Annotated in this window: 45 protein-coding genes (1 of these 45 only partly in view); 14 read left to right on the top strand and 31 right to left on the bottom strand. The window is 62.4% G+C overall.

Translation table 11 applies throughout. The annotated features are described in order from the left end of the window. Positions 1 to 99 precede the first annotated feature (99 nt). The 4 genes from N005_RS22975 to gabP all read right to left on the bottom strand — a co-directional run bounded on the left by N005_RS22975 (position 100) and on the right by gabP (position 6,251). On the bottom strand, positions 100 to 1,449 hold the full coding sequence (locus N005_RS22975; protein WP_047704114.1) for a TolC family outer membrane protein: 1,350 nt from the start codon (positions 1,447 to 1,449) through the stop codon (positions 100 to 102). A 2-nt stretch (positions 1,450 to 1,451) separates the two neighbouring features. Next, positions 1,452 to 2,822 (bottom strand): HlyD family type I secretion periplasmic adaptor subunit, encoded by a 1,371-nt coding sequence (locus N005_RS22980; protein WP_047703282.1) that lies wholly within the window; start codon positions 2,820 to 2,822, stop codon positions 1,452 to 1,454. After that, complete coding sequence (locus tag N005_RS22985; RefSeq protein ID WP_047703283.1) at positions 2,815 to 4,536, bottom strand: type I secretion system permease/ATPase; 1,722 nt, start codon at positions 4,534 to 4,536, stop codon at positions 2,815 to 2,817. The genes N005_RS22980 and N005_RS22985 overlap by 8 nt, the downstream gene beginning before the upstream one ends. A 314-nt stretch (positions 4,537 to 4,850) precedes the next feature. After that, entirely contained in the window at positions 4,851 to 6,251 is a 1,401-nt protein-coding gene (gabP, locus tag N005_RS22990) for a GABA permease (protein ID WP_047703284.1), read from the bottom strand. A gap of 301 nt (positions 6,252 to 6,552) precedes the next feature. Between gabP and N005_RS22995 the strand changes: the two genes are divergently transcribed. Then, positions 6,553 to 7,164, top strand: coding sequence for a TetR/AcrR family transcriptional regulator (locus N005_RS22995; protein ID WP_047703285.1), 612 nt, complete (start codon positions 6,553 to 6,555; stop codon positions 7,162 to 7,164). A gap of 225 nt (positions 7,165 to 7,389) precedes the next feature. On the opposite strand, the gene N005_RS23000 is transcribed toward N005_RS22995, so the two are convergent. The 6 genes from N005_RS23000 to N005_RS23025 all read right to left on the bottom strand — a co-directional run bounded on the left by N005_RS23000 (position 7,390) and on the right by N005_RS23025 (position 18,685). Next, positions 7,390 to 8,493, bottom strand: a complete 1,104-nt coding sequence (locus N005_RS23000) for a polyamine ABC transporter substrate-binding protein (RefSeq protein ID WP_047703286.1) — start codon at positions 8,491 to 8,493, stop codon at positions 7,390 to 7,392. A 38-nt stretch (positions 8,494 to 8,531) separates the two neighbouring features. Beyond that, entirely contained in the window at positions 8,532 to 9,866 is a 1,335-nt protein-coding gene (locus N005_RS23005) for an alginate export family protein (protein ID WP_047703287.1), read from the bottom strand. 116 nt (positions 9,867 to 9,982) lie between these two features. After that, the gene (locus N005_RS23010) at positions 9,983 to 11,245 is read right to left on the bottom strand and encodes a serine hydrolase domain-containing protein (RefSeq protein WP_047703288.1); all 1,263 of its coding nucleotides are present in this window, start codon (positions 11,243 to 11,245) and stop codon (positions 9,983 to 9,985) included. Positions 11,246 to 11,781: 536 nt separating this feature from the next. Beyond that, a complete protein-coding gene (locus tag N005_RS23015) occupies positions 11,782 to 12,432 on the bottom strand; it encodes a response regulator transcription factor (protein WP_047703289.1) in 651 nt (216 codons plus the stop codon). A 45-nt stretch (positions 12,433 to 12,477) separates the two neighbouring features. Continuing rightward, positions 12,478 to 13,086: a lecithin retinol acyltransferase family protein gene (locus N005_RS23020; RefSeq protein WP_047703290.1), complete on the bottom strand. Its 609-nt coding sequence runs from the start codon at positions 13,084 to 13,086 to the stop codon at positions 12,478 to 12,480. Positions 13,087 to 13,213: 127 nt separating this feature from the next. Further along, entirely contained in the window at positions 13,214 to 18,685 is a 5,472-nt protein-coding gene (locus N005_RS23025; protein WP_047703291.1) for a trifunctional serine/threonine-protein kinase/ATP-binding protein/sensor histidine kinase, read from the bottom strand. Positions 18,686 to 18,959: 274 nt separating this feature from the next. Between N005_RS23025 and N005_RS23030 the strand changes: the two genes are divergently transcribed. From N005_RS23030 to N005_RS23045, 4 genes are all read left to right on the top strand, one after another. Further along, positions 18,960 to 19,349 (top strand): response regulator transcription factor, encoded by a 390-nt coding sequence (locus N005_RS23030; RefSeq protein ID WP_047703292.1) that lies wholly within the window; start codon positions 18,960 to 18,962, stop codon positions 19,347 to 19,349. 145 nt (positions 19,350 to 19,494) lie between these two features. Further along, positions 19,495 to 20,964, top strand: coding sequence for an efflux transporter outer membrane subunit (locus N005_RS23035; RefSeq protein ID WP_081993330.1), 1,470 nt, complete (start codon positions 19,495 to 19,497; stop codon positions 20,962 to 20,964). Next, a complete protein-coding gene (locus N005_RS23040) occupies positions 20,961 to 22,514 on the top strand; it encodes an MFS transporter (RefSeq protein ID WP_047703293.1) in 1,554 nt (517 codons plus the stop codon). The genes N005_RS23035 and N005_RS23040 overlap by 4 nt, the downstream gene beginning before the upstream one ends. A 6-nt stretch (positions 22,515 to 22,520) precedes the next feature. Beyond that, the gene (locus N005_RS23045) at positions 22,521 to 23,552 is read left to right on the top strand and encodes an HlyD family secretion protein (RefSeq protein ID WP_047703294.1); all 1,032 of its coding nucleotides are present in this window, start codon (positions 22,521 to 22,523) and stop codon (positions 23,550 to 23,552) included. 184 nt (positions 23,553 to 23,736) lie between these two features. Here N005_RS23045 and N005_RS23050 read toward each other — a convergent pair whose 3' ends face one another. Beyond that, on the bottom strand, positions 23,737 to 24,432 hold the full coding sequence (locus N005_RS23050) for a tRNA (adenine(22)-N(1))-methyltransferase (RefSeq protein ID WP_047703295.1): 696 nt from the start codon (positions 24,430 to 24,432) through the stop codon (positions 23,737 to 23,739). Between the two features lie 182 nt (positions 24,433 to 24,614). On the opposite strand from N005_RS23050, the gene N005_RS23055 reads away from it, so the two are divergent. From N005_RS23055 to N005_RS23065, 3 genes are all read left to right on the top strand, one after another. Beyond that, positions 24,615 to 24,908 (top strand): hypothetical protein, encoded by a 294-nt coding sequence (locus N005_RS23055; RefSeq protein ID WP_047703296.1) that lies wholly within the window; start codon positions 24,615 to 24,617, stop codon positions 24,906 to 24,908. 57 nt (positions 24,909 to 24,965) lie between these two features. Further along, entirely contained in the window at positions 24,966 to 26,105 is a 1,140-nt protein-coding gene (locus tag N005_RS23060) for an epoxide hydrolase family protein (RefSeq protein ID WP_047703297.1), read from the top strand. Positions 26,106 to 26,599: 494 nt separating this feature from the next. Beyond that, positions 26,600 to 27,295, top strand: coding sequence for an OmpW/AlkL family protein (locus tag N005_RS23065; RefSeq protein ID WP_047703298.1), 696 nt, complete (start codon positions 26,600 to 26,602; stop codon positions 27,293 to 27,295). 69 nt (positions 27,296 to 27,364) lie between these two features. Here N005_RS23065 and N005_RS23070 read toward each other — a convergent pair whose 3' ends face one another. The 10 genes from N005_RS23070 to N005_RS23115 form a co-directional block, all read right to left on the bottom strand. Next, a complete protein-coding gene (locus N005_RS23070) occupies positions 27,365 to 27,574 on the bottom strand; it encodes a formate dehydrogenase subunit delta (protein ID WP_047703299.1) in 210 nt (69 codons plus the stop codon). Further along, positions 27,571 to 30,447, bottom strand: coding sequence for a formate dehydrogenase subunit alpha (gene fdhF / locus N005_RS23075; protein WP_047703300.1), 2,877 nt, complete (start codon positions 30,445 to 30,447; stop codon positions 27,571 to 27,573). The genes N005_RS23070 and fdhF overlap by 4 nt, the downstream gene beginning before the upstream one ends. Next, positions 30,444 to 32,003 (bottom strand): formate dehydrogenase beta subunit, encoded by a 1,560-nt coding sequence (locus tag N005_RS23080; RefSeq protein WP_047703301.1) that lies wholly within the window; start codon positions 32,001 to 32,003, stop codon positions 30,444 to 30,446. Before N005_RS23080 ends, fdhF begins: the two co-directional genes overlap by 4 nt. Continuing rightward, positions 31,997 to 32,479 carry a formate dehydrogenase subunit gamma gene (locus tag N005_RS23085; protein ID WP_047703302.1) on the bottom strand — a complete coding sequence of 161 codons (483 nt, stop codon included), beginning with the start codon at positions 32,477 to 32,479 and terminating at the stop codon, positions 31,997 to 31,999. The genes N005_RS23080 and N005_RS23085 overlap by 7 nt, the downstream gene beginning before the upstream one ends. Before the next feature lie 469 nt (positions 32,480 to 32,948). Next, entirely contained in the window at positions 32,949 to 33,467 is a 519-nt protein-coding gene (locus N005_RS23090) for a hypothetical protein (protein ID WP_047703303.1), read from the bottom strand. Positions 33,468 to 33,696: 229 nt separating this feature from the next. Next, a complete protein-coding gene (locus tag N005_RS23095; protein ID WP_047703304.1) occupies positions 33,697 to 34,077 on the bottom strand; it encodes a response regulator in 381 nt (126 codons plus the stop codon). A gap of 2 nt (positions 34,078 to 34,079) precedes the next feature. Then, the gene (locus N005_RS23100) at positions 34,080 to 36,254 is read right to left on the bottom strand and encodes a PAS domain-containing sensor histidine kinase (protein WP_047703305.1); all 2,175 of its coding nucleotides are present in this window, start codon (positions 36,252 to 36,254) and stop codon (positions 34,080 to 34,082) included. Between the two features lie 166 nt (positions 36,255 to 36,420). Continuing rightward, entirely contained in the window at positions 36,421 to 37,278 is an 858-nt protein-coding gene (locus tag N005_RS23105; RefSeq protein WP_047703306.1) for an amidohydrolase family protein, read from the bottom strand. Next, positions 37,271 to 38,560, bottom strand: coding sequence for an MFS transporter (locus N005_RS23110; protein ID WP_047703307.1), 1,290 nt, complete (start codon positions 38,558 to 38,560; stop codon positions 37,271 to 37,273). The genes N005_RS23105 and N005_RS23110 overlap by 8 nt, the downstream gene beginning before the upstream one ends. Positions 38,561 to 38,694: 134 nt before the next feature. Next, complete coding sequence (locus N005_RS23115; protein ID WP_047703308.1) at positions 38,695 to 39,426, bottom strand: GntR family transcriptional regulator; 732 nt, start codon at positions 39,424 to 39,426, stop codon at positions 38,695 to 38,697. Between the two features lie 157 nt (positions 39,427 to 39,583). Between N005_RS23115 and N005_RS23120 the strand changes: the two genes are divergently transcribed. Further along, positions 39,584 to 40,018, top strand: coding sequence for a YeeE/YedE family protein (locus N005_RS23120; protein WP_047703309.1), 435 nt, complete (start codon positions 39,584 to 39,586; stop codon positions 40,016 to 40,018). Between the two features lie 2 nt (positions 40,019 to 40,020). Next, complete coding sequence (locus tag N005_RS23125; RefSeq protein ID WP_047703310.1) at positions 40,021 to 40,440, top strand: DUF6691 family protein; 420 nt, start codon at positions 40,021 to 40,023, stop codon at positions 40,438 to 40,440. On the opposite strand, the gene arsJ is transcribed toward N005_RS23125, so the two are convergent. Next, positions 40,441 to 41,658 (bottom strand): organoarsenical effux MFS transporter ArsJ, encoded by a 1,218-nt coding sequence (gene arsJ, locus N005_RS23130; protein ID WP_047703311.1) that lies wholly within the window; start codon positions 41,656 to 41,658, stop codon positions 40,441 to 40,443. It lies immediately after the preceding gene. After that, entirely contained in the window at positions 41,655 to 42,665 is a 1,011-nt protein-coding gene (locus tag N005_RS23135) for an ArsJ-associated glyceraldehyde-3-phosphate dehydrogenase (protein ID WP_047703312.1), read from the bottom strand. Before N005_RS23135 ends, arsJ begins: the two co-directional genes overlap by 4 nt. A gap of 456 nt (positions 42,666 to 43,121) precedes the next feature. Here N005_RS23135 and N005_RS23140 point away from each other — a divergent pair, with 456 nt between their 5' ends. Further along, positions 43,122 to 44,831 carry an amidase gene (locus N005_RS23140; protein ID WP_047703313.1) on the top strand — a complete coding sequence of 570 codons (1,710 nt, stop codon included), beginning with the start codon at positions 43,122 to 43,124 and terminating at the stop codon, positions 44,829 to 44,831. Between the two features lie 32 nt (positions 44,832 to 44,863). Here the strand turns inward: N005_RS23140 and N005_RS23145 are convergent, their stop codons facing one another. The 3 genes from N005_RS23145 to N005_RS23155 all read right to left on the bottom strand — a co-directional run bounded on the left by N005_RS23145 (position 44,864) and on the right by N005_RS23155 (position 49,084). Next, a complete protein-coding gene (locus N005_RS23145) occupies positions 44,864 to 45,346 on the bottom strand; it encodes a DUF488 domain-containing protein (protein WP_231983240.1) in 483 nt (160 codons plus the stop codon). Between the two features lie 76 nt (positions 45,347 to 45,422). Beyond that, the gene (gene treA / locus N005_RS23150; protein ID WP_047703315.1) at positions 45,423 to 47,045 is read right to left on the bottom strand and encodes an alpha,alpha-trehalase TreA; all 1,623 of its coding nucleotides are present in this window, start codon (positions 47,043 to 47,045) and stop codon (positions 45,423 to 45,425) included. 119 nt (positions 47,046 to 47,164) lie between these two features. Beyond that, positions 47,165 to 49,084: a sensor domain-containing diguanylate cyclase gene (locus N005_RS23155; RefSeq protein WP_047703316.1), complete on the bottom strand. Its 1,920-nt coding sequence runs from the start codon at positions 49,082 to 49,084 to the stop codon at positions 47,165 to 47,167. A 247-nt stretch (positions 49,085 to 49,331) separates the two neighbouring features. Here N005_RS23155 and N005_RS23160 point away from each other — a divergent pair, with 247 nt between their 5' ends. Genes N005_RS23160 through N005_RS23170 form a run of 3 tightly spaced genes read left to right on the top strand, consistent with a single transcriptional unit; the run spans position 49,332 to position 52,194 of the window. Continuing rightward, positions 49,332 to 50,102, top strand: a complete 771-nt coding sequence (locus tag N005_RS23160; RefSeq protein ID WP_047703317.1) for a substrate-binding periplasmic protein — start codon at positions 49,332 to 49,334, stop codon at positions 50,100 to 50,102. A gap of 1 nt (position 50,103) precedes the next feature. Further along, positions 50,104 to 51,444 carry a GGDEF domain-containing protein gene (locus N005_RS23165; RefSeq protein ID WP_047703318.1) on the top strand — a complete coding sequence of 447 codons (1,341 nt, stop codon included), beginning with the start codon at positions 50,104 to 50,106 and terminating at the stop codon, positions 51,442 to 51,444. A 51-nt stretch (positions 51,445 to 51,495) separates the two neighbouring features. Then, positions 51,496 to 52,194, top strand: a complete 699-nt coding sequence (locus N005_RS23170) for an ABC transporter substrate-binding protein (RefSeq protein WP_342420218.1) — start codon at positions 51,496 to 51,498, stop codon at positions 52,192 to 52,194. A 112-nt stretch (positions 52,195 to 52,306) separates the two neighbouring features. Here N005_RS23170 and N005_RS23175 read toward each other — a convergent pair whose 3' ends face one another. The 5 genes from N005_RS23175 to N005_RS23195 all read right to left on the bottom strand — a co-directional run. After that, positions 52,307 to 53,014: a GntR family transcriptional regulator gene (locus N005_RS23175; RefSeq protein ID WP_052126455.1), complete on the bottom strand. Its 708-nt coding sequence runs from the start codon at positions 53,012 to 53,014 to the stop codon at positions 52,307 to 52,309. 146 nt (positions 53,015 to 53,160) lie between these two features. Continuing rightward, a complete protein-coding gene (locus tag N005_RS23180; protein ID WP_052126488.1) occupies positions 53,161 to 53,865 on the bottom strand; it encodes a GntR family transcriptional regulator in 705 nt (234 codons plus the stop codon). Between the two features lie 25 nt (positions 53,866 to 53,890). After that, complete coding sequence (locus tag N005_RS23185) at positions 53,891 to 54,913, bottom strand: proline racemase family protein (RefSeq protein WP_047703320.1); 1,023 nt, start codon at positions 54,911 to 54,913, stop codon at positions 53,891 to 53,893. A gap of 10 nt (positions 54,914 to 54,923) precedes the next feature. Then, complete coding sequence (locus tag N005_RS23190) at positions 54,924 to 56,405, bottom strand: aldehyde dehydrogenase family protein (protein WP_047703321.1); 1,482 nt, start codon at positions 56,403 to 56,405, stop codon at positions 54,924 to 54,926. Further along, positions 56,402 to 57,671 carry the 3' portion of an NAD(P)/FAD-dependent oxidoreductase gene (locus tag N005_RS23195; protein ID WP_047703322.1) on the bottom strand. It continues 14 nt past the right edge of the window, so the window shows 1,270 of its 1,284 coding nt (coding positions 15–1,284); the start codon falls outside the window, past its right edge; the stop codon is at positions 56,402 to 56,404. Before N005_RS23195 ends, N005_RS23190 begins: the two co-directional genes overlap by 4 nt.

The following is a 57,671-nucleotide window of genomic DNA, read 5'->3' on the forward strand; positions in this document are numbered from 1 at the left end:
CTTCGCGAGCAGGCTCGCTCCCACAGGTTCCGCCTACACCACAGACCCCTGTGGGAGCGAGCCTGCTCGCGATAGCGGCGAACCTGCCCACCCAGAACCTCAGAACAACCGCTGCACCTGCTCCAGCACTGCGCGGTTCATCTGGCCGGTGTGGGTGTGCAGGCTGACGTAGCTTTGCAGCATATCGAGCTTGGTGTTGAGCAGGTCTCGACGGGCCTGGAACACCCGCTGCTGGGCATCGAGGATGTCCACCGTGGAGCGCACGCCACCCTGGAAGCCTTTCTCCGTCGAGGTCAGCGCGCGCTGGTTGGACTCCACCGCGCGCTGCATGGCCTTGCTCTTGGCAAACCCGGCCACCACGCCCAGGTAATCGGTCTCGATGTTCTCGGCAAGCTGCTGACGCTGCACGTCATAGTCCGACTGGGCACCGGCCAGTTGCGCTTCGGCCTTGGCCACCGAGGCACGCACCGAGCCGCCGCGATACAGCGGGATATCCAGTTGCACCCCCACGTAATACGTATCCTGGCGCGGATCGAGTTCCTGATACTGGCGGGTTTCCCGGCGGGTTAACTGAGTGGTCAGCGACAGGCTCGGGTAATGCCCGGCACGCTGGCTGTCGGCCTGGGCCTCGGCCACTTTCACCGCTGCCAGGCGGGCCGCCAGTTCGGGACTGGCGTCACGGGCGATAGCCGTCCAGTAGCGCAGGTCCTGTTCCGGCGGAATCGGGCTGCCGAGGGGGAGTTCCTCGCGCATCGGCTGGATATCGTCGATGGGCACGCTGGCCCGGCCGGACAAGGCCCGCAGCGCCGCCACCCGGCGAGCCTGGGCCTCGGCCTCCTGGGCCTCCACCAGATCGAGGCGTGCCTGGGCCTCATCGATGTCGGTGATCGCACCCTGGCCGCCCTGGTAAAGTTTTTTGCTCTGGATGACCAACCCGTTGATGGCCGCCTTTTGTTGGGCGATCAACTTGATTTCATTCTCCGCCCGGGCCACATCGAAATACCCTTTGGCTACCCGGTCGTACAAGGTCTGGCCGGCGACATCGAACAGCTGGCTGCCCAGTTGTCCGCGGGCCTTGCCTTCCTGATAAGCCGCCCAGCGGCCCTTGTCATAAAGCGGTTGTTGCGCCGCCAGGGTGACGCTGTTCGCCTGGTAGTCGTTGCTGTTGACGTAGCTTCTGTCGTCGCCGCCGTCGGTACGGCCGCCGTAACCGTAGCGCGATGTCAGGGATACCTGGGGATACAGGCCACCGCGACCGATGGCCTCTTCGTTGCGCGAAGCATCGAAGGCATGGGTGGCCGATTGCAGGGTCGGGTCGTTGAGGCGTGAGGCATCGTACGCGGCGGTCAGGCTCAGGCCGCCCTCGGTGGCCCACGCGGGGCTGATCGCCACCCAACCGGTATACAGGCTTAACAACACACGGGAACGATAAAGGCGCCGGTCAGTCACGCTCATTCCTCCTTGAAGGCAGCGAGCAAGCGTTCGCGCAAAGGTTTCATCAGGTAGTTCATCAGGGTCCGTTCGCCGGTCACCACCGTGACATCGGCCAGCATGCCGGGACGCACCCACAGGCCCGCGGCCTGCAACGAGACGACGGTCTCGGCGGGAATCTCGACCTTGGCGGAGAAGTACGGCTGGTGCGTCTGCTCGTTGATCAACTGATCCGCCGACACCGTACTGACCGTGCCCGTGACCGTCGGCGTATCCACCCGCTGCAACGCGGTGAAATGCACGTGCACCGGCAGCCCCGGCCGCAGCTTGTTGGCCATCAGCGGCTCGAACCGCGCCGTGATCGCCATCGGCGCATCCAGGGGGACCACTTGCATCAGGGTCTGGCTGGCCTGGACGACGCCACCGACCGTGTGGATGTTCAAGTCCATGACCTGCCCGGCCGCCGGCGCGCGGATCGCACCGTTGTCGACTTCGAACTGCAAGGCACGGATCTGATCGGCGTAACCCGCCGCCTCGGCGGACACTTCACTGAGCTGGGTCTCGGCATCGCGACGGAACTCCTGCTGCGCCTGCAAAGCCTTGAGCCGACTTTCGTTGATCGACTGGCGGGTCCTGCCGACATCGCCGATCCCGGAAGCAATCTGACCGGCCAATTGGGCGGCGTTGCGCTCGGCCTCGAAGAGTTTGTTGCGCGGGACATAGCCTTCCCGCGCCAGGTCCCGCAGGCCCTCCAGTTCCTGGCGCTGGAAACGCATCTGCGCGTCGTAGTTGCGCTTGACCCCTTCGTAGCCGAGCAGTTGTTGCTCCAGCGCCGCCACTTCATGCTCGATGATCTGCAAGCGGCTGCCCAGCTCGGCGCGGCGACTCAGGAACAACTGGCTCTGCAACGCCATGGCCGCCTTGACCCGGGGCTCGTCGGCACGGGCCAGCAGGTCCTCCGGCCATTGGATCTCGGCGCTGCCCAGACGCTCGGCAATCAGGCGTGCCTCGATGCTGCGGTCGTTGAGCAACTTGCCCAGGGTCACGTCCAACTGCGCTTGGGCCTGCACGGTATTGAGCTGTACCAGCAACTGCCCCTGGCTGACGCGATCGCCATCACTGACCAGGAGCTTTTCCACCACGCCCCCCACCAGCGATTGCACCGCCTTGCGCTCGCCCGCCACCACCACGGTGCCGCTGCCGACGACGCCCTGGTCCAGCGGCGCCAGGCAGGCCCAGAGCAATGCCCCGCCCAACGCCAGCACTAGGAAACCCACGCCATAACGCGCCGCACCGCCGGCATCGGTACTGGCGCCGGGCAACGCGCTGACGTTGCGCAGGCTTCGCCCCTGCTCGCTATATGCGTGTGGATTTGGAGTCAGATCATGCATCTTCGCCAGCCTCCCTCACCGCGGCCGATCGCGGCCCCGGCATCAGCGCCTTGAGTACTCGGTCGCGGGGACCGAATGCCTGTTGGATTCCGTCCTTGAGCACGAGGATGTGGTCGACCATCGCCAGCACACTGGGCCGGTGGGTGATCAGCACCACCGTACTGCCCGCCGCCTTGAGCACGGCGATGGCTTGCACGAGGGCCAGTTCGCCGGCTTCATCAAGATTGGAATTCGGCTCGTCGAGCACGATCAGCGCCGGGCGCCCATAGAGCGCACGGGCCAGGCCGAGACGTTGCTTCTGCCCGCCGGACAAGCCAAGCCCCCCGGGCCCCAGCGGCGTGTCATAGCCCTTGGGGAACCTCAGGATCATCTCGTGGATGCCGGCGTGACGACTGGCGGCGATGATCTTGTCGGCATCCTGCTCGCCGAAGCGGGCGATGTTGTCGGCCACGCTGCCGTCGAACAACTCGATGTCCTGGGGCAGATACCCAAGGTGAGGCCCCAGGGCATCGTGGGACCACTGACTGATCTCGGCGTTGTCCAGGCGCACCGAACCGCCCAGGGGCGGCCATACACCGACCAGCGCCCTGGCGAGGGTGGACTTGCCGCTGGCGCTGGGCCCCACCACGGCGAGCACCTCACCCTTTTCGAGCTGGAAATTGATTCCCCGCAGAATCGGCTGCGCGGCGCCGGGAGGGCCGACGTACAGTTGCTCCAGGCGCACCGCACCGGTGGGTGGCGGCAAGGGCATGCGCAGGCGATCACGGGAATGCTGGGCAAGGAGCAGGCTCAGGCGCTGATAACTCTGGCGCCCGGCATTGAACTGCTTCCACGAACCGATGGCGATTTCCACGGGCGCCAGGGCCCGCCCCAGCAGGAGCGACATGGCGATCATCATGCCTGCCGACAACTGGCCTTCCAGCACCAGCAATGCCCCCAGCCCCAGCGACAGGGATTGGCCGGAGATGCGCACGAAACGGGTCATCGAGGTGATACGGGCGCCGCGGTCACTGGCATGGGCCTGGGCGGCGATAATGCGTTGTTGCAACAGGCTCCAGCGCTGCCGCAACGGCCCGAGCATGCCCAATGCCTGGATGACTTCGGCATTGTGCAGCGTGCTGTTGACGTAGGCTGCCGATTGCACGCCCAGTCGGTTGGCTTCGCCCAGGCGCGTGCGGGTCGCCAGTTCGCCCCACAGCGCCAGACCGATCAGGACGAGGGCGAGCACCAGGGTCAGCACCCCGAACCAATGATGAAAAATGAACGCCACCAACAGGAAGATCGGCAGCCACGGCGCATCGAGCAAGGCGATCAGCCCCTGCCCGGTAATCAACTGCCGCAGCGTCGCCAGGTCGCTGAGCACCTGCGCCGGGTTGGCGTTGTGCTCGCGCAGGCTGCGGGCAAAGGCGGCATCGAAAATCCGCTCGCCCAGAGCCTCGTCCAGCCCGGCGCTCATGCGAATCATCACCTCGCCGCGTACCCACTCGATCAAGGCGCTGAACATGAACAGGCCCAGGGCGATCAAGGTCAGCATGAACAAGGTGGTTTCGTTGCGACTGGTCAGGACCCGGTCGTACACCTGCATCATGTAGAGCGACGGCACCAGCACCAATAGATTGATGACGCCGCTGAACAGCGCCAGGGACCAGAACACCCGGCGATAGCTCAATAACGCAGCATCGATGTCGTGACGAGGATCGAGAAGCAGCCCCATAGATGGCAACCCGCAAAAAAATAGTCGGTCCAGGACGCAATCCATCGCGAGTTTTTTTGCCCGAAGGCGTTTCGAGAAGCCCATCGATACAGCTGACGTGACGCCGCTAGGGCGCGCCAATTACTGACAACGCTCGAACGGGTTAGTGCCAGATCGGCAGAAAGGGTTTACAGGCAGGATGACAGGCGGAGAGCGTGATTTCAGGAGGGTGTTTCAGGGGTGAAACAGATTGGGAATGGAACGCTTCTTGTGGCGAGGGGATTTATCGGGGATTTATCCCCAAATCCCCTCGCCACAAATAGCTTTCCCTGGGGCTACCCCAGGGACGCCGCCCTCTCCACCTGCGGCTGCTGCCGCGACGTGACCAGCCCGATAAAGGAAATGATCAGTGCCAGGCCGAGGGTCGAGCTGACTTCGCTACGGTGCTCCGGCGTCACCATCATCACCCCCAGTGCCGCGCAGATGAAGACGATGACCAACCAGGTCAGCCAGGGAAACAGCCACATGCGGAAGGTCAACTCGACGTTCTGGCGGCGCAGCAGACGGCGCATGCGCAGTTGGGAGATGGCAATCGCCAGGTACACCAGCAACGCGATGGCTCCGGAGCTGGCGAGCAGGAATTGGAACAGGCCGGCGGGCATGAAGTAGCTGAACAGCGTGATACCCGCCCCCAGCACAGTACTGGCAATCACCGCGGAACGCGGGACGCCGTCTCCCGACGTGACCTTCAGCGCCTTTGGCGCATCACCGCGCCGCGCCAGCGAATAGAGCATGCGCGAGGCGATGTAGATCGAGGAGTTCATGCAACTGGCCACCGCGATCAGTACCACGGCATCCACCAGGAACTTGGCATGAGGGATGTTCATCAGTTCCAGCGCCCGCTGGTAGGAACCCACCGAAGCCAGCTGCGGATCGTTCCACGGCACCACGGAGATGACCACGAAGATCGACAGCAGATAGAACACACCAATGCGCCAGATCACCGAACGCGTCGCCTTGGCAATGTTCTGTGCGGGGTTATCGGATTCGGCCGCCGCAATCGTCACCGCCTCCGTCCCGATGAAGCTGAACATGATGGTGATAAAGGCCCCGACCACCGCCGATAAACCGTTGGGCGCGAAACCGCCATGTTCTTCCATCAGGCGGCTCAGGCCGCTGGCTTCTCGCTCGGGAATCCAGCCCATCAGCACAGCGAACCCCAGGGAAATGAAACCGATGATCGCCACGACCTTGGCCATCGCGAACCAGAACTCGAACTCGCCGTACTTGGAAACGCTGAACAGGTTCGTCACGGCCAGGGCCACGATCGATACCGAAGCGAACAGCCAGGCGTCGACAGACGGAAACCACTGGTTCAACACGTGCCCGGCGGCCAGCGCCTCGATGGGAATCACCAGGACCCAGAACCACCAGTACAGCCAACCGATGGTGAACCCGGCCCAGCGCCCGATGGCCTGGTCGGCATAGGTGGAGAACGAGCCGGTGTCCGGGCGGGCCACCGCCATCTCACCGAGCATGCGCATGACCAATACTACTAACAGGCCGGAGAACAGGTAGGCCAGCAACACCGCCGGCCCCGCTGCCGCAATGGCATGCCCAGAACCCACGAACAAACCTGCGCCGATGATTCCGGCAATGGACAACATGGTGACGTGACGAGGCTTGAAGCCCTGTGCCAGATGGCCGTTCGAATCCTTGAAACTGGGGCTGGTCATTTTCTTGTTCTCTTTTTAATCGACATTGAACGTACCGAGGAACAGACGCTACGCAGAAACGGTGCGCCACGTTACCCGTCTCACTTGCTCGCTGAATTATCTGTAAGCGCTCCTTTTGTGCCTGATCTCGTCATAAATTACGTAGCATTTGGCCATACACCCCTCATCCAAGGCGCATTGCAGAGCGTTCACCCTAAAGTGCCAGCATCTAAATAAACGCTTTAAATATTTTATCGAGTTAAGTATTTTGCATGGATCCCGGGGGCTGTATGCCCTCTTTTCCAGTGACAAAGGATCTCCCGTGAGCGGACTGCGTGAACGTCAAAAAGCCGAACGACGCCAAGCCATCAGCAAGGCCGCGATCGAACTGTTCGAGCGCCAGGGTTTCCAGAACACCACCATCGAACAGATCGCCGGCCAGGCCGGCGTCTCAGCCCCTACCGTGTTCAAGTACTTCGGCAACAAGCAGGAGATTATCCTGGAGATCCTCCACGAGGCCGACCAGCGCGCGCTCAAGGACACCCGGTTGCAGGTGCCTGAAATCGAGGATCCGGTCGAGGCGCTGTGTTACCTGGAACGGTTGCTGACGGGCTACGCGCTGGAAGTCATGCACCCCAGCCTCTGGCGCGAATTACTGCCCTTGATTCTGTTTGGCGGCGACGGCGGATTACCGGATGGCTATCGCGCCATGAACGATGCGCTCAGGGCTGAGATCAGTGGCCTCATCAAGGAGCTGCAGCAAGCCGGCAAGCTGCGCGCCGACCTCGACGTCGAGCTGGCCGCCTTCCTGTTGAACGATTATTCACACCTGCAGCTGTTCAGGCTGGTCAACCAGGAACAACCGGACATCGAGGCGCATTCCGCCCAGGTCAAGCGGATTACTGCGCTGCTGTTCCAAGGGATGCGTGCCTGAAGGAAGACCTGACAGATCGCCATCGCGAGCAGGCTCGCTCCCACAGGGGAATTGGCGCCGGACGCGGAATGCGTGTGCACTGAAGAACCAATGTGGGAGCGAGCCTGCTCGCGATGGCCCCTCGCGATGGCATGGCGGTGGGTCAGCCACTGCAGAGTCGACTGATAAACCGCCTTCGCGAGCAGGCTCGCTCCCACAGGTTTTGTAGCTTCGCCCTATCGCCGGTCAGCGATTGGTCTTGATCGCCGTCCAGGTCCGTGTACGGATCCGTTCGATTGCCGCCGGCATGGGCTCGAGGGCGAACAGCGTCTTGCGTGCGTCGTCCGGGATGTACATCGCAGGATTGTCACGCACCTCGGGATTCACCAGCGCGGTGGCCTCCTTGTTGGGGTTGGGGTAACCGATCTTGTTGCTGATACGAGCGATGACATCGGCGCGCATGATGTAGTTGATGAACGCATGGGCCTCCTGGGTATGGGGGGCGTTGGTGGGAATCATCATCACGTCCGACCACATCGGTGCACCTTCCTTGGGCAGTGCCATTGCCACGTTGACACCCTTGCCTGCGGCATCGGCCAGGCGCTTGGCGAGTGCCACGCCGCCTGACCAGCCTACGGCGATGCAGACGTCGCCATTGGCCAGGTCCATGCCGTAGCGTGACGAATTGAAGTAGGAGATGAACGGCCGGATCTTGGCCATCGCCGCCTGTGCCTGCGGGTAGTCCTCACGTTTCTGACTGTTGGGGTCCAATCCCTTGTAATGCAAGGCAATGGGCACGATCTCGTTGGCGGCATCGAGAAAACCGACCCCGCAGCTGGCCAGTTTGGCCAGGTTCTCTTCCTTGAAGATGATGTCCCAGCTGTTTATCGGCACATCGGCCCCCAACACCTGCCGGACCTTGTCGACGTTATAGCCGATCAGTGTGGTGCCCCACAGGTACGGCGCCGCATAGCGGTTGCCCGGATCCCCCACGGCTTCCAGGCCCTTCATGAACTCCGGGTCCAGTTGCTGCCAGCTTGGCAGTTGGCTGCGGTCCAGGGGCTGGACGGCGCCGGCAGCGATCAAGTGGCTGACGTTGGAACTGCTCGGGTACACCACGTCGTACCCGGAGTTGCCGGTCAGCAGCTTGGACTCCAGGGTCTCGACACTGTCGAACACGTCGTAGATCGGGCGGATCCCGGTTTCTTCCTGAAAACTCTTGAGGATTTCCGGCGGCAGGTACTCGATCCAGTTATAGATTCGCACCGTCCGCTCTTCAGCCACGCATGCACCGCTGGCCAGCAACGAAACGAAAGCACCCAACACCGTGTTACGCAAAGACTTGTTCATGGCAAAACACTCCAGCGCGGCCGCGAAGGCTCGCGGCATCAATAGCGATAGGTGAACGATAATTCCAGCGCGCTGAACTTCCGGTCGTTGCCAAACACCTGCTTGGCAGCGGCCATGGGCTTGACCCAGTTATAGGACAGCGAAGAAACCAGCGCCTTCGACGGCGCCCAATCCAGGAAGACGACGCTCTCGTCGGCAAAGCGCCGGTCACTGACCGCCGTGCCCATGTAGTTCTTTTCGTCCAGCCAGAACTGGTAGTGAATGGCCCCGAGGTTGAGGGTTTCGTTGAGGTGAGTCTTGATCGAGAACTGTTGGACGTTTTCGTTGCTGTTGAACAGCAGGTAGTTGCCGACGACATCCCCTACCAGCCAGGTGCCCCAATCGACATAGCCCTTGCTGAGCGGGTCCCAGGACTCCTGACGGTTGTCCGCCAGGTTGTCATCGCCGGAAAAACTTGTGTAGCGGTAACCCACCACCGGCGTCAACGGCAAGGTATCGAAGGCATAGTCCGCCTGGCCATACCAGGCCTTGGCATCGTACTCGACGCCTTCGCCATTGCCGCGTTCCAACGCATACTCGGCGTTGAGGGTCAGGGCCGGCAGGCCTGGGACCTTGGCGTTGAGCGCCCGCAGGTTGTACACCTGCATGCCGTCCCGGCGCAGCGGCGTGGCGCCCCTGGGGCCGAGGGCATTGACCTTCATGGCCATGGCGCCGAGTGTTACCTGATCGTCGAGGTTGTAATCGAGGTTGGCCCCGGTCATGCGGAAGTCACCCAGGTCATCGTCGGTGCGCAGGGTGAACGCCTGGGTTTTCAAGGCGCCGTGATCCCAGGCCAGCACCGCCGAATCCTTGAAGGCACTGCGCGGTGCGAGCCAGTAGGCGCCGTCCTTGAGCTGATCCAGGTTGCCGTCCATGACGATGAAGCCGGTGCCGATCATGTAGTTCTGGCGGCCGGCGGTGAATGTCCACTCCCCCGCCCGGAACCCACCATAGAGTTCTTCGGTGGCCACCTCGCCATCGGAGCTGCGGGTGAAGCCGCCGGCATCGCCATCGCCGAAAGTCGTCGCCCCGACCAGCGAGCCGCCGGCCAGCAGGCTGAAGTCCGGCTGCAAGGCGTACTCCAGCTTGACGCCTGGTTTGACGTAGAACTCCTGCCAGTCGATTTTGCTGCCGCCATTCTTGCGGCTGCGCATGTCGACACGGCCAGCGCCGAAGTTGACGTTGCGGGTGGAAATGGCCGCGCCGCCGGCGGTGACGTTGACTTCCCCCTTGAGATTACCGTCCTCGAAGGTGTAGCCCGCCAGCGCGGCCTGAGCGGTCAGGGGTAGCCCGACCGCCAGGAACGTTCGAGATAAACGCGTCATGGAAACCATGTGAAGCTCCTGTGTGATTTATTGTTGTTACAGGGCAGTGAATGGCGGCGCAGAACGTCGCCAACACCTGGCGGGGCCAGGTGAATGGAACGCGATCTTGTAATCGGGAAGCGTGGTCAGTCGCCGAGGTGCGCCGCGATGGCTCGCAGCATTCGCACGCTGTCCCCGTCGAACGGGCTGACGGCTTCGTTCAGGGACGACTGCTTGACGATCACCACGCCGGATGGCTTGTCGACGAACAGGTATTGGCCATGGATGCCACCGGCCATGAGCGCCTGGCTGTGATCGTTGAAGACGTACCACTGGCTGCGGTAGGAGGCGCCGGGGGTCCAGGCTTCAAAGTCGGGGGATGTGGCGTAGATCGCCGGGTCGGCGCCGGCGGCGATGCGCGCGACCGTCTCGGGCGACAGCAACTGGCGCCCCTGGTGACGGCCGTCATTGGCCAGCAGGCGACCGAAGCGAGCCATGTCGCGCAAGGTGGCGTTGAAACCGGCACCGGCCACGCTACGCCCCCATGGGTCCGCCATGAAGTAGCCGTCACGCTCACACCCCAACTGGCTCCAGACCTCTTCCAGCAGGTGATGAGAGGCCTTGCCGCTGGCGCGTTCCATGACCCAGGCCAGGGCTTCGGTGGTGGCCGTCACGTAGTGAAAAAAACCGCCGTGCTCACCTTGCTTTCGCAGCGACGGCAGGAACTGGTACAGCGACTCGAACTGAGCGTACTGCGCCGGCGCCGGTTGGAAACCGCAGGCATAACCATACTGGGAGCTCTCCGAATCCGGGTCTTCGTACACCTCGCTGTAGTGGATGCCCACGGCCATGTCGAACAACTGGCGCACGGTCGCATCGGCGTAGGCACTGCCCTCGAACTCCGGCACGTAGTGGGCCGCGGGCAATGCTGGATCGAGCACACCTTCGCTGACCAGCTGTTCGCCGAGGGTGCCGATCAGCGATTTGGTGACCGAGAACATGACGTGTCGGTCCTGGGGCGCCTGGCCGTTGAAGTAGCGCTCGAACAGCACGGTGTCGCCCTGCATGACCAGGAATGCGTCGGTCTGGCTGGCCACCAGGTGCTCGATCACGCTGATGCTCAGGCCGCATTCGCTGTTGAAGTGCAGCTCATCCAGCGCTTGTGGCGTCTGCCTCAGGACGCTGGCCGGCCCTGCCCCGGCCTGCACATCGATAGAAGGCCGCAGGCGCGCCAGATTGCGAAAGCCCCATTGATTGAAAGGCGGACGCATCCAGTTGTGCCAGGTGACACGACGGTGAGGTTCGGCCGGAAAGCCTTGCATGAACGGAGAGGTAAAGCGTGCGTCGGATGACGACTCATGCGTCTCGACATAAAGACTGGCCAGTGAAGGCGCGGTGTTCTGATTCATCGGGTTGCCCCTGGAAATGACTCTGCGTGACAGCAGATGCAGGGAAATAATTACCCGATGATATTTTTTAGTCAATAAAACTTTTTACAGACGATTCATTTTTATCCTCATGGGATTCCTGAGTCATCCGCGAATGACGCCGAACCCTGTGGGAGGGAGCCTGCTCGCGATGGCGGCGGCCTGTCCAACATCTGTGTGCCAGACACCCCGCTATCGCGAGCAGGCTCGCTCCCACAGGGATTTGTGGTTAGGCACAGATATCGGTTGTGCCCCGGAAAATGTGGGAGCGAGCCTGCTCGCGATGGCGGCGGCTTGTCCAACATTTGTGTGTCAGACACCCCGCTATCGCGAGCAGGCTCGTTCCCACAGGGATTTGTGGTTAGGCGCAGATATCGGTTGTGCCCCGGAAAAATGTGGGAGCGAGCCTGCTCGCGATGGCGGCGGTCTGTTCAACATCTGCGTGACAGACATTCCGCTATCGCGAGCAGGCTCGCTCCCACAGCGATAGAGGGGTATTCGAGAGGGTGCCGTGGGGTTCAGCGACCCGGCCCGGTACCCAGCGACTCAGCCATCCGAACCAGATCGGCGAACGATTTGGCGTGCATTTTCTTCATCGCATGGGCGCGGTGGATTTTCACGGTGATTTCGCTCAGGTTCATCTGCCCGGCGATCTGCTTGTTCATCAGGCCCTTGACCGCAAAGGCCATCACCTCTTTTTCCCGGGCGGTCAATGTCTGGTAGTGGGCATGCAGGTCGGCAGATTGCTGCCGGATTTCGCGACGCCTGATGTCTGCCTGGAGTGCGGCGGTCACGGCATCCAGCAGATCCTGTTCGCGGAAGGGTTTGGCCAGGAAATCCACCGCGCCGGCTTTCATCGCCTTGACCGACATCTCGATGTCGCCATGGCCGGTGATGAAGATGATGGGAATAGTCGAATCCGACTCCGCCATCCGGCGCTGGAAGTCCAGGCCACTGCTCCCCTGCAGTCGCACATCGAGGACCAGGCAACTGGGACAATCCGTCTTCGGTTGCTGGAGAAACTCCGCGGTGGACGCAAACGTCTCGACGCGGATCCCGACCGAGCGCAACAGGCTGCTCAATGCATCGCGAATGGAGGCATCGTCATCCACCACGAACACAATGGAGTCCTTGCTGCCCGACTCATGGGACGAGAGACTACCGTTCATGCACGATCCTCCTGGGTGGACGGGGAAAAATTCTAGCACAGGCCACTAGGCCACCCAGTGGGGCTCCAGCGCCGAAAGCATAGCGAACAGATCATGGGGGCGATGGAAGCAGGCATCGACCTGGGCACTGTAGCTTTCTCCGCTGATGCACCAACTGCAGAAATGCTCGCAGTTATTGAAGAATACCCGGTACTGCTTTTCACCCAATCTCGAACGCGCCCGATCCACGATTTCGTCGCTGGAATAGTTGCAGGGTTCCTGAAGCATCCAGACCGGCTTGCCGTTGGCAAAATGCTCAAGATCGGTCACTTCGATGGGCCCCGGCCGGAGCGAACCGCTGAATCCCGAATAGTGGACCACGTCTGCCCCGCCCAGATAGATCCCGTGATGCAGGTAGAACCGGCGCGGGCTGATCAGGTGCGCGCCTATCGGCAGATGGCCCGCAGGCTGTCCGATATCGACGGGCCGCAATGCAACCTCCGTCAGGCGCGCCGGACGTGGATGGCAGTGGCGAGGCTCGGCTAGCCCGTGACGCTCGGCTATCGGCATGCTCAAGCGGTAGAAGGCGCTCGTCGTGATGAGCGCCATGCAAATCAGCGCTATCGAACGAAGAGATGACAGTTGCTCTGCTGCTCTGGCGGTCAAGTTGTTCACGACACATTCTCCGCAGTCCTTGATGGGGAATATATCGCCGGGGGTTATCGGGTTTCATTTGTACCTGGGTTGGTTCGGGTGACCGATTGATATACGGCCCCTAAACCTAAGTATTAAACCAACGCCCTCAAAGGGGCGCGATGGGCAGCGTGAATTGAACGGTGGCGCCGCGTGGCGGGTTGGCAATCGCCCTCAGGCAACCGCCATGGGCCTCGATGATCGAGCGACAGATCGACAGCCCCAACCCCAGGCCGGTGGGCTTGGTGGTGTAGAACGAGGTGAACACCAGGTCGGTGCTTTGCGAGGCGAACCCCGGGCCCGTATCGCTCACACTGATCAGCACGCAATCCGTCTCGTCCAGCGTCGCGCAGATCACCAACCGCCGCTCGCCGGCACTGACACTGCCCATGGCCTCCAATGCATTCATGATCAGATTGAGCAGCACCTGCTGCAGCTCTACGCGATCGCCTTCAATCAAGGGCAAGCCGTTCATGAGTTGTGTCTGTATCGAGGCACCGCTCTTGATGATCTGGCCACGGGTAAACTCGATCATCTCTTCGATGGCCGCTTTGATGTCCACCAGCCCCTTCTGCGGCGGTGCCTTGCGGATATGCCCGCGGATCCGGCCCAGCACATCCGCCGCTCGGTTGGCGTCGAGGATGAGGCGCTCCAGTACCGGCCGGACCTCGTCGATGTCCGGTGGCTGGGCGTTCAACCAGCGTAGCGCCGCATTGGCGTTGAGGATGGCGGCGGCGATCGGCTGATTGACTTCGTGGGCGATCGAAGCCACCAATTGCCCCATGGTCGCCACACGGTTGGCATGGGCCAGTTCGGTTTGCACCTCGCGATAGCGCCGTTCGCTTTCACGGATTTTTTCTTCCGCCTGCCTGCGTTCGGTCAGGTCCAGTACGAAGGCAACCCCCTCATTGCTACCCGCTTCGAACAGGGCCAGGCCGACAATGACCGGCAAGCGGCTGCCATCCTTCCTGAAATATTCCTTTTCGTAAGGCCGGGCGTGCCCGGTCAACAGCGCCTGCGCCAGCGAGCGGTCGCTGAGCTCCCGAAACTCCGGCACCGTCAGATCTCTCCAGCGCAAGCCACCGTAGGCCAGGTCTTCCCGCTGATAACCCAACATGCGCAGGAACGCATCGTTGGCCTCGATGATGTGCCCATCGGCATGCCAGACGAGAATTCCGATGATGTTGGCATCCACCAGGCGACGGATCTTCGCTTCGCGCTCGGCGACCTCGCGGTACAGTCGGGCATTTTCCAGGGAAACCGCGGCCTGTGAGGCTACCAGCTTCAACACGGCGATCCGGCCAGGACTGAACACCTGGGGCGCCAGGTTGTTTTCCAGATAGAGCGCGCCGACGAGCTTGGCCTGGTTGGTCAGCGGCAGGCACAGGAGCGAACGGACCTGCTGCTGACGGATATAGGCATCCGTGGCGAACGGCGCCTCGATCAGGGCATCGCCCAGCACCACACTCTCGCGGGTGCGCAGGACGTGATAAAGCACCGACTCCGGCAACAGCGCCGCGCTCACCGGCGCATTCCTCAATTGAGTGGTGATGCCGTCGGCGCTCACTTGCGCAGCGATCCGTTGCTCACCGTCCTGGGACAGGATCAGCAGCCCGCGTTCGGCACCGGCCTGCTCGATCGCGGTGCCCATGATCGTGTCGATCAGTTTTTCCAGGACGATTTCGCCCGACACGGCCTGGGAGACCTTGAGCACCGTGGCCAAGTCAAGGTGCTCGACCGGCGTCGCCATGGTGGTGGTCGGATCGGGCGCCGGTTCGTCGGCCCTGAGTGCGGGGAACGTGTCCTCAAGCTGTCGCACCTTGCCATCGGCGCCCCAACGCAGGTAGCCGTAGCGGGCATCCTGCAAATAGACGCGGGCGATCTTGCCGAACCCGCGCGCCCGATAGAAACGCGAAGCCAGCTCATTGGCAAGCGCCTCGACATGGACGAAACCGCTGGCCTGGGCGGCTTCCATAGCTTGCTCGTAGAGCAGCTCGGCGTCGATCACCCGCCCCTCGACCCGAGCGATCTCGGCACCGACCAGGGCGGCGCGGCTGGCGAAGTTTTCCGGACACTGCCGGGCCCAGCCCTCGAGCCACTGGTGGTCGGCCGTCATGGCGATCAAGTGCTGCGCCCGCTCGTCCGCCGAGACGCTGTCGCAGCAGGCGGCCCGGGCCAACGCACCGTAGAAGTGGTACTCGGCTTCCTCGCAGAACGCCTGGCAAACCCAGAGCAACCGGTGGGCCTTGGCGGCCGCCTCGACGGCGGCCTCGGCGTCGTCGGCCAGGTAGCGCGCCTGTAGTTTGCGGACCCAGTACAGACACTCGGCCAATACCAGGTCCGGGTTACTGGACAAATGGGCTTCGGTTGCGGACTCGTTCAATTCACCGTCGTCCAGGCTACCGAAGGTGGGGGTCTCGCCACGGAGCATTCGGATGAGCGTCAGTTGCGTGACGATGAAATCGGTGACCAACCCGAACCCCACCTTCCTTGCATACGCCAGGCCCCGTTCGGACTCGCCTTGCACGTCATGCAACGGCTCGCCGGCGAAAAGCAGATCGGCGACGAGGTTGTTGCCGGCATAGGCACCGTAGGGCAGATCGCCGATCCGGTTCGCCGCTGCGAAGGAGCGGCGCAGCAGATCGCGACATTCCCCCACCGGCCTCATCCAGCGCACGGCAAAACAGGAGAAGCACAGGTAGGTGCTGGCCTCGAAGCGCGTCAGGCCTCGTTGTTCGACAAGTGCACAACCGAGCTGGCCGAATCGGAACCCCATTTGGTAGTCACCGAAGCGCCGACCGGCGACCCGGAAGAAATTGGCGTAGAGCACACAGGATGCATCGCAGTTGCCTCGCTCCAGGCTCAGGTTGACCGCTTTGCAGATCAACAGATCCGCCAGGTTGCCATCGCTCTGCAAGGCCGGCGCGAAGAGTTTGCCCAGTGCGTCGAGGGTCATGAGGGACGTCGGATCGTCCATGAGCGGCAAATCGATAAGCGCTTCGATAGCCCGCTCGCCGAGCAGCGAGCCGATGCGCTCGTACTCCTCGCGGACCTGGGCGTCGCTCGGATGCGCCGACCATTCGATGCCCACATGCCGCAGGTAGGCCAGGCAGACCGCAACCGCGCCGTCACTGCGGTCCAGGAGCAAATAGACATCCATCAGCAGGCAGGCCACGCGGGCCCGTTCGATCACCGTGGTGGCGCGATCCGCCAGGGCGGTCAGGCACGCGTCCGCCACTTCCAGTTGCCCGGTCAGCAGCTCGCATTCGGCCCGACTCAGCGCCAATGCGAACATCAGCTCATGGCGACGGGACCAGCACGCCTCATCCAGCAACTGCATCCCGGTAATGAAGTAATTCAGCGCCGAAGCATAGGCCGTCGAGGCCTTGGCCCGCTGACCGGCGATCAGGTTGAATTGCGCCAGTTGCTCGCGCTCGCCCAGGTCGGTGATCAGCGCGACGCCACGGTTGAGTTGGCCGACGATTTCGAAAATCGCCTCGTCCCGTTCCTGTTCGCACGTTTGCGCGGCAAGCAGGCGTCCGATGCGCAGGTGGGCCTCGGCACGTGAATCCTCGGGGATCAGCGAATACGCCGCTTCGTGGATCCGGTCATGAACGAACCGATAGGCGCCGTCCAATCGCTCCACCAGCTCCTGGCGGATCGCCTCCCACAGTACGATCCTGAGCTGCGCTTCCGGTATGCCCAGGGCAGTCGAAAGCGTCTTGAAGTCGGCCACGTTACCCAGGCACGCCAGTTGCTGCAGGGCCAGTTGCGTGTCCTCCGGCAGGCGAACCAGTTTGCCGACCATCAGGTCCACGATGTTGTCGGTATAGCCCTTGGCGTGGATACGATCCGGGTCCCACCACCATTGCCGCGCCTCATGGTCGTAGGTCAGTAGATGTTCCTCGGCGAGCGCGTGCAGGAACTGGATCACGAAGAACGGATTGCCGGCGGTTTTATCCAGCACCAGCTGCGCCAGGGGCTCGATACGTGAAGGCTCGTCCTGCAGCGCCTCGGTGATCAACTGCTCGACATGCGCCTTGGCCAGCGGCGTCAAGGTGATCTCGCTGACTTTGCCACCAGCGCTGCGGATGGCCTGGAGCTTGGCGGTCAGCGGGTGCAGGACATCCACTTCGTTGCTGCGGTAGGCACCGACGAGCATCAGGTGGCGCACATCGGAGCTGGTCAGCAAGTCCTCCAACAGGTCGAGGGTCGCCGCGTCGAGCCATTGCAGGTCATCGAGAAACAACGCCAGCGGATGGTCCTCGCGGGCGAACACCCCGATAAAGCGCCGGAACACCAGCAGGAAGCGACGTTGCTCCTGTTGCGGATCAAGGGACGTGACCGGCGGCGGCTCGCCGATGATCAGCTTGAGTTCGGGAATCAGGTCGGTCATCAGCCGCGCGTTGGCGTCCAGTGCCTCCTGCAACGCGTCACGCCACGTCGCCAGCTCTGCGTCACTCTTGCCCAGCAATGTACGCACCAGGCTCTGGAATGCCTGCACCAGGGTCGAGTACGGAATATCGCGCCGGTACTGATCGAACTTGCCGCTGGCGAAGAGGCCTCGCGGCGGCACCAGTGCCTTATGCAACTCATTGACCACCGAAGACTTGCCGATGCCGGAATAACCGGTGACCAGCACCAGCTCCGGCGAGCTGCTTTGAACGATCCGGGAGAACGCGGCGACCAGGGTGTCGACTTCCTGCTCACGGCCATAGAGCTTTTCCGGAATCAGCAGCCGATCCGACGCGCCGTGCTCGCCCAGCGCAAAGGCATCGATGCGGCCCTGTTGTTGCCAGTCCGCCAGGCACCGCCGCAGGTCATGCTCGACACTCGCAGCCGTCTGGTAACGCTCCTCGGCGGTCTTGGCGAGCAGCTTCATGACAATCAGGGAAAGCATCTCGGGAACGGTGGCGACCCGCTCGCTGGGTGGCAAGGTCTTCCTGGCGATATGGCAGTGCACCCACTCGATGGGGTCGGACGCGGTGAATGGCAGCGAGCCGGTCAACATCTGGTAAAGGGTGACGCCGAAGGAATAGAGGTCGCTGCGCGAATCGATCGAGCGGTTCATCCGCCCGGTCTGCTCGGGTGCCATGTACGCGAGCGTGCCGGCCAGGGTCTCGGGCGCCTGTCGCTCCCGCGGCAAGCGCGAGGCCAGGCCGAAACCCGTGAGCCGGGTCTGGCCGTCGGTGCAGTTCACCAGGATATGGCTGGGCTTGATGTCCTTATGGACAAGGCCCTGTCGATGCAGCTTGCCCAGTGCCACGGCGATGCCCACGGCAAGGCGCAGGAACGTGGCGGTTTCCATGGGTGCGATCAGCAGTTGCATGAGCGGCACGCCGCCCGGATCCTCCAACACCAGATGCATCTGAGCGCCTTCGCGCAACATCTCCAGCGGTCGCACCGCCCAGGTATTTTCCAGCTGATCCTTCAGGCCAAACTCATGGGCGAGACGGCCCAGGCAGCCCGGGCGAGGTTGCTCGCCCGCAGGCCGGGCAACCAGTACTGAATACTTGCCCTCCGCGCCCGAACGCAGTTGCCGACAGAAGGTACGCTCACCATCGTCCCATAATATTTGCATGCTGTTTTCCATCGGCACGGGAACAATAAATCGTTGGGCATCTACCGGGCTGTTGCAACCGCCGTCGGGAACGGAACGAGTCGTGTCGCCGGCCTGTAGATTAACGCCCCGCGAAAGCCCTTCACAGCTATTTCCGTTGAGCCAGCCGGGCCCTTTGCATCGAGCAGAACGAAACGACCCTTTGGTCTTAACCGGGTATACGTAGGTATACTTCTGCGCCTTGCGAGACCGCGTATCGTGTAATTCACGACAGGCGCTGTCACGAGCGACCCTTATGGAAGACACCCAGATACGCAACACGCAAACCATTGCAGTCGTCGATGATGACGAATCCGTTCGGGCCGCCCTCAAAAGCTTGTTGCGCTCCAGTGGCTATGCCGTCCGCACCTATTGCAGCGCCTTGGACTTCCTCGACAACGCCGGCCCCGCCGGGACGAACTGCCTGGTGTCCGATATCCAGATGCCCGGCATGAGCGGCGTGGAACTGCACGAACGACTCGGCGCGATGGGTTTCAGGATACCCACCATTCTGATCACCGCCTATCCCGGAAAAATGTCCCACCTGGGCGCCAACACCCCCGGGCTGGTTGCCTGCCTGCCAAAACCTTGCGAAGCCGACCGGCTGCTGGAGTGTATCGAAACCGCCCTCGGCCAACAGCACTGACCAGCCCGCTTCATACCTTCGTATAGTCCGTCGCCACCGACGTATGGTTTTTCTGAACCGATGTAGAAGTGCGCTCGCAGGCAGCCCTCAATAGCATGGACTCACGGCGGGCGGCTCGCCCGTGAATCTTCCCGGGGAACTGGCTATGTCGGCATTTTTCGAGTCACCTCAGCGCACCCTGGGACGGTTCAGTCTGGGTCTTATCGCGATGGCGGCAATGTCCATGGCGGGCTGCATGGTCGGTCCCGATTTCATGAAACCGGGGAACGACCTCGACGCCCTGCAACTGACGCCCCGGCCCGAGCATGCCAGCGCCGTCCCCCTGTCCGACGCCGCGGTTCCATCCCAGTGGTGGCTGCTGTTCAACGATGCGACGCTGGCCCAGCTGCAATCGCGGGCCCAGACCGGCAACCACGATCTGCTGATGGCCTCCGAGCGCATCGAACAGAGTCGGGCACAATTGGGCATCACCTCATCGCAGTTGCAACCCAATGTGGGCGCCTACGCCAGTTACGCCCGCGAGGCCAACAGCGAAAACGGCAAGTTCGCCGCCCTGGGCGCTCCTACCGACGCCACCCACTTCTGGCAGCTGGGCTTCGATGCCAGTTGGGAGATCGATCTATGGGGCCGGGCCCGACGGGCTCGTGAAGGCGCCGCAGCGACCCTGGAAGCCACCGTGTATGACCGCGAAGCCGCCCGGGTCGCGTTGTCCGCCGAAGTGGCCCGAACCTATCTGCAACTGCGTGGAACCCAGGCGCAGTTGGACATCGCCCGACAAAACCTCGCCGTCGCCGAACGCACCCTGGGCCTGGCTGAAAGCCGCGAGCGCAATGGCGTCGCCACCCACTTCGAAACCGCCACCGCTCGCGCGCAGCTGGCGACGATCAAGGCCTTGCTGCCGGAACTGGGCCAGCGCCGCAATGCCCAGATGAACGCATTGGCGTTGCTGCTGGGCGAGCAACCCCGCACGCTCGACGCCCAGTTGGGCCCCGCGATGCCGTTGCCGACGCTGCCCAGCCGCATACCGGTCGGCGTTTCTTCCGAACTGGCCCGCCGGCGCCCCGACATCCTGCGCGCCGAAGCACGGTTGCATGCCGCGACCGCTGACATCGGTGTTGCCAAGGCCGACTTCTACCCACGGATCGGTCTCAAGGGACGCATCGGCGTGGAAGCCTTCAACAGCGGCGACCTCAGCAGTTGGGACTCACGCACCTTTTCCATCGGCCCGACGGTTTACCTGCCGATCTTCCAGGGCGGCCGCCTGACCCAGCGCCTGGAGCTGAATGAATCACGGCAGAAAAGCGCCGCCCTTGCGTACCGCAAAACCGTGCTGCGGGCCTGGCATGAAGTGGACAATGCCCTGGATGCCTGGGCCGCCCAACAGCGCCAGCACGACGAACTACAGATGGCCTTCGAACAGAACAAACAAGCCCTGCATGCGGCCGAGCGCGGCTATCAGCAAGGCGCCGCCGACTATCTGAGCGTGCTGACGGCACAACTCAACGTGCTTGCCAGCCAGACCCGCCTCAACGCCAGCACGACCGATGCCACGCTCACTGTGGTCAATCTCTACAAGTCCCTGGGTGGTGGCTGGGATCCGGAGGGCGGGCAATGAACGTCGCCGCCGTGTCGCCGGCTGGCGCAGCGACTGGTGAGGCGCCCCGCGCCCTATCCTCCGTGCGCCCGCTGATCGGCCTTGTCGGCATTTTCCTCGCGGCCATGATGGCCGGGTTGAACACCCGGGTCGGCGCCCTGGCGCTGGCGGATGTCCGGGGGGCGCTGGGCCTGGGCTTCGACGACGGCTCCTGGCTGACCACGGCCTATAGCGCCGGAGAACTGATCGCCATGCCCTTTTCGGCCTGGTTCGCCCTGACCTTGTCGTTGCGGCGCTTCGAATTGTGGATGCTCACTGCTTGCACCCTGCTCGCCTTGCTCCTGCCGTTCATTCACAACCTGGAGCTGTTGCTGGCCCTGCGTTTTGCCCAGGGCATCGCCAGCGGCACGACGATCCCCTTGCTGATGATGGCGGCGCTGAAATTCCTGCCGCCGGCCATACGGCTGTACGGCTTGGCGTTGTATGCGATGACCGCGACCTTCGCGCCCAACCTGTCGATCTGGCTGGCCGGGACCTGGACGGATGGGCTGCACGACTGGCGCTGGGTGTATTGGCAGATCATCCCCCTGGCCCTCATCGCCGCCGGCTTGATCGCCTGGGGACTGCCCCGGGAGCCCATCCAGACCCCTCGCTTTCGCCAAGCCAACTGGCCCGGCATGGCCTGCGGCGTACCGGCGTTGGGCCTGGTCACCGTCGCACTGGACCAGGGCGTGCGACTGGACTGGTTTCACTCGCCGTTGATCACCGCATCCCTGGTGATGGGCCTGACCTTGATGGCGGTGTACTTGTTGACCGAGTGGTATCACCCGTCGCCGTTCATCAAGTTGCAGATCCTCGGGCGCCGCAATCTGGGCCTGGGCTGCACCCTGTTCCTGTCGTTGCTGGTGGTGCTGCTATCCAGCTCACTGCTACCGGCCAGTTATCTCGGCCCGCTGCAGAACTATCGTCCGCTGCAAATGGCCTCGATCGGGCTGATCGTCGCGCTGCCGCAACTGGTGCTGGGACCTGTCGTGGCGCTGTTGCTGTACCGCAAGTGGGTCGATGCCCGCATCGTGTTCGCCTTGGGTCTGTTGCTGATCGCCCTGGCGTGCCTGTGCGGCGCGCAACTGACCGCCGACTGGCACCGCGACCAGTTCGTCCTGGCGCAGACGCTGCAGGCGTTCGGACAACCGATGGCGGTGGTGTCGATGCTGTTCCTGATCACCAGCGTGGTGCAGCCCCCCGAAGGTCCTTACGTGTCCGGCACCATCAACACATTGCGGGCCTTTGGTTCGCTGTTCGGCGCGGCGGTGATCGGCCAGCTCATGACCCTGCGCGGCCGTTTCCACGGGGACATGCTGCTGGATCACGCGGCCCTGGCCAGCAATGCCCTGGCCGTGCCCGAGCCATCGGCACTGATGGGCATCGTCAGCCAGCAGGCGTTGGTGCTGTCCATCGCCGATGCCTATCGGGTGCTGGGGGTGTTGGCACTGCTGATGATTCCCCTGGTGCTGCGGCTGACCTACATCCCGGCGCCTGTCTTGACGCCTCCTTCTCCCTCACACGGGTAACTCATCATGGCCTTACCGAAGAAAGCCCGGATCAGTGCGGCGTTGCTGCTCACCGTGGTCGCCTGCAGCGTGTTCTATCTCAATCGCTCCGAATCCAGCGCATCGACCCAGTCGACTGACGATGCCTATGTCCACGCCGACTTCACCACGGTGGCGCCGCAGGTCTCGGGGACGGTGGAAACGGTGTTGGTCGAAGACAACCAACCGGTCAAAAAAGGGGATTTGCTGGCGGTCATCGACGACCGGGATTTCGTCGCCACCGTGAACGTGGCGAAGGCCCAGGTCGCCAGCGCCCAGGCCGGTATCGCCAACCTCGAAGCACGCCTGATCCAGCAGCAGACCGTCATACGCCAGGCCCAGGCCGCAGTCGCCGCGGACGACGCCGCGCTCAAGCTGGCCAAGGTCAACCACACCCGCTATCGCAACCTGGCCGCCGACGGCTCCGGCACCGTACAGGCCCGGCAACAGGCAGAAGCGCAGTTGAGCGTGCAACAGGCCGGCCTGGAAAAAAGCCAGGCAGCCTTGCAGGCGGCGCGGCAGCAGGTGGACATTCTCAAGGCCGACCTGGACCAAGCCAGGGCCACCCTCGCCCACGCCCAAGCCGCGCAGGCCATCGCCGAACTGAAGTTGTCCTATACCCGCATCACCGCGCCGATCAACGGCACGATCGGGGAAAAATCCGTGCGCGTCGGCGCGTTCGTCAATGCCGGCAAACCCTTGCTCGCGATTGTCCCGCTCGATGCCGTCTACATCACCGCCAACTTCCGGGAGACACAACTGGCCCGGGTACAAACCGGCCAGGCCGTGGACATCGAAGTGGATGCCCTGCCCGGCGAAACGCTGACAGGAACCGTACAAAGCCTGGGACCTGCCAGCGGCGTCAGCTACTCCGCCATCGCTCCCCACAACGCCACCGGCAACTTCACCAAGATCGTCCAACGCCTGCCCGTGCGCATTCGCCTCGACCCCGACCAACCGGCGACGGCGAAACTGCGGGTGGGGATGTCGGTGACGCCGCACATTCGTATTCGTGGGTAATCAGTGACGGCGCAGTCGAACACACAGCCCTCATCGCGAGCAGGCTCGCTCCCACAGTGGATCGGCGGTATATGCGGTATTGATGCCATGCACCATACCCTGTGGGAGCGAGCCTGCTCGCGATAGCGTCAGATCAGCCAGCACCCATGTTGAATACACCACTGCCATCACGGTCACTACCCACTCAACCCAACAGCTCGGCAATCCATCGGATCTGCCGGACAAGATCCTGTACCACTTCCTCCGGCACGGTCTGTCGCGCCTGGGCAAAGCTCGCCAGGGTCTTCTGCTTCTGGCGCAACCTGCGCTGCCATTTGACCAGGAATGCCGGGCTGCGCGCCCGCATCAGCAGCGGGCCGAAGTACAGCTCCTCGGCGCTGTACATCACCGGCCCGGTGCGCTCGGCAACGATGATTTCGTAGTCGAAACGGTTTTCCTGCAGCACTTCCTCACCGAGAATGCGGTAGCCATTTTCCATCAGCCACAGGCGCAATGGTTGTTCGCCGCCATTGGGTTGCAGGATCAGACGCTCTTGGCCGCTCAATCGCGACCTGTCGCGCTCCAGGATGTCGCGGATCGTCTCCCCGCCCATGCCAGAGAAACTGATCGCCGTGATCCCGTCACCCGGCTCGATTGCCGCCAGGCCGTCTGCCAGGCGCACGGTGATCCATGGTTCGAGGCCATTCTCACGCACCGTCCGTTCAGCCGCGTGAAACGGCGTCACTGCCACCTCCCCGGCCACCGCCGCGACAATGACGCCACGGCGCATCAAGGCCACCGGCAGATAACCGTGATCCGAGCCGATATCGGCCAGGCGCGCCCCCACCGGCACCTGCGCCGCCACCCGCTCCAGGCGCATGGACAATGTCTGTTCGTTCAACCGCAACCCCTCTCACCCCAAACGTCCGACAGCGTTGGCCGGATCGGGCTGCGATTCTGGCGAGCAACGCCGTACATTTCAAATGTATGCGACCAGGACCGTGTGTTTTGACAAGAGCGGCGTCCACACCTATAACCGGTCCTGGCCTACCGGCAAGCCAGTGAACGAAATGAGCAGTCACCATGAATGACCGTCAAGCAATCATCAAAGACTTGATCACAGCAGTGGTGAAGGCCCGTAAATCCGACGAAATCGTCTATCAGTCGGAGTGGCTCGGCTACATCCCATTCGGGGTCTACCACTGGGTCGAATGCCGGGGCGAAGACGTTTCCAGCGACTTTCCGTTTGGATGGTCGCTCGAAGACCTGGCGGGTCTTGAGCAAATGGGGTTTCTGGAAACGCTTGAAGCTTATGAGAACCCTGAGGACTCGTTTGATCGGGAGATCACGTATCGCGTTTGCGTTGAGCTCACCTGATAGTTGGCTTGCGTCATAAGCTGCCACCAGCCCATACAAAGTAACCAGGCCCAGACCATGCTCATCGAACCCTTCTCCATCAACATTCCCGAGCACACCCTGGAAGACCTGCGACATCGCTTGCACAATACGCGGCTGCCCGAGTCCTTGCTCGATCAAGGCTGGAGCGAAGGCATGGACATGGGCGTGCTGCGCGATCTGCTTGCTTACTGGTCGACCGGGTTCGACTGGCGCGCGCAGGAGGCGGAGCTCAATCGCTTGCCGCAGTTTGTCGCCAACATCGGCGGGCAGCGGGTTCACTTTGTTCATCAACGTGGCGTCGGGCCGGACCCGATGCCTCTCGTCCTGACCCATGGCTGGCCCGGTTCGTTCATCGAGATGCAGCGCATCATCCCGTTGCTGACGGACCCGGCCAGTCATGGTGGCGATCCGGCGGACGCGTTCCATGTGGTGGTGCCGTCGCTGCCCGGCTACACCTTTTCCGCGCCGTTCATGCAAGCGGGCATGGGGCCCCATGAGATTGCCGGGTTGTGGCAGCAACTGATGGACGGGCTGGGTTATGAACGCTTTGGCGCCCAAGGCGGAGACATTGGCGCAGGGGTCTCGACTTGGCTGGGGGTACGGTTTCCCGAGCAGGTGGCAGGGATTCACCTCAATTACATTCCGGGCTCCTACCGCCCACCCCTGGGCGAAACCGAGCCGCCGCAGACAGCGGAAGAAACGCTTTTCCTCCAGCGCGCCGCTGCATTTGCCGATGCCGAAGGCGCCTACGCCCATCTCCAGCGAACCAAACCCCAGAGCCTGGCCGTGGGCTTGAACGACTCACCAGCCGGATTGCTGGCCTGGATGGGGGAAAAGCTGTTGGCCTGGTGTGATACCGACCCAGCCATTGATCGTGACTGGCTACTGACCAATGTGACGCTCTACTGGCTGACGAACTGTATCGGTTCGTCGTTTCGTCAGTACGTGGAAGGTAGCAAGCGTCCGTTGCAGTTCAACAGCGGGGAACGGATCAAGCCGGCGGTTGGGGTCGCGCTGTTTCCCAAGGAACTGCCCATGCCGCCAAGAAGCTGGGTAGAGCGGTGTTGTACGGTAGAACGCTGGACCACGATGCCACGCGGTGGTCACTTTGCGGCGCTGGAGCAGCCGGCGTTGCTGGCGGCGAATATCCGGGCGTTCTTTCGGGCCTTGCGCTAGTGGTGATGCCTCTGTGGGAGCGAGCCTGCTCGCTCCCACAGGAATCCAGGTGTCAGTCGCGAAACTGACCATCCGAAAATCTCGTAGGAAATCACCACCCGTGGCGAGGGAGCTTGCTCCCGCTGGGTTGCGAAGCAGCCCCAAGCCAGGCGCCTCATTTCGTCAGGCACACCGCATGCCCAGGTTTTACGGCGCTTTTTTGTGGGAGCGAGCCTGCTCGCGATAACGATGGCACATCCAACCTCAATGCAGACTGACCCACCGCCATCGCGAGCAAGCTCGCTCCCACAGGATCGGCGCGGGGTGGAGAATTTTTGGCCAAGCCTCAGCTCTTCCCGCAGGCAGACAAGGACTGAAACACATCACCCCACCGCACTATGCCAACCGGCCGATGTTCACCCATCGGGGGTTCTCGATACTCGAATCTCCCGGCATCAGTCGAACCCATCAGCGGTTCGAGCTGGATGACCTTCATCGGAATTGTGGAGTGATGCATGCGTAGATTGAATGTTCTGAACACCGCCCTGTTGATCGGGGTGATGTCAGCCTCGACCGCCCAGGCCTTCGAAGCTGGCGATGTCCTGGTCCGCGCGGGGGCCGTGACCGTCGATCCTCGGGAAAGCAGCTCCAGTGTGCGCGTCGATCGCGGCAACCTCGCCGGTACCGACCTGGGCGGCAAGGCGAGCCTGAACAGCGATACTCAGCTTGGCCTGAACTTCGCCTACATGATCACCGATCACCTGGGCGTGGAGTTGCTGGCGGCGACGCCATTCGAGCACGATGTGAATCTCTCCGGCACCTCCGGCGGCGTGGCCGATGGCAAGTTGGGATCCCTCAAGCATCTGCCACCGACGGTGAGCCTGATCTACTACCCGCTGGACAACAAGGCAGCCTTCCAGCCCTACTTGGGCGTCGGTATCAATTACACCTGGGTCTACGATGAAAGCGTCGGCAGTCGCGCCAGCGCCGCGGGCTTCGACTCGTTTCATGCCAGTAATTCTTGGGGATGGGCGGCCCAGGTGGGCGCAGACTACATGCTCACCGATCGCCTGATGCTCAACGCGCAGGTGCGCTATATCGACATCGAGACCGATGCCTACGTGAGCAATACAACGCTTGGGGTCAGGTCCAAGGTGAATGTCGAGGTGGACCCTTTCGTGTACATGGTCGGGCTGGGTTACAAGTTCTGAGCACAGCAGCCCTTTGTGCCAGGGATTCGATGCACAGCCCCGAGCGGGACTGTGCATCGAACCTGTCCGCTAAGACTCCGTCAATGCCGCTTGCACCAGCGGGTGCAGCTCATCGCCAGGGTTCTCGACCCGCCACTTCATCAGTTGCTTGCGCATGACCGGCGTCCAGAAGCTCTGGATATGCTGGCGCACGCCATTCACTGCCAGCGTCTTGTCCGGCTCGCTGGAGAAGTACTGGCCAATCTGGTTGGCCATCTTGATCAGGCTTTCGGTACTCATCGACGCACCTCGGCTTTCTCGGCATGACGACGTTCGCGCAGCAGGCGCCCCTGTTCATCGCTGAAGGCCTGGTAGCGTTTCTGCCATTCCGAAGGCTGGCTGACCCGCACGATTTCCACCGCCGTCACCTTGTATTCCGGGCAGTTGGTGGCCCAGTCCGAGTTGTCGGTGGTGATCACGTTGGCACCCGACTCCGGGAAGTGGAAGGTGGTGTAGACCACCCCTGGCGCCACGCGCTCGGAGACCTTGGCGCGCAGCACGGTCTGCCCGGCACGGCTACCGATGCCGACCCAATCGCCCTCGACGATACCGCGGTTCTCGGCGTCGGTCGGATGGATCTCCAACCGGTCCTCCTCGTGCCAGGCAACGTTGTCGGTGCGTCGGGTCTGCGCGCCCACGTTGTATTGGCTGAGAATACGCCCGGTGGTCAGCAGCAATGGATAGCGACTGTTGACCTTCTCATCGGTCGGCACGTAACCGGTGAGCATGAAGCGGCCCTTGCCGCGCACGAACTCCTCGATGTGCATGATCGGCGTACCGTCCGGCGCGTCATCGTTGCACGGCCACTGCAGGCTGCCATGGCGATCCAGCTCGGCGTAGCTGACCCGGGTGAAGGTCGGCGTCAGGCGGGCAATCTCATCCATGATTTCGGAAGGATTCTTGTAGTCCATCTTGTAGCCCAGGGCTTCGGACAGGGCGATGGTGGCTTCCCAGTCGGCCTTGCCGGCCAGGGGCTCCATCACCTTGCGTACCCGGGAAATGCGGCGCTCGGCATTGGTGAACGTACCGTCCTTCTCGAGGAACGAACTGCCCGGCAGGAATACGTGGGCGAACTTGGCCGTCTCGTTGAGGAAGATGTCCTGGACCACCACGCATTCCAGGGCGCTCAAGGCCGCGGTCACGTGTTGGGTGTTCGGGTCGCTCTGGGCGATGTCCTCGCCCTGGCAATAAAGTGCCTTGAAGGACCCATCCAGTGCCGCCTCGAACATGTTCGGAATGCGCAGTCCCGGGTCGGGTTGCAAGGTCACGTTCCAGGCTTGCTCGAACTGGGCGCGTACCACCTCGTTGGAAACGTGGCGATAACCGGGCAGTTCGTGGGGGAACGAGCCCATGTCGCAGGAACCCTGCACGTTGTTCTGTCCGCGCAACGGGTTCACACCGACACCTTCGCGGCCGATGTTGCCGGTGGCCATCGCAAGGTTGGCAATGCCCATCACCGAGGTACTGCCCTGGCTGTGCTCGGTCACGCCGAGGCCATAGTAGATGGCCGCGTTGCCACCCGTGGCGTAGAGCCGCGCGGCGGCGCGGATCTGCTCGGCAGGCACGCCGCAAACCGGGCCCAGGACCTCAGGCGCGTTCTCCGGCAGGCTAACGAAGTCACGCCAGCGGGCAAAGTCCGCTGCTTCACAACGCTCGTCGACGAAAGGCTGGTTGACCAGTCCTTCGGTGACGATCACGTGAGCCAGTGCATTGAGCATCGCCACGTTGGTACCTGGGCGAAGCTGCAGGTGCAGCTCGGCGCGGGCGTGAGGCGAATCCACCAGGTCGATGCGCCGTGGGTCGATGACGATCAGCCGTGCGCCCTGGCGCAGGCGACGCTTGAGCTGGGAACCGAATACCGGGTGGGCATCGGTGGGGTTGGCGCCCATCACGAGGATCACGTCGGCCAGCATCACCGAGTCGAAGGTCTGGGTGCCGGCGGACTCGCCGAGCGTCTGCTTGAGGCCGTAGCCGGTCGGCGAATGGCAGACCCGGGCGCAGGTGTCGACGTTGTTGTTGCCGAAAGCGGCACGCACCAGCTTCTGCACCAGGTAGGTTTCTTCGTTGGTGCAGCGGCTGGAGGTGATGCCGCCGATGGAATCGCGTCCGTACTTCAGCTGGATGCGGCGGAATTCACTGGCCGCGTAATTGACGGCTTCGTCCCAGCTGACTTCCTGCCACGGATCGTTGATGTGCTTGCGGATCATCGGCTTGGTGATGCGATCCGGGTGGGTGGCGTAGCCCCAGGCGAAACGACCCTTGACGCAGGAATGGCCATGGTTGGCCTGGCCGTTCTTGTCCGGAACCATGCGCACCAGCTGGTCGCCTTTCATTTCCGCACGGAAAGAGCAGCCGACACCACAGTAGGCGCAAGTGGTGATGACGCTGCGCTCCGGCTGGCCGATTTCCACCACGCTTTTTTCCATCAGCGTGGCCGTCGGGCAGGCCTGCACGCAGGCGCCGCAGGACACGCATTCGGAATCGAGGAAATTGTCGCCGCCAGCGGCTGCCACGCGCGAATCGAAGCCGCGTCCGGTGATGGTCAGCGCGAAGGTGCCCTGGGTTTCCTCACAGGCACGCACGCAGCGGTTGCAGACGATGCATTTGCTTGGGTCGTAGTCGAAATAAGGGTTGGAGACGTCCTTCGTTTCGGCCAGGTGGTTGTCACCCTCGTAGCCATAGCGCACTTCACGCAGGCCGACCTGCCCCGCCACCGTCTGCAATTCGCAATTGCCGTTGGCCGAGCACGTCAGGCAGTCCAGCGGGTGGTCGGAGATGTACAGCTCCATCACGTTACGTCGCAGGCCGGCGAGTCGCGAGGTCTGGGTGCGTACCACCATGCCTTCGGTAACCGGCGTGGTGCACGAGGCCGGATAGCCGCGCATGCCGTCGATCTCCACCAGGCACATGCGGCAGGAGCCGAACGGCTCCAGGCTGTCGGTGGCGCAGAGTTTGGGGATGGTGGTGCCGAGCAATGCCGCGGCGCGCATCACCGAAGTCCCGGAGGGAACGGTGATTTCGCGGCCGTCGATGCTCAGGCTGACCTGCACCTCGCTTTCGCGTTCCGGGGTGCCCAGGTCGATATCGCTGGCAGGATCGAAAATATTGATCATTGGTCGGCCTCCGTGGTCGCCAGACCGAAGTCGGCAGGGAAATGCTTGAGGGCGCTGGCGACAGGATAGGACGTCATCCCACCCAAGGCACAGAGCGAACCGTATTGCAGGGTGTCGCAAAGATCCTGGAGCAACAGGACCTGTTCCTGACGGGCAGCGGCATCGGTGCTGGCGAGCAGTCGGTCCACCACTTCCACCCCACGGGTGGAGCCGATCCGGCACGGCGTGCATTTGCCGCAGGATTCTTCGGCGCAGAACTCCAGCGCGAAACGAGCCATGTGGGCCATGTCGAGGCTGTCATCGGCGACCACCACGCCGCCGTGGCCGAGCATCGCGCCCATGGCGGCGAACGCCTCGTAGTCCAGCGGCGTGTCGAATTGCGAAGGCGGCACCCAGGCGCCCAGCGGGCCACCCACCTGGGCGGCCTTCAACGGCCGACCGCTGGCGGTACCACCACCATATTCTTCCACCAGTTCCCGCAGGGTCAGGCCGAAAGCGCGTTCCACCAGGCCGCCATGACGGATGTTGCCGGCCAGTTGGAACGGCATCGTGCCCAGGGAACGGCCCATGCCGAAGTCGCGGTAGAACTGGGCGCCCTTCTCCAGGATGATCGGGACCGAGGTCAGGGTCAGCACGTTGTGGACCAGGGTCGGCAGGCCGAACAGGCCTTGCAGCGCAGGCAACGGTGGCTTGGCGCGAACCGTGCCGCGCTTGCCTTCGAGGGATTCCAGCAGGGCGGTTTCTTCACCGCAGATGTAGGCACCGGCACCCACCCGGACTTCCAGCTCGAAAGCGCGGCCACTGCCCGCCACGTTGGCGCCCAGGTAGCCGGCCTCGCGGGCGATGACCAGGGCGTCGTTCAACGTCGCGACCGCGTCCGGGTATTCCGAGCGCACATAGATGTAGCCCATGGTCGCGCCGACGGCGATACCGGCAATGATCATGCCTTCGATCAGCAGGAACGGATCGCCTTCCATCAGCATGCGGTCGGCGAATGTGCCCGAGTCGCCTTCGTCGGCGTTGCACACCACATATTTTTGCGTACCTGGTGCATCGCGCACGGTGCGCCACTTGATGCCCGCCGGGAACGCCGCGCCGCCCCGGCCGCGCAGGCCCGAGTCGAGCACGCTGGCAACCACTTGCGCACCATCCTGTTGGAGGGCGCGAGCCAGGCCCTGGAAGCCGCCATGAGCGCGGTAGTCATCCAGGGACAGCGGCCGGGTAATACCGGCGCGAGCGAATAGCAGGCGCTGTTGGCTCTTGAGATAGGGGATTTCCTCCACCGGCCCCAGGGTCAGAGGATGATTGCCGGGATCACCGGCCAGGGCGTCGAGCAACCCAGGCACGTCCGCCGGCGTGACGGGGCCGAAGCCCAAACGGCCGCTCGGGGTTTCCAGCTCCAGCAGCGGTTCCAGCCAATAGAGGCCACGGGAACTGGTGCGTTGCACCTCCAGCGGCAATTGCCGCCGCTCGGCCTCGCGCATCAGCGCAACGGCCACCGTGTCCGCGCCAACAGCACGGGCTACCGAATCGCGGGGAATGCAGAGCTTCAGCATGTGCCTTCCTCCAGGCAGCCATTGACCAACTCGCGCAGGCGCTCAGGCGTCAACCGCGCGTGCAACTGGCCGTCCAGTTCCAGGGCCGGCGAGCAGACACAGGCCCCCAGGCAATAGACCGGCCGCAGGCTGATGCTGCCATCGGCACTGGTTCCATGATCGTCAAGCGACAACTGTTCGCGCAATTGGGCAGCCAGGTGTTCGGCCCCCATGCTCTGGCAGGACTCCGCCCGGCAAAGACGCAGGGTATGGCGCGCGGGCGGCGTGGTACGGAAATCGTGGTAGAAACTGATCACCCCGCGCACTTCAGCCTGGCTGAGGTTGAGGGCATGGGCGATCTCCGGGACGGCCGCGTCGGGAACGTACCCACAGCCCTCCTGGATGGCATGAAGAATCGGCAGCAAGGCACCGGGGGTGTCCTTTTCGCGCTCCAATACACGTTGAATCAGAGGCAGGTGAAGCGTCTCATCGGGCATAAACTTACCTCGGCATCTCGAACGACACTGCTCAGGCAGTCGTCCGGAGTCTTGGCTGCGGCGTCCGGCCACGTCACGGAAGCGTGGTTATCCGGTCGCCCTCCTCGCTCTCCGGTCAGGCATCTTGGTGCGCCTGATCCGGGGCATCGTTACAGCTTGCCACTCCCGGGAACTGGCAATTGCACATGGACGACAAAACGCGTTCTGAAAGCGACTCGAGGTGAAAGTCACCCGCGCTCCACGGGAACTTGTCTTATAACCCATTGCCGGCGACTTGCACATTGGCGAAAACGGCTCTGAACCCACTCATTCAAATGTCCATGAGAATCCATCACAGAACCTGTGGGAGCGATGCTTGCTCGCGATGGCGGTGGCTCAACCTGCATCAAGACCGAATGGACAATTGCCATCGCAAAACAAGCTCAGCTCCCACAGGTTCTGTAGCGCTTTCCAGCAGTGATACCCGCTGCTACTTCAGCTCCACCAACCGCAGCGACTGCGACCCGTCCAGCGACAGGTGAATGGTGGCCGCCCGGCTAGGAAAATTCGGCGCATCGTCGTCGGTATTTTCCATGACCGGAATATCGATCAACGTCTGCTCACCCGCCGGATCGCTGACCAGTTTGGCATTGAGCTTATCGATCGAACGCCAGCTGTCCCCGCCGATGCGAATCACGTCCAGCAAGCTGTAGTGCTGCTGGCCTTCTTCGTTTTCTTCAGGGGTAAAGGCCGCCAGGTATTGGCTGTAATTGTTGCCCATGCCAAAACCTTCGATGGTGAACACTGCAAGCGTCACTTCGCTGTCCTCCCCGGTACCCAGCGTCTGCACCAACGTCGCTTCAGGGTAGCCGGTGGCGTAGCTGTCCTTGAGGAGCGCCACCAGATGCCCGACCTGTTCCTCCAGAGGTTTTGGAAGAGACTTTGGCTCGGCGGCATGAGTCAGGGTACAGGCGAGGAACAGACTGGCGGTAAGCAGGTGCAATTTCATAAGGGGAAAAATCCGAGATACGGGAGGTGAGCGCGAATAGTAGCGCATCAATAGCATGGTTGATCAGCCTGCCATTGCCCGGGCGCGGCTTGATTGAATGTGCCGCCGCTATCGCGAGCAGGCTCGCTCCCACAGGGGGATTGGTGGTGGACGCCGCTTCTGTGAACCCCTCGGAAACTGTGGGAGCGAGCCTGCTCGCGATAGCGGTGGATCAGCTTACAGAAGGGAATCACGCCGACGTCGACGCGCGATGCCTCAACGCCAGGGTCATCCGCTGCAGCAACTCGCTTTCCGAAAACGGCTTGTGCAGAACCGGATACCCGGCGAAATCGTCCGGAACTCCGCTGGCACCGTATCCGGTGCTGAACAAGAACGGGATGCCACGATTGCGCAGGATCTCGGCCACCGGAAAAACCCGCTCGCCGGCCAGGTTGACGTCCAGGATAGCCAGGTCGACGAGTGCTGTACTTGCCTGATCCTGGGCGGTGGCGAGCCGGGCCACCGAAGCCACGACTTCGCAGCCGAAATCCTCCAGCATTTCCTCGATCAACATGGCAACCGCGCCTTCGTCTTCGACGACGAGCACCCTGACGCCAGCGAATGGAGGCATGCCTAGGCTCCGATCAGAAACGAGAAACGACAGCAAACGCCCTCCGGGGCGAACATCAGGTCGAACTTGCCGCCCAGGTCACGCTCGATGCAGCGCTTCATCAACCGTGACCCCAGCCCTTCGCGCTCCGGTCGAGCCACGGGCGGGCCGTCCTGCTCGCGCCAGTCCAGGGTCAACAAGGTGCCGTTGGGTTGGGGTTGCAGGTCCCAGGTCACCAAAAGCGTACCCGTCTCGACGGACATCGAGCCATATTTGAGCGCGTTGATCGCCAGTTCGTTGAGAGTCATCGTGAAGTTGAGCGCCACCCGGGTGCCGACGTCGATACTCGCGCCTTCGATCGTGATGCGATCGGGCTCGAGCCCGAAGACCGGCATCAGCACCTCATTGGCCAGGGCGTCCAGGGGAGTACTTTCCCAGTGCCGCTTCGTCAGCAGGTCATGGGCCCGCGACAGCGCCAGCAACCGGGCTTCGAACCGCCGATAGCCATCTTTCGCATCCTCGGCGTTACGTGCGGTCTGGGCCGCCAGGGATTGCACCGTGGCCAAGGTGTTCTTGACCCGGTGATTGAGCTCGTCGATCAAGGTCTTCTGGCGGTTTTCCGCTTGCTTGCGCTCGGTAATATCCACCAGCATGTTGATCGCGCCCACAACGTTGCCATCGGCGTCATGCAGGGGCGTGGGATAGGGATTGAACGGCACACGGGTTCCATCCGGCCGTTCGGCGATAGCCTCGGCACCTCGAATCGCCCGGTTTTCCTTCAACGCCACCGCCATGGGGCATTGGTCGTGGGGAAGCGGACTTCCGTCGGTGTTGAACAGCTTCCAGGTCACGCACCACATATCGCCCAATTCGGGCGTGCGTCCCGACAGCTCGACAGCCGCACGGTTATAGAAAGTGATACGGCCTTCTGCATCAGTGGTGTAGACCGCAGCGGGCATTGCTTCGAGTACATTGCGCAGTTGCCGCTCGCTCTCGCGAACCTGGTCTTCCATGCGCTGCGCAAGGGTGACGTCCTGCAACACCCGCACGCCATAGCGGAACTCGCCGTCGGCATCGCGTACCGACGAACTGTGGATGTCGAGGTAGACGATCTCGCCATCGAGCTTGAACGCGCGCTTGCGCAGCACGTAATTGTCCAGTTCGCCGGCAACCTGGCGTGCGTACAGGGCCGCGTCCTGCCCGACGCTGTCCGGATGGGTATAGTCCAGGAATGTCATCGCCAGCAGTTGTTCGCGAGTACGGCCCAGCATACGGCAGAGGGCATCGTTTACCCGCAGCAGGCGACCGTCCTCGTCGGCCTCGGCAATGCCGATGGTCGCCGCCTCGTAGGTGGCCGAAAGCCTGTCGTCGCTCTCCTGGCGCGCCGCCTCGGCGACATGAACACAAGTCATGTCAATGGTGAAACAGCGGGTATTGAAGAGTTTTCCTTCCTCGAACCGTCCATTCGACGTGATCGAGACATACTTGATGGAACCATCCTTGGCCCGCAAGCGCGCCGGATAGCTCTCCAGGCAATCACCGCTGCCCAGTTTATTGAGAATGTCGCCAATGACCGGCTCATCGACATGAAACTCGGCGATAGGACGACCGATGTACTCCTCTTCCGAGTAACCCAGCAGGGCCAGTTCGGCCTTGTTGGCGCGCAGGATGACGCCCTCGCCACTGACGATATGCAAGCCCACGGCGCTGTTTTCGAAGAAATCTTCGAGGTCGGCGCTCTTGCGCCGAAGCTCCTCGGCCATGGCGTGCTGTGCGGATATGTCCTGGAAGCAATTGATCGCCCCTTGAACGACGCCGCACCGGTCTCTCAGGGCGCGGATGTTCATGAGTGCCACGAATCGCGACCCGTCCGGACGCTGGATGACGATTTCCTGGTTGCGCGTCACACTCCCCGTTCGGAGCGCCGAGGCCGTCGGGCAATCCTCGAACGCCAGCGGCGTACCATCGGTCAGGAACAATCGATGAGAACCACAGAAGCGATCGCCGTTCACACCGAGTTCCGGCCTGCGCCCCCACAATTCAGTCGCCTCACTGTTGTACCTGACGAGCCAACCCTCGCGGTCGCACAGATACACCGCACCGGGAATGGCTTCGAGCGCATTCGTGCCAATCGAAACCAGGCTGTCGTACTCGCTCGGCGCCAGCGTTTCCCTGGGAAGTTCTTCAACGTTCGACATCAGTGATCCTCGATCCACCTGGCTAACCTGCCTTGCTGTCCATCGCCCCCTGTGTGTATCCGGACCGGCTCATCCGGCCCAAATAACGCAGTCTGAATTCAGGTGGGGAGTACCTTGCATACAACTACAATGGATTCTAGATCCCTATTCGCCGTATGAGTTCAGGTTAACTTGGCACCACAGTCCCTGCGTCTCGAAAACCGAACAATGTTCGCGGCGCGTGCACCATCAACGCCTGCATCAGCGTCGCCGAACACCCCAGCGCGCGCAACTGCCCCATTACCGTCTCGAAGCCAACGGTTTGTTCATGCTGAGTATGCGGCCAGTCACTGCCCCATACCAGCCGGCGCGGGCCGAAACTCTGCTCCAGCAAAGCCAAGGAGACGCGGGCGAATTCGAGGTTCTGGTGATCGGTCCCGGCCAATCGGTAGATGCCTGACACTTTCATCCATACTTGTCCGCTCGAGCCCAGCGCCAGCAACTCGGTAAAACCCGGTTGCTCGAGCCCCAGGCGCGAGTTCGGGCGACCGAAGTGATCGACCACCAGCCTGATGTCAAACGGCAGCAGTTGGCGAATCAGTCCTGGCAGGTCCTCCACGCTGCGGTGCAACTCGACATGCCAGTCCAACTCAGCCAAGTGGCCGAAGAAGCCCTGCCAGGCCGCGTCGCGAAAATCAGGCAGCTCCTTGCCCATCAGATTCAGACGAACGCCGACCACGCCCAGGCGAGCCATGTTATCCATCTCGGTACGGCTGGCGTCCCGCTCCAGTACCACGACCCCACGCAATTGCCGCGGTGCCTGCTGGAGCGCGGCCAGCAGATAGCGGTTATCCGTGCCGAGGAAACTTGGCTGCACCAGGACGCCATGGCTCAGGCCATGGGCTTGCAGGTGTTGCAGATACTGGCCGAGCGTCGCGTCATAGTCAGGTGTGTAGCGCCGCTCGGAAGTCAACTCCAGCCCTCGGCTGAACACATGGGCATGGGAGTCGATGCCGGTGATCGGGGTAGAAAACGCGTCAGGCATGGGCACGCTCGTTACCGTCAGCCGGGGCATTTGCCGGCGCAGTGGCGGCTTCAAGGTGGCGTCCGCGGGTTTCCGGAAGACACAGTGCCGCGAGCACCGCTACGCCGTAGGCAATCCCTGCGTCAATGCCAATGGCTGATCCCAGGGACATGGAATCGCTCATGTGGCCGACCAGAAAAGGAAACACCGCCGAAAGCACCCGGCCGAAGTTGTAGCAGAACCCCACGCCGGCGCCGCGTACATCCGCCGGGTACAATTCGTTGAACAACGCACCAAGGCTCGCCGGAATGCCGGCGGCAAAGAAGCCGAGCGGAAACCCCAGGAACAGCATCTGCGTGTTGCTCAGCGGCAGGAACACGTAGCACTGCACCGTCACCACGCAGCACAGCGCGAACAGCACGATGTTCTTGCGACGACCAATGCGATCGATCAACAAGCCGCTGACCACGCAACCACACCAGAAGGCGAAGATGATAACCGCCAGATAGCCGCCGGAGTTGAGCACCGACAGGTTGCGTTCGGTCTTGAGGAAGGTCGGCAGCCAGGTCATCACCGCGTGATAACCGCCATGGGCTCCCAGCCCCAGCAACCCGCCGAACAGCGTCACGCGGATCAATTCAGGGCGAAAGATGCCAGCCAGGGATTTGAAGAAACTCTGCGGGATGGCCTGTTCTTTTTGCAGGCGCTGGAAACTGTCCGGTTCCTCGACATTGCGCCGGACCCAAATGATCAGGAACGACGGCAGCAGGCCGACGATGAACATCACCCGCCAGGCCATGTCCTGGGGCACGAACGAGTAGATCAGCGTGAAGACCCCGACCGCCAGCCCCCAACCCACTGCCCAGGCGCTTTGTACCGTGCCCATGACTTTGCCGCGGTACTTGGGATTGATGGTTTCGGCCATCAGCACCGCACCGGCGGCCCACTCTCCACCGATGCCGAAGCCCTGCAACGCCTTGACGACCAACAGCTGGTGAAACCCGGTGACGAACGCGGACAGGAAGGTGAAGAACGAGAACCACAGAATCATCCATTGCAGCGTGCGCACCCGGCCGTAGCGGTCCGACAACGTGCCGCCGACCCAGCCGCCGAGAGCCGAGGTCACCAGGGTCACGCCGCTGATCAACCCCGCATCCCCCTTGGACAAGGCAAACGCAGCGATCAGCGCCGGTATCGCCAGGCCGAACATCTGCACTTCCAGCGCGTCGAGCGACCATCCGCCGAAACAGGCCCAGAACGTTTTGCGCTCCCGCGCAGTGACTTGGCGATACCAGCTGAACATGATTCTTATCCTTATAAGCAGAACGAAAGGCAGCCGAGAGCGAACCGCGCCGCTACAGGGCCAGTGATGGCAAATACAACGGTGAAAGCTGCGGCTAACGACGCGCCGCCGGGTGTCCCGTTAATCCGGCATGGTCAACGGATTTCCACGCTGTAGCGGAAATGCTCGGCATGCCCGCGAGAGCGTCGCCACTCCAGTGGGTTGCCGGCGTAGTCCCGCGCCAGGCGCTCGATCACCACGACCGCGCTGTTGACCGGCACCTGCAGCAAACGCGCGTGAACGTCATTCACCGATTCGGCAGTGAGGGTTTCTTCGGCATAGGCGACTACCTGGCCGCAGGTTTCTTCGTAGATGGGATAAAGCAGCGGCCCTTTCTGGCTCAGGTCGATGTCGAGCAGCGGTTGAAAGCGACTGCGTGGCAACCAGATCTCTTCGGCAAGCACCGGCTCGACCTCCAGCAGACGCACACGAACGATGCGGATCACCGGCGCGTCGACGGGTAATCCCAATGCCTGCGCCACCGCCGATGGGGCAGCCACCGGTTCGACGGACAGGATACGACTCTCTGGAACCCGCCGTTCGCCCGACGCACTTTGAAACCGGAAGAAGCGGAACAACGAAGACTGGAACTGAGGCCGTCGAATGAAAGTACCGCGCCCTTGCTGACGCTCGAGGATGCCCTCGCTGACCAACGCATCGACCGCCTTGCGCACGGTGCCGGTAGACAACTGATACTCCGCCGAAAGCGCCGCCTCAGTGGGAATCGCTTCTCCCGGACGCCAGCGATTATTGGCGATCTGCTCAGCCAACTGGTCGCGCAGACGTTGATAAAGCGGCAAGCGGACATCGCTGGGAAGGGCTTTCATCGACTTTATTCACCTTGTTATCTAGTCATATATATGAATATGCGCCGAGTATTCGCCCCGACCACGAGGTTGTCAAGAATGGGTTCAGGAGAGAACTGACGAATGGCGCGGCTCGCGTACACTACGCTTGCCCGGAATCCATGAACGGAGAAGCTTGATGAGCGTCGACTGGCTGAATTTCACACCTTGGTCATCCCTTGCGGGCGGCGCCTTGATCGGCCTGGCCGCCAGCCTGTTCGTGGTTGCAAATGGGCGCATTGCCGGGGTCAGCGGGTTGATTGGCGGCCTCTTGCAGCGCAGCCGCGAGGGTGCAAGCGAGAAGGTGCTGTTTCTCCTGGGGTTGCTCGTTGCTCCGCTTGTATGGGGTTTGTTCGCCTTCGTGCCACGGATCGAATTCCAGACCGGTTGGGTCGGGCTGGTTGTCGCAGGTTTGTTGGTCGGTATCGGCACCCGCTACGGCTCGGGCTGCACCAGCGGTCACGGCGTGTGCGGCATTTCACGGCTCTCGCCGCGGTCGATGGTCGCCACGGCGTGTTTCATGCTCTGCGGCTTCGTGACGGTATTTGTCCTGCGCCATGGGTTGGGAGCTTGATCATGCGCAAACTGACTGCGTTCGTGGCCGGCCTGCTGTTCGGCATCGGCTTGTTGCTGGCGGGCATGAACAACCCGACCAAGGTGTTGGCTTTCCTCGATTTGAGTGGCGCCTGGGACCCGTCACTGGCTTTGGTGATGGTCGGGGCGATTGGCGTTGCCATCGGACCGCTGGCCTGGGCGAGCCGGCAATCGCGCTCGCTGCTGGGAGCCACGATGCAGTTACCGGTCAAGCGCGAACTGGACCGGCGCCTGATCGGCGGCAGCCTGGTGTTCGGCGTCGGCTGGGGCATCGCGGGCATCTGCCCCGGCCCCGCCGTGACCACCCTGCTGACCGGACATTGGCAGATTGTTGTCTTCACCTTGGCCATGCTGGCGGGCATGGCGGTGTTTTCTGTATTGGAAAACCGATCGCGCCGTTGATCAATGATCCGCGTGACGGGGCAATGCCATGGAGATCACCGCGGCGAGCAAGACAAAACCGCTGGAAATCCATAGGCATGCTTCCAGCCCCTGAACCTGATAGACCCAACCGGAAAGCAGCGTGCCGATTAACCGGCCCATGGCGTTGGACATGTAGTAAAAGCCCACGTCCAGCGACACGCCATCCTCCTTGGCATAGGACACGATCAGGTAGCTGTGCAAGGACGAATTCACCGCGAACAACGCACCGAACACCGCCAGTCCGCCGAGCAGCACCATCTGCTGCGACAGCCCGGTGCCCAGGCCCAGCGCAATAGCCATCGGCAGGCCCGCCAGGGCCAGCGCCCAGAGGAACGCGCCGCGGCCGTCCGGTACATGCCCGCGCTTTTTACCGGTGACGTAGGGCGCGCATGACTGCACGAGGCCGTAGCCGATCACCCAGGCGGCGAGGAAACCGCCGACCTTCCAGAAGTCCCAGCCGAAGACGCTGCTCAGGTAGACCGGCAAGGCCACCACGAACCAGACGTCGCGGGCACCGAACAGGAACAGCCGTGCCGCCGACAGGAGGTTGATCGCGCGACTCTTGGACAGCAGGTCGCGGAACCTGGGCTTGGCTTTCGCCTTGCCCAGGTCCCTCTCCAGCAGGATCAGGCTGCCGATCCAGATCAGCCCCAACACACTGGCCATCGCCAGCAGCGCGCCCCTGAACCCCAGCGACGCCAACAAGGCGCCACCGAGGAAAAACCCCACGCCCTTGAGGGCATTCTTCGAGCCGGTGAGCACTGCCACCCACCGGTAGAGCGTGCCCTGTTGCCCGTCGGGGACCAAAAGCTTGAGGGTGCTTTTGGCACTCATCTTGTTCAGGTCCTTGGCGATACCGGACAGGGCCTGGGCCGCCATGACCCAGGGAACGCTCAGCCACACCGTCGGCACCGTCAACATGAGCAAGGCCACGACCTGCATCCCCAGGCCGATGTTCATGGTTCGGTTCAAACCGAGCCGGGCCCCCAGATAGCCGCCCACCAGGTTGGTGATGACGCCGAACAGTTCGTAGAACAGGAACAACGCGGCAATCTGCAGCGGGCTGTAGCCCAACGCGTGAAAGTGCAGCACCACCAACATGCGCAAGGCACCGTCGGTGAGGGTGAACGCCCAGTAGTTACCCGTGACGAGCAAATACTGCCGCACTTCTGGCGCAAGGGCCGCCAGTGTCCTCATGGATGCCCGGCCAGACCGACCATCCGCGCCAGCTCGACGGTACGGTTGGCATAGCCCCACTCATTGTCGTACCAGGCATAGAGCTTGACCTGGGTACCGTTGACAACCAGGGTCGACAGCGCATCGATGATGGATGACCTTGGGTCGGTCCGGTAGTCGATGGACACCAGCGGCCGCTCTTCGAAACCGAGGATGCCTTTCAATTCGTTCTCGGCGGCGTCCTTGAGCCATTGATTCACTTCCTCTACCGTGGTGGCTCGCTCGACCTCGAAGACGCAATCGGTCAGCGACGCATTGGCCAGTGGCACCCGCACGGCGTGGCCGTTCAGGCGCCCACGCAATTCGGGGAAGATTTCCGCGATGGCGGTGGCCGAGCCGGTGCTGGTGGGGATCAGGCTCATGCCCGAGGCGCGGGCGCGGCGCAGGTCCTTGTGGGGTTGATCGAGCAGGCTCTGGGTGTTGGTCAGGTCATGGATGGTGGTGATCGAGCCGTGGCGGATGCCGAGTTTTTCGTGGATGACCTTGACCACCGGGGCCAGGCAGTTGGTGGTGCAGGAGGCGGCGGTGACAATGGGGTGTTCGGCGGCTTTGAACAGGTGGTGATTGACACCCATGACGATGTTCAGCGCGCCCTTTTCCTTCACCGGCGCGCTCACCACCACACGTTTCACGCCTTGGTCGAGGTAAGCCTGGAGCACGGCGACGGTCTTCATCCTGCCGCTGGCCTCGATCACCAGATCGCAGGCTGACCAGTCGGTGTCGGCGATGGTCTTGTTGGCCGTCACCTTGACCCGCCGGCCCTCGATGACGATGTCGTTGCCGTCTGCGTCGGCCTGGTGATTCCAGCGGCCGTGCACGGAGTCGAAGTTCAACAGATGCGCATGGGTGGCCGCATCACCGGCCGGGTCGTTGACCTGTACAAACTCGAATTCGGGCCAATGCCAGGCAGCCCGCATCGCGAGACGACCGATCCGGCCAAAACCATTGATGCCCACTTTGATCGTCATGTTGTCTGGCTCATATGCGAAAAGCCGAATATATGTTTTACCGTATGTAATGGGAAGCCCCCCGCGCCGGTATTGCGGGGGCAAATTGGAGAGCGGTGGATCAGGTAGCTGAATGTTGGATGTGCCGCCGTCATCGCGAGCAGGCTCGCTCCCACAGGGGCCCTGCGTCGCACAAAAGCAATGCATCCACCACCGATCCAATGTGGGAGCGAGCCTGCTCGCGATGGCGGTGGTTCAGCTTGCATCCATGTCGAATGTACCGCCGCCTTCGCGGACAAGCCCGGCTCCCACAGGGGCCCTGTGTCGTACGCAAGTAATGCATCCACCGCCGATCCAATGTGGGAGCGAGCCTGCTCGCGATGGCGGTGGTAAAGTGCACGGCAATCGAATGTGAACCCACTTTGAGAGGCCCAGGGTGTCCAACCTCCATCTCTCGTCATCCGCAGCGATAACAGCATGATCGAAATCACTGAAGTTTCCATTGCCCAATTGCGCGCCGCGCTCGAGTCCGGACAGACCACAGCCGTGGAGCTGGTCCAGGCCTACCTCGCCAGGATCGAAGCCTACGATGGGCCGGACACGCCCACCGCCCTGAACGCGGTGGTGGTACGAAACCCGGAGGCGTTGAACGAAGCGCGGGCGTCCGATGCCCGCCGGGCCCAAGGCAAGACCCTGGGTCCGCTCGACGGCATCCCCTACACCGCCAAGGACAGTTACCTGGTGAAAGGCCTCACCGCCGCTTCGGGAAGCCCGGCCTTCAAGGACCTGATTGCCTACCGCGATGCCTTCACCATCGAGCGGCTACGCGGTGCCGGGGCGATCTGCCTGGGCAAGACCAATATGCCGCCCATGGCCAACGGCGGCATGCAGCGCGGCGTCTACGGCCGCGCCGAGAGCCCGTACAACGGCGACTATCTCACCGCACCCTTTGCCTCCGGCTCTTCCAATGGCGCCGGCACGGCAACGGCGGCCAGTTTCGCCGCATTCGGCCTGGCCGAGGAAACCTGGTCCAGCGGCCGCGGCCCGGCCTCGAACAATGGCCTGTGCGCCTACACACCGTCACGTGGCGTGATTTCAGTGCGCGGCAACTGGCCGCTGACGCCAACGATGGACGTGGTGGTGCCTTATGCCCGGACCATGGCCGATCTGCTGGAAGTGCTGGACGTGGTGGTCGCGCAGGACCCGGACACCCGGGGCGACCTGTGGCGCCTGCAACCCTGGGTGCCCATCCCGAGCGTTGATGCCGTGCGACCCGCCTCCTACCCCGCGCTCGCCGCCTCTTCCGAGGCCCTGGCAGGCATCCGCTTCGGCGTCCCGCGCATGTACATCAACGCCGATCCCGACGCCGGCACGGCCGAATCCCCTGGCATCGGTGGTCCGACCGGGCAACGCATCATCACCCGGCCGTCGGTGATCGCCCTTTGGGAAGAAGCCCGCAAGGCCCTCGAAGCCTGCGGCGCCGAAGTGATCGAAGTGGATTTCCCGCTGGTGTCCAATTGCGAGGGCGACCGCCCCGGCGCACCGACGGTATTTACCCGTGGCCTGGTTTCCAAGGAATTCCTCCACCACGAACTGTGGGACCTGTCAGCCTGGGCGTTCGATGATTTCCTGCGGGCCAACGGCGATCCGAAACTCAACCGCCTGGCCGACGTGAACGGCCCGCTGATCTTCCCCCACGACCCGGGCACCCTGCCCAATCGCGAGGACGATCTGGCCGCCGGCATGGACGAATACGTGAAAATGGCCGAGCGCGGCATCACGCCGTGGGACCAGATCCCGACGTTACCGGACGGCCTGCGGGGGCTGGAAAAGACCCGTCAGATCGACCTGGAAGACTGGATGAAACGGCTTGGACTCGATGCGGTGATCTTTCCCACCGTCGCCGACGTCGGGCCGGCGGACGCCGACGTCAACCCAGTCTCCGCGGATATCGCCTGGAGCAACGGCGTCTGGGTCGCCAACGGCAACCTCGCCATCCGCCACCTGGGGGTGCCTACCGTCACCGTGCCGATGGGCGTCATGGCGGACATCGGTATGCCTGTCGGGCTGACGTTTGCCGGTCGCGCCTATGACGACTCGAACCTGCTGCGCCTGGCCTCGGCGTTCGAAGCGACCGGGTCGAAGCGCCGGGTACCGCCGCGTACGCCACCCTTGTCGACTCGCTGAAGCTATAGGGTGGTGGAGCTTGACCCACCACCCTACTGGTCCGACGCCGGGTAAGTCAGCTTGAGGCCGTGCGCCTTGGCGGCGGGGTTCAATATCGCCTTGCTCGATTTATCCTTGTCCATGATGTGGATGACCTCGACGTCACGCAGCAACAGATAATCGGCGATGATCCTGCGGTGGCAGCGCCACCAGACCGCTTCCGCGCACATGATGACGCACCGCTGGGTTTCACCGAGCGCCAGCAGCCGGTTCAGACCGGCCTCGAACTCATCCGAGAGCGCATAGTCGGCGTAGTTGTGAAAACTGCGATTGGTCCAGAATCCGTTGGTTTCTTCGGGGACGGTGCTCGACTTCTTTCGCAGCCCGCCCAACTCCACGATCTGCTCATGGTTGATCCCAAGCCGGGCCAATTCTCCAGGCAAGCTATCCAGGTTGTACTGGGGATTCGTCCGCGATCGCGGAACCGTTCGCACGTCGACCACAGTGTCGATACCGAAGCTTGCGATGGTGTCCACGAACTGTTCGAGGGTCCTGGTCGAATGACCTATCGTATAAACATTGTTCATGACCAAGCCCCTCGAAACTGCACGGTCAATGGCTGCCGGATTCGGCGCTTACGCCATATTTCTCCAACAACTTCAGCGTGACACCATTGGTCCAGCCGAAGCCATCCTGCAGCTCATATTCGCCCCCGCCGCCGCCCTGCCCCGCGCCGGACACGTCGTATTTCTCCACCAGTTTGTCCTCGTCGCGATAGAGGCTCTGCACCTGCTGCAAAAAGCGTGTACCAATCTGCTCCGCCAGCGCGGCTTGCCCATAACGGCTCAAGCCTTCCACCGCCACCCATTGCAGCGGTGCCCAGCCATTGGGCTCATCCCACTGCTGGCCGTTGCTGACCTGGGTCGTCGCAATCCCCCCCGGACGCAGCAAGCCTGAACGTACCGCATCGGCAGTACGACCTGCGCGCTCGGCCGAGGCCAGACCGGTGTATAGCGGAAACAACGTCGCAGCAGTCAGGTTGGGGCGTTGCTGCTTCAGCTGCCAATCGTAGTCCACGTAGTAACCGCCATCGGCCTTCCACATATGTTGTTCGATGGCACGCTGGCGCTGGTCGGCGCGCTGGCCATAGTTCTGGACGCAAGGCAGGTTCCGGACGGTCTCGCAACCTTTGGCGATGGTGCGTTCCAGGTGATACATCAGGCTGTTCAGGTCCACCGGCACGATGGAGGTGGTCCGTATCGTCGTCAGGTCCTTGCTGTCGCCCAGCCAGCGGGAGCTGAAATCCCAGCCACTTTCTGCCCCAGCACGCAGGTCACGCCAGACCTCCTGCTTCGGCCTGTCCGTCTGCCCGGCGGTCTTGACGTCTTGCAACCACGACTCCTGCCGCGGTGTCGGGCTGGCATCCCAGTAGCGATTGAGCACACTGCCATCCGCCAGCTTGACCACATGCTGGGTCGCCGCGCCGGGCTTGAGTGTCTGTGCGCCGGCCATCCAGTAGGCGTATTCCTTTTGCAGTTGTGGCAGGTATCGACTGTAGGCTTGGTCACCCTCGATGTGCGCCTGCAACTCCACCATGTAGGCAAAGAACGGCGGCTGCGACCGGCTCAAGTAGTACGTGCGGTTACCATTGGGGATATGGCCGTAGGTGTCGATCATGTAGGCGAAGTTGTCGACCATCTGCCGCACCTGGGCCTTGTCGCCGCTTTGCTCCAGGCCGAGCATGGTGAAATAGGAGTCCCAGTAATACATCTCGCGAAAACGCCCGCCCGGCACCACATAAGGCTGGGGCAAGGGCAGCAGGCTGCTGTGTCGAGGCACTTCCCTATAGGTACGGCTCAGCACCGGCCAGAGATTGTCGATGTGCTCCCGGATCGGCGCACCGGGTTTCGGCGCCGGGCTTTCGGCTTCACCGGATTCGGTGAAATTATCCTTCACAAAGGCCTTGAGATCGAAGCCGGCGGCGTCACGGCGAGCCAGGTAATCGGCACGGATCTGCGCCGGGTCGCGGTTGGGCAGCGCGTCGACGAAGTGTTTCTGGTCGGTAAACAGCTGGCCGCGCTGCACCGCTTCGAACAGCTCCGGGTAGGCTTGGTCAGGCGGTGAGTTCGCCCGGCCCCGGGCATCGGCGTAGCTCCATGTTGCCGGCGGTTGACTGGAACAGGCCGTGCAAAGCACGACGGCGAAGGACAGGCTGGTGAAATGCAAAGGTCGCATCAGTGGACTCCCTGTTGTCGTTCCTGGACAAACGAGTGACAGGAGGGAGTGACCCTGGGTTCATTTAAATCGCGGGTTCGACGGCGTTTGTCATTCGCGCTGCACCGTCAAGCCCAAGCTCACGAAGCATTCGCCAGCATGGTCTGGTTGCGCCCCTTGGCCTTGGCCAGGTAGAGCGCCTGATCGGCTTGCTTGAGCAGGTCTTGCGCCGTCACCTCCTCCATGAGCACCATGACCGCCAGGCCAATGCTCACCGTCACGAAGCCGAACGGCGACCTGGCATGGGGCAGCGCCAGGGCTTCCACGGCCTCGCCCAGGGTCTTGGCATGCTGCAGCGCACTGTCGGCGTTGGGCGTCGTGGTGATGAGGACAAACTCCTCGCCCCCATAGCGCGCCACCAGGTCGCCGGCCCGTTGGGCATGGGCTTTGAGCGCATTGGCGATGCTTCGCAGGCAATCATCGCCAGCCTGATGTCCATAATGGTCGTTATAGCTCTTGAACAGGTCGACATCGATCAACATCAGCGACAACAGCGTTCCCGTGCGCACCGAGCGCCGCCACTCGTTGACCAGGATCTCATCGAAGTGCCGACGGTTGGCGATTCCCGTCAAGCCGTCAGTGGTGCTCAGCACAACCAGTTGCCGATTGGCTTCCTCAAGCGCCGCAGTCCGGTCCTTGACCTTGAGCTCCAATTGCTCATGGGCATCCTGGATCCGATCCGCCATCGAGGCAAAGTCCCGGGCCAGTTCGCCAATTTCGTCGGCGGAGCGGATCGGCAGCCTGTCGCGGCTCAGGCGTTCCCGGGACAAACCCAGCGAGCGTGTTGCCTGCATCAGGCGAAACAGCGGGATGGCTACCTGCTTCTGCAGAATGGAGCGCAGGATGAAGATCTCCACCAGCAGGGTCAGCAGTCCAAGGGCAACCACGATCAACAGGTTGTTGAGAATCGCCGGCACCATCTGCGCCCGGGGAAAGTGCACTGCAAGTGCCCAGGGCGTACCCGGAACCAGGCCCATCGCGACAATGTCGTCGCGTGTCTGCACCACCATGGCCTGACCGGGCGCCAGTTTGGGCACGGTCTCCAGAAGCGGGTAGTCGCCGTCCAGCCCGAGGGACCGGATGGAGGCCTTGCCCTCGCTGGTTTTGACCTGGTCCATCTTGCCTGGATAGTAGATCAGCGTGCCGTCGCCATCGGCGATGAACATGGTGCTGTACGCGCCATCCACGAAGGGTTTGGCCGTGCGTTTCATGAGCTCGTCGAGTAGTACATCGACACAGGCCAGGATCTGATGCTTCCCGGAGGTGTCGGCCACGTCGGGCGTGGCCACGGTGGTCATCCAGGCGTTGTTCGATGCATCCCAATACATCCGGGTGAACAGCGTTTCGCTGGCTTGACTCGCAAAGCCACGCGCATAGAATTCATAGGTTTCCAGCTTCAGGGCATCCGGCCCGGAATAGGTAAAGACCTTGGCGATATCGGCCTGCTGGTAGATGGGAAAGCCTTTCTCAGGCACTACGCCATAAAAATTGAACAGCCGCCCCTGGACGCTGGAGCCATATTTGTACGAGAGGATATACGACAGGGCAAACCGGGCCTTGATGTCATCGTCGGGTGGAAAATCGGGCGCGTAGGTGGCTGACATTCCGGCAAACCGACGGCCATCCGGCAGGGGTTCGCCTTCGAACAGCATCGGTCGCTGGGTGTAGGAGCCGTCCTCATGCCGGTAGAAGATCCGGTCGAAGTCCTGCACCAGTGCAGCCCGGCTTCCCGGATTATCCAGGCGGCTCCTGAACTCGTTGAGGAAATTGCGCTGCAGGTCCTTTATTTCGTTGAACGGCAGGGATTCGCGCTGCAAAGTCTGCTCGGTGGAGAGCAGCAACTGCGTGGTAATCGCTTTTTCCAGCGAGGACAGGTTCACATAATAGGAAATCGCACCGGCACACAACGAAACCAGGCCGATCCGCAGGACCGCCAGACGCAGCGCACGGGTTGTGAGTGAGTGTTTGCCGGAGCTCTGCCCTGGGTCTTGTTGCGCCATCTCTTGCTCTCCGATCAAACATCTCGCCAGCGCCAATGCGCATATGGGCTATATCGGCTCAGCCGCCAAGGGCTGGAGTTGTCCCGGGCGAATTTCACGTAAGCCAATCGGGAGAATCCCTACAATCCCACGCAAACGAACGGCGGCGACGGGTGACACTCAAGCCCAGATCGATCCAGCCGATAAGCATCGAGAAGAGGGCTCTTTGGCCCTACCGTGTCCTGCCGGTTTCATAGGGTAATTGTCGATGGTCCTGTCGCTTGACCGTTTGCTGGTGTTTGGCGTTCTGATGCTCATGGCTGCAAGCGGATTCTCGCCGAAGGCCGCGGCAGAGCCTGCGCTGCGCATCGTTACGGAAGAACTGCCACCCTACAACATGACCCAGGACGGACGGATGACCGGCATGAGCACCGAGGTCGTCCAGGCCGTGCTCAATGAAATCAAGGTGCAGGCATCGATCCAGTCCATGCCTTGGGCACGGGCCTACGAATTGGCGCTCAATGACAGCAACGTGCTGATCTACTCCATCGCCCGTACCCCTGAGCGCGAATCGCTGTTCCAGTGGGTAGGCGCCATTGCCCCAACCCGCTGGTACCTGTATTCGCTGGCCGACCGGCCAGTGAAACTCGACTCGCTGGAGGATGCCCGCGGTCACCAGATCGCCACGGTCAACCAGGACGTGGGCGAGCAGTACCTGATCTCGAAGGGTTTCCGTATCGGCGAAGAATTGCAGTCGAGCACCAAATACGAACACAACTATCGCAAGCTCAAGGTCGACCATGTGGAGATGTGGATTTCCAATGAGCTCAATGCGCAGTACCTGGTTCGCCAGAACGGCGAAAACCCGGCCACGATGCTGGTACGTTCGCTGCCGATTCCCGATTTGAGCAGCGATGCAGGCCTGAGCATGGCGTTCAGCCGCAAGACGCCGGTCGAGACCGTAGAGAAGTTCCGCGCCGGCCTGGAAGCCATCCGCCGCAATGGCGTCTATGACGCCATCCTGCACAAATGGCTGTGAGATGGCGCGAAACTCCGAGACTCCCTCAACCCAGCCACAAGTCAAGGCGTTCAGCTCCCTGGGGCGTCGCCTGGTACTCGCGACACTGTTGTTCTGTCTTCTTTTTACCCTGGCCATGGTCACGCTGCGTACTTGGCTCGCCTGGGAAAACAACCTGGCGGAAATGAAATCGGAACTGGTCCTGATCGACCAGGTGTTCCAGAACACCTTGTCCCACGCCATCTGGGAGCTGGACCGTGAATCCCTGGGCAAGCAACTCTCCAGCGTTGCCAAGGCCGCGCCGGTGGGCCGCGTGGTGCTCAAGATCCTGCGGCCCGGTCAATCGCCCGAGATCATCGAACTCAATCGATACGCCGTCGTCATGTCCGGCCCGGCGCCCGTGCTGCAACATGAACTCGTCGCGCAACCCTACGAAGGCGCCAACGAAAAGGTCGGTGAGCTGACCATCGAAGGCGATAACAACCTGCTCTGGGAACGACTCTGGAGCGAGGCACGCAGCATCGTTATCGCCCAGGTGATCCAATCGCTGCTGCTGGCCGGGTTGATCATGACCGTGTTCAATCGCCTGGTGACCGTGCATGTCATCCACATTGCCCGACACCTGGGCCAACTCACGCCACAGACCCTCAGGCAATATTTCAAGCTGCAGCGTTCGGTACGGCGCCAGGACGAACTGAGCCTGCTCGAATCCCAGCTCAACGAACTGCAGGACAACCTCCACACACACCTGGAACGCCAGCGTCAGGATGAACTGGCCATGGAGGCCAGCCGCGACCAACTGGCCGAGCTGGTCGAGGCGCGTACCGCGGAACTCAAGGCAGCCAACCAGGCACTCGAAGCCCTGTCACGTCACGATCCGTTGACCGGACTGCCCAACCGTCGTTACTTCGATGAACTGAAGGAAATCGAATTTCGCCGTGCACTTCGCCACAAGACCCCGTTGTCGGTGCTCATGTGCGATGTCGATTTCTTCAAGCTCTACAACGACACCTATGGCCATATCCAGGGAGACCTATGCCTGCAGCAGATCGCCGAAACCCTTCGCGGTGTCTTCGGCCGCTCCGGCGAGCTGACCGCCCGGGTGGGTGGCGAGGAGTTCGTCGTGATGCTGCCCAATGTAGACGCAAAGCAGGCCTACGACGCTGCCCAACGGATCCGTGCCAGCCTGGCCAAGCGCGAATTGCCCCATAGCGCCTCCGCGGTTTCCCCCTTTGTCACCCTCAGCATCGGCGTCGCCGAGCTGGACCCGCAAACCATGGATCACTTCGACCTGTTGCTACAACGTGCCGACCAGGCGTTGTATCGGGCCAAACATCAAGGACGTAATTGCGTTGCCTTCTAAACCAGTGAGGCCTGTATGCACTATCGCCTGACGCTCTGCTTATGTTTGTTCGTGGCTTTGTCCAGCCTGCACAGTCACGCCGAAGGAATCGAAGTCGTCACCGAAGACTCGCTGTACGCGTACCTGCGCGACGGCAAGCTCGTCGGACCGGGCACCCGCGTCGTCGAAAAGACGCTGAATAAAGCCGGGCTGACCGACCACCATATCCTGCTGTACCCCTGGGCCCGAGCTTACGACAAGGCCCTGCACGAGCCGAACGTGCTGATCTACCCCATGGACCGCACCGTGCTGCGCGAGCCGTTGTTCAAGTGGGTGGGCGAGCTGGAACGGGTGACCATCAAGCTCTACAAGCTGCGCGAACGCAACGACATCACCCTGGCCAACCTCGAGGATGCCAAGCGCTATACGGTAGGCGTAGTGCGTAACGACTCCAAGCAGTTGCTCATGCAACAGCAGGGGTTTACCCGGCTGGTGGTATCGGCGGATCGTCGCGATAACTTCCAGAAACTGCTCAACCGCCAGGTCCAGCTCCTGCCGATGCCGGAGAACGCGGCACGGATCATCTGCGACGAAGAGCACGTGGCGTTCGCCGACCTGGAGGAGGTCTACGCCTTCGATGAGCGGCCCGCCAGGGTCTACATGGCGTTCAGCCTGAGCACGCCGGATGAAATCGTCGCCCGGGCGCAGCATGCTTTCGAGCAGTTGGAAGCGTCAGGGGAAGTGGCGCGGATCATGCGGGACGAGCGCTAAACGCCAGGCGACGCAAGCCCTGTGGGAGCGAGCCCGCTCGCGATGACGTCAGCCCATCCGGCAGCGAGGCCGGCAGGCCAGCTGCTTTCGCGAACAGGCTCGCCCACAGATGCTAGCCCACCGACATATTCCCTGTGAGGTTCTGCTGCATGAAATCCAGGAACCTGCGCTGGAACAACATCGTGTGCTCGTGAGCCGCCTGCTCGGCGGCATCAGCGTCCCTGGCAGCAATCGCCTCGACGATTTCCATATGGTCACGGCCGATCCGGGTACTGCTGGCAGAGCGGATGATGTAGTCGAACTGCAGATGCAGCAGGCGCTGGCCTTCACCCAACAGCTTTTCGTAGTAGTCGGTCAGGTAAGGATTCTTGCCGGCCCGCGCGATATCCATGTGCAGTGTCTTGTTCAGCTCCGTCATCGCCTGGAAATCGCCCTCGGCAATGGCGTTCATGTAGGCCTCTTCCGTGGCTCTGATCAGTTGGACGTCTTCATCGGTACGCTGGATCGCGGCGAGACGGCTCACTGCGCGCTGGATCAGGTCCAGAGCCGAGACGTAGTTGGGAAATTCCTCGATCTCGAACGGTGTCACCAACGTGGTGCGGTTCGGCAGGATGGTGACCAGCCCCTCACTGACCAGGCGAGCCAGGGCATCGCGCACAGGAGAACGGGACAGGCCGAACTGGGCCGCCAGGGACACTTCATCCAGGGGAGCGCCGGGCTTGAGCTTGAGGGTGAGGATCTGCTTGCGCAACTCCTCGTAGATGTATCGCCCACCGTGTCGACGGCCGCTGCTTTCCGGCTCTGTATTTTCGCTGCTCATCGGCTTCTCTCAGTCTGCTACCCAGCGTGCAATCAAACGCCTGGGACTCAAGTGGGCAAGAGTAACGCAGCCTGCCCGGCAGTGACCATTGAATCCTCGTCCAGGCGCACTGCCCTGCCCCCAGGCGCCGCCCTCACCTTTTCAACTCAACGAATGGAAATGCCCTGGGTCAGGTTCTGCCGCATGAAATCCAGGAACCGGTCGCGAAACAGCAGCGTATGCTCCTGCGACGCCACCTCCGCGGCATCCGCCTGTCCCAGTGCGATAGCTTCGATAATACGGTCATGATCATGATCGGGGCTGGTCAGGGTCTGGGAGCTGACGATGAAGTCGAAGTGCAGGTGCAACAGACGCTGGCCCTCCCCCAGCAAGCGCTCGTAGTAGCGGGTCAGATAGGGGTTATGACCGGCCCTGGCGATTTCCATATGAAATGCCTTGTTGGTCTCGGACATCTGCTGGAAGCTGCCGTTGGCCAGCGCCTGCACGTATACGCTGTTGGACAGGCGGATGCGTTCCAGATCACTTTCACTGCGATTGAGCGCGGCCAGGCGCGTCACTGCACGCTGGGTCAGGTCCAGGGCGGTGATGTATTTGGGGAACTCCTCTATCTCGAAAGGCGTTACCAGGGTCGTGCGATTGGGCAGGATGGTGACCAGTCCTTCGCTGATCAAGCGCGCCAGGGCATCGCGAACCGGTGAGCGGGACACACCGAAGTGCCCCGCCAGGGACACTTCGTCCAGTTGCGAACCCGGTTTGAGTTGCAGCGTCAGGATCTGCTTGCGCAGCTCTTCATAGACATGACGACCACCATGACGCCGCGCTTTATCGGCTGTTGTTGTTTTTATGCTCACGATGCCCACTGCATTGGTTTTCTGTTTAAAAGGCCGGACCCCAAGTGTCGCTGAGCATGAAACCGGCCGCCAACGGATCATCCGGATCCACACCCAATTGCTGAATGCCATATACCCAGGCCCGCCCGGTCACCCGTGGCAGTACCGCCGGCCGGCCGCCGACATCGGTGTGGCCGAGTAACTCGACCTGGAACTCGCCGTCGATGGTCGAGCGCGAGGTCAACCGGTCGCCGACTTCCACCAGGCCACGGGCAGCCAGGGTGGCGAGGTTCGCCGAACTGCCGGTGCCGCAGGGCGAGCGATCTACGCGCCCGGGCGGCAAGGTGGTGCAAGTCTGGTAGGTGCTGGCGTCCAGGCGATTGCGGAACATCACATAGGCCACGTCGTTGACCGTCTCGAACAGCGGATGACGAACGCTGACCTGGCGGTTGATCACCTCCTTGAGCGCGACACCGGCATTGGCCAATTCGCGGGCATTCTCAGGAGCGATAGCCAGGCCAACCTGATCGACATCGATCAACGCGTAGTAGACGCCGCCAAACGCGATGTCGGCCTTGAGGGTGCCGAAGACTTCGGTCTCGATGGCGACGTCCAAGTGCTCGACAAAAGCCGGAACCATGTCCAGCGACACGCTAAGGCAACGGCCGTCTTCACAGCACGCCCTGGCAGTGACCAGTCCCGCCGGGGTGTCGAGCACCACGGTGGTTTCCGGTTCCTGCATCGGCACCATGCCCAGCTCCAGCAGCGCAGTGACCACGCAGATGCAGTTGCTGCCCGACATCGGATGGGCCTTGTCGGCCTGCAACACGATGAAGCCGGCCTGGGCTTCCGGTCGTGTGGGCGGCAGCAGCAAATTGACCGACATCTGCAGGCAGCCGCGGGGCTCCAGCACCACCAGTCGACGCAGGCTGTCGTCCACTTCGTTGATGTAGTTCATTTTGTCCAGCATGGTTTCGCCGGGGATGCCGACCACCCCGCCGGTGATGACCTTGCCGATTTCGCCTTCGCAATGGACATCCACCAGTTGCAGCGTTTTCTTCCAGCGCATGACGGCCTCCTTATTTGATGTACCAGCCCCAGGGCTGCTCGCTGTCGAAGCGGGTGATCTGCTTGGTTTCCAGGTAGTTGTTCAACCCCCACTCCCCCAGCTCGCGACCGATGCCACTCTGTTTGTAGCCGCCCCACGGCGCTTCGGTGAAGGTCGGTTGCGAGCAGTTGATCCAGACGATCCCGGCGCGCAATTTGCGGGCGACCCGTTCGGCACGCTCAAGGTCTCTGGACATCACTGCTGCCGCCAGGCCGAAGCGCGAGTCGTTGGCCGAACGCAGGGCCTCCTGTTCATTGTCGAACGGCCGCACGCAAACCACAGGGCCGAAGACTTCCTCGGTCCAGATCCAACTGTCCTCGGCGACATCGGCAAAGACTGTCGGTTGCAAGTAGAAGCCCTTGTCGAACCCGGCCGGGCGCTCACCGCCACAGACCAGCCGTGCGCCCTCTTCCTTGCCCCGGGAAATCGCCGCGCGGACCTTGTCGTACTGGCCCTGGCTGACCAGTGGGCCCAGCAGCACGCCGTCCTGCAAACCATTACCGATGACGATTCGCGCGGCCTCGGCCTTGAGGCGATGCAGCAAAGGCTCATAGAGATCGCGCTGTACCAGGACACGCGAGGTCGCCGAACAGACCTGGCCCTGGTTCCAGAAGATACCGAACATGATCCATTCGACAGCGGCTTCCAGATCACTGTCATCGAAGATGATGAACGGCGACTTGCCCCCCAGTTCCAGGCTGATGTTCTTGATGTCCCGTGCCGCCGCCTGCATGATCCGGCTGCCGGTGGGCACGCTGCCGGTGAAGGCCAGCTTGTCGATACCGGGATGCTCGGCCAGCGGCGCGCCGGCGTCCGGGCCCAGGCCCGGCACGATATTAAGCACGCCTGCCGGCAGCCCGGCCTGATCGGCGATACGCGCCAGCTCCAGAGCCGTAAGCGGAGTCAGTTCCGAAGGTTTGAGCACCATGCAGCACCCGGCCGCCAGGGCCGGGGCGACTTTCCAGGCGGCCATCAACATCGGGAAATTCCACGGGATGATGGCTCCCGCCACGCCGATGGCTTCCTTGCGCGCCACGCTGCTGAAACGATCGTCCGCCAGTGGCACCGGTTGCTCGGCATGGCCGTCGAGGTCTTCGGCCAGATCGGCATAGAAATCGAAGCAGCCGGCGGTGTCGCCGATATCCCACAGGGCTTCCGGCAACGGCTTGCCATTGTCACGCACTTCCAGCTCGGCCAGTTCCTGTTGGCGGTCGCGGATACCCTGGGCAATGCGCCGCAACACCACGGCACGCTGGGCCCCGCTGGTTTGAGACCAGGGACCGGCGTCGAAAGCCTGCCGTGCGGCCCTGACGGCCAGGTCGATGTCCTCGGCGGTGGCTGCGGCCACTTCGGCAATCAGGGCCTCGCTGCTGGGGTCGAAGGTCTGGAAAGTGCCCTTGCGAACCGGGGTGACCCACTGGCCATTGATGTACAGCTGGTTGTACGCGTTCATGCATGTCCTCCAATCAGGGCGAAGCGCTTGGCGCTGAAGGGCTTCAGGTTTTGTGCGGTGGGCCTGCCTGCGGTCATGTCAGCGATCAACCGGCCGGTGGTCGCCCCCAGGGTCAGGCCAAGCTGGCCGTGACCGAACGCCATGTAGACGTTGGTGAGGCGCTCGGAACGGTCGATGATCGGTTTGGTGTCTGGCAGGAAGGGGCGATACCCGACGCCGTATTGCAGGTTGTCGGTATTGAGTTGCGGCAGCACGCGGCGGGCCTTCTCCAGGATGATGTCGGCACGCTTGAAGTTGGGCTCGGCGCCGGCGGCGGCGAACTCGATGGTGCCGCCGATCTGCAGTCCTCGGGTCATGGGGCTGAAGCAGAAACCGCCATCGGCGTAGATCACCGAGTGACGGAACTCCACTTCAGGTTGCGGCAACACCACCTGATAACCGGCGATGCCTGCCAGGGGCACGCTGACGCCCAACTGGCTGAAGAACGCCCGGGAACCGGTGCCTGCGGCGACCACGACATGCTGCGCGGCAATTCGTGCGCCGTCGGCCAGGGTCACGCCGGTGGCGCGATCATCCACGCTGTCGATGCGCTTGACGAGTTCACGAACCCGAGCGCCGCCTTGCTCGATAAAGCTCTGGGTCAAGGCGGCGATAAAACCTTCGGTATCGCTGACGGCGCGCCAATCGGGAAACAGCAGGCCGTGCTTGAATTTTCCGGCCAGGCTGGGCTCCAGGTCGGCAATCTCGTCCGCGCCCAATTCCTCGGACTGGAAGCCCAAGGCTTTTCTCAATTCCAGATGGGGACGCTCATGGGCGACGCCATCCGCCGAGTCGAACACCTCGATGATCGGACGCTGGCCGAGCAGGGTCTTGTCTGGGCAAGCCTCCAGCAGCGGCGCATAGTCTTCATAGACATGTTCGGTCAGGGTTGCCATCTCGCCGGCGATCTCGACGATCCTGGCGTGCCGGGCGCAGGCCAGAAAACGCAGAAACCAGGGCAGGATCCCCGGCAAGGCACTGGGACGCAGGGCCAGAGGCCCCTTCTGGTCCATCAGCCAGCCAGGGATCTTTTTAAGAATCCCGGGTTTGGACAACGGGATGACTTCGCTGACCGCCATCTGGCCGCAGCTCCATTTCGCGGTGCTGTCCCCGGGAGCGGCAGGGTCCACGAGGATCACCCGGTGCCCCTCGCGTTGCAGGTAGAGAGCACAACAGACCCCGACGATGCCACCGCCGATGACGACTGTCTGTTGTTGAGTGGATGTT

Origin of the sequence: Pseudomonas mediterranea CFBP 5447 (assembly GCF_000774145.1) — a bacterium.
GTDB classification, from domain to species: domain Bacteria; phylum Pseudomonadota; class Gammaproteobacteria; order Pseudomonadales; family Pseudomonadaceae; genus Aquipseudomonas; species Aquipseudomonas mediterranea.

Bases quoted from the DNA above. Each gene is read 5' to 3' on its own strand.
- N005_RS23085 (WP_047703302.1), bottom strand. From the start codon at position 32,479: ATGCCCGATGAGACGCTTCACCTGCCTCTGATTCAACGTGTATTGGAG.
- N005_RS23095 (WP_047703304.1), bottom strand. From the start codon at position 34,077: ATGCCTCCATTCGCTGGCGTCAGGGTGCTCGTCGTCGAAGACGAAGGC.
- N005_RS23165 (WP_047703318.1), top strand. From the start codon at position 50,104: ATGGCGCGAAACTCCGAGACTCCCTCAACCCAGCCACAAGTCAAGGCG.
- N005_RS23140 (WP_047703313.1), top strand. From the start codon at position 43,122: ATGATCGAAATCACTGAAGTTTCCATTGCCCAATTGCGCGCCGCGCTC.
- gabP (WP_047703284.1), bottom strand. From the start codon at position 6,251: ATGACCAGCCCCAGTTTCAAGGATTCGAACGGCCATCTGGCACAGGGC.
- treA (WP_047703315.1), bottom strand. From the start codon at position 47,045: ATGCGACCTTTGCATTTCACCAGCCTGTCCTTCGCCGTCGTGCTTTGC.
- N005_RS23055 (WP_047703296.1), top strand. From the start codon at position 24,615: ATGAATGACCGTCAAGCAATCATCAAAGACTTGATCACAGCAGTGGTG.
- N005_RS23190 (WP_047703321.1), bottom strand. From the start codon at position 56,405: ATGAACGCGTACAACCAGCTGTACATCAATGGCCAGTGGGTCACCCCG.
- N005_RS23030 (WP_047703292.1), top strand. From the start codon at position 18,960: ATGGAAGACACCCAGATACGCAACACGCAAACCATTGCAGTCGTCGAT.
- arsJ (WP_047703311.1), bottom strand. From the start codon at position 41,658: ATGAGGACACTGGCGGCCCTTGCGCCAGAAGTGCGGCAGTATTTGCTC.
- N005_RS23025 (WP_047703291.1), bottom strand. From the start codon at position 18,685: ATGCAAATATTATGGGACGATGGTGAGCGTACCTTCTGTCGGCAACTG.
- N005_RS23015 (WP_047703289.1), bottom strand. From the start codon at position 12,432: ATGAACGGTAGTCTCTCGTCCCATGAGTCGGGCAGCAAGGACTCCATT.
- N005_RS23155 (WP_047703316.1), bottom strand. From the start codon at position 49,084: ATGGCGCAACAAGACCCAGGGCAGAGCTCCGGCAAACACTCACTCACA.
- N005_RS23160 (WP_047703317.1), top strand. From the start codon at position 49,332: ATGGTCCTGTCGCTTGACCGTTTGCTGGTGTTTGGCGTTCTGATGCTC.
- N005_RS23005 (WP_047703287.1), bottom strand. From the start codon at position 9,866: ATGGTTTCCATGACGCGTTTATCTCGAACGTTCCTGGCGGTCGGGCTA.
- N005_RS23065 (WP_047703298.1), top strand. From the start codon at position 26,600: ATGCGTAGATTGAATGTTCTGAACACCGCCCTGTTGATCGGGGTGATG.
- N005_RS23040 (WP_047703293.1), top strand. From the start codon at position 20,961: ATGAACGTCGCCGCCGTGTCGCCGGCTGGCGCAGCGACTGGTGAGGCG.
- N005_RS23135 (WP_047703312.1), bottom strand. From the start codon at position 42,665: ATGACGATCAAAGTGGGCATCAATGGTTTTGGCCGGATCGGTCGTCTC.
- N005_RS23035 (WP_081993330.1), top strand. From the start codon at position 19,495: ATGTCGGCATTTTTCGAGTCACCTCAGCGCACCCTGGGACGGTTCAGT.
- N005_RS23125 (WP_047703310.1), top strand. From the start codon at position 40,021: ATGCGCAAACTGACTGCGTTCGTGGCCGGCCTGCTGTTCGGCATCGGC.
- N005_RS23185 (WP_047703320.1), bottom strand. From the start codon at position 54,913: ATGCGCTGGAAGAAAACGCTGCAACTGGTGGATGTCCATTGCGAAGGC.
- N005_RS23100 (WP_047703305.1), bottom strand. From the start codon at position 36,254: ATGTCGAACGTTGAAGAACTTCCCAGGGAAACGCTGGCGCCGAGCGAG.
- N005_RS23175 (WP_052126455.1), bottom strand. From the start codon at position 53,014: ATGAGCAGCGAAAATACAGAGCCGGAAAGCAGCGGCCGTCGACACGGT.
- N005_RS23000 (WP_047703286.1), bottom strand. From the start codon at position 8,493: ATGAACAAGTCTTTGCGTAACACGGTGTTGGGTGCTTTCGTTTCGTTG.
- N005_RS23045 (WP_047703294.1), top strand. From the start codon at position 22,521: ATGGCCTTACCGAAGAAAGCCCGGATCAGTGCGGCGTTGCTGCTCACC.
- N005_RS22985 (WP_047703283.1), bottom strand. From the start codon at position 4,536: ATGGGGCTGCTTCTCGATCCTCGTCACGACATCGATGCTGCGTTATTG.
- N005_RS23060 (WP_047703297.1), top strand. From the start codon at position 24,966: ATGCTCATCGAACCCTTCTCCATCAACATTCCCGAGCACACCCTGGAA.
- N005_RS23080 (WP_047703301.1), bottom strand. From the start codon at position 32,003: ATGCTGAAGCTCTGCATTCCCCGCGATTCGGTAGCCCGTGCTGTTGGC.
- N005_RS23115 (WP_047703308.1), bottom strand. From the start codon at position 39,426: ATGAAAGCCCTTCCCAGCGATGTCCGCTTGCCGCTTTATCAACGTCTG.
- N005_RS23010 (WP_047703288.1), bottom strand. From the start codon at position 11,245: ATGAATCAGAACACCGCGCCTTCACTGGCCAGTCTTTATGTCGAGACG.
- N005_RS23105 (WP_047703306.1), bottom strand. From the start codon at position 37,278: ATGCCTGACGCGTTTTCTACCCCGATCACCGGCATCGACTCCCATGCC.
- N005_RS22980 (WP_047703282.1), bottom strand. From the start codon at position 2,822: ATGCATGATCTGACTCCAAATCCACACGCATATAGCGAGCAGGGGCGA.
- N005_RS23120 (WP_047703309.1), top strand. From the start codon at position 39,584: ATGAGCGTCGACTGGCTGAATTTCACACCTTGGTCATCCCTTGCGGGC.
- N005_RS23110 (WP_047703307.1), bottom strand. From the start codon at position 38,560: ATGTTCAGCTGGTATCGCCAAGTCACTGCGCGGGAGCGCAAAACGTTC.
- fdhF (WP_047703300.1), bottom strand. From the start codon at position 30,447: ATGATCAATATTTTCGATCCTGCCAGCGATATCGACCTGGGCACCCCG.
- N005_RS23070 (WP_047703299.1), bottom strand. From the start codon at position 27,574: ATGAGTACCGAAAGCCTGATCAAGATGGCCAACCAGATTGGCCAGTAC.
- N005_RS23090 (WP_047703303.1), bottom strand. From the start codon at position 33,467: ATGAAATTGCACCTGCTTACCGCCAGTCTGTTCCTCGCCTGTACCCTG.